Below are 56,432 nucleotides of genomic sequence, written 5' to 3' on the forward strand. Positions count from 1 at the left end.
TCCTTCGGCAGCTCGGCGGGCGCCACCAGGTATTTTTGCGGGTTGTAGAAGCCGCCCCCGTGCACGGCCCACAGCTCGCCCGACACGCCCTTCTTCGCCAGTTCGGAGCCTGGCGCCGGCGGGCGGATGGTGTTGTCGAGCCAGACGAAATAGAAGGAAGCGCCGATCCAGGCGATGCCGGTGATGATGTGCAGCCAGCGCACGAGCAGGTTCAGCCACTCGAGGGCATAAGGTGTCAAATAGCCGAACACGTCCATGGAGCTTCCTGGTGATGGAATGCTTCGACAATAAACCGATTTCAATTTGTTCAACATGAAAATTAGCGTATATTCGACATATCCATCTTGATATACGCAACGATGTCCAGCCTGCCCCAGCACCTCGACCTGCACCTGATCCGCATCCTGTATCTCTTGCTGGTCGAAAAGAACGTGTCGCGCGTCGCGCTCAAGCTGAACCAGCCGCAGCCGTCGATCTCGGCCTCGCTGCGCAAGCTGCGCGACCTGACCGGCGACCCGCTGCTGGTGCGCGGTGCACGCGGCATGGTGCCCACCCAGCATGGCGAAAGCCTGCTGGCGCCGGCCAAGCGCATCCTCGACGAAGCCGAGAGCCTGTTCATCAAGAAGTCGCCCTTCGTGCCCGAGCAGGCGGCGCGCACCTTCCACATCGCCGCCCCGGACTACCTCGACATCCAGTTCCTGCCCAACGTGGTGGCCGCGCTGCGCCGCAATTCGCCCAACAGCAAGGTGGTGATCCACAGCCTGGGGCCAGGCCTGGACTACCTGCGCATGCTGTCCGACGGCGAGATGGACCTGGTGATCGCCAACTGGGACGAACCGCCGCCCCACCTGCATATCTCCAAGCTGTTCGAAGACCCGATCACCTGCGTGATGCGGGCCGACAGCCCCTACGCGCGGCGCACGGCGTGCGATGCGATGACGGTCGAGGACTATCTGAGCTTGCCCCATGTCGCCCCGACCCAGATGCTGCCGGGCTACCATGGGGTGATCGACGCCTTCCTCGAGCGCCAGGGCATGCAGCGCAAGGTGGCCGTCGAATCGCCCTACTTCGGCGTGATTCCGTATATGCTGACCCAGAGCGACCTGGTGCTGACGACGGGGCGCCAGTTCATCCGCTTCTACGAAAAGACCTTGCCCCTGAAGAGCTTCACGGTGCCGATCAAGTTCCCGCCGATGCGCTTCTACCAGTTGTGGCACCAGCGCGTGCACCAGTCGTCCGAGCACAAGTGGCTGCGCGACCAGGTCAGCAGCGCGGCGCGTGCGCTGGTGCCGAAATAAGGGCTATGCGTTGCGGCATATGTAAGGCGGGGCTTGCAGGATTTATCATCCACTGCTCGAACGACGGACAGCCATGACCACACTCACCGAACTCAATGCCTGCGATGCGCCCGCGTTTGTGGAGCGCCTGCGCGGCATCTACGAACACTCCCCCTGGATCGCGGAGCGTGCGGCCGGCCGCCGGCCCTTCGCCAGCCTGGCCGCGCTCAAGCTGGCCATGCAGGCCGTGGTGACCGAAGCGGCCCAGGACGAGCAGCTGGCGCTGCTGCGCGCCCACCCGGAGCTGGCCGGCAAGGCGGCGGTCGCCGGCGAACTGACGGCGGAATCGACCAGCGAGCAGGCCAGCTCGGGCCTGAACCGCTGCACGCCCGAGGAGTACACGGCGCTGCAGGACCTGAACGCCCAGTACGACGCGAAGTTCGGCTTTCCCTTCATCCTCGCGGTCAAGGGGCCGACGGGACGCGGCCTGGCGCGGCGCACCGTCATCGACACCTTCGCGCGGCGCCTCAAGAACCAGCCCGCGGACGAGCAGCGCGAATGCCTGCGCCAGGTGCACCGCATCGCCGAGATCCGCCTCAACGAACTGCTGGGCGTGGAGCAGGCCTTCGGCCCGCAGGTGATGGAATGGGCCGAAACCCTGGGCGCCATCAGCGACAGCGAGAATGATCTCACCTGCGCCTACATGACGCCGGCCCACCGCGCCACGGCGGCCCAGCTCGCGGACTGGATGCGCGCGGCCGGCATGGACACGCGGATCGACGCGGTCGGCAACGTGGTCGGGCGCTACGCCGCCGCCGCGGCCGACGCCAGGACGCTGATGACCGGCTCGCACTACGACACCGTGCGCAACGGCGGCAAGTACGATGGCCGGCTCGGCATCCTGCTGCCCATCGCCCTGGCGCGCCACCTGAACGAACGCGGCGAGCGCCTGCCCTTCCACCTGGAAGTGATCGGCTTCGCCGAAGAGGAAGGCGTGCGCTTTCGCAGCACCTTCCTGGGCAGCAGCGCGGTGACCGGCAGCTTCGACCCGGCCCTGCTGGAGCAGGAAGATGCGGACGGCGTCAGCATGCGCACGGCCCTGACGGCGGCGGGCCACGACCCGGCCGCCATTCCCGCCATCGCGCGCGATCCGGCCGCGCTGCTCGGCTTCGTCGAGGTCCACATCGAACAGGGGCCGGTGCTGCTGGAACGCGGCCTGCCGCTGGGCGTGGTGACGGCCATCGCCGGCAGCTCGCGCTACCTGGTCGAACTGGGCGGCGTGGCCAGCCATGCCGGCACCACCCCGATGGGCATGCGCCGCGACGCGGCGGCGGCGGCGGCCGAGATCGTGCTGCTGGTCGAGCAGCGCTGCGCCGGACGCGGCGCCCTGGTCGGCACCGTCGGCCAGCTCGAGGTGCCCGCCGGGTCGGTCAACGTGGTGCCGGGCGCCTGCCGCCTGTCGCTCGATATCCGCGCGCCCGACGACGCCCAGCGCCTGGCGGCGGTGGACGACATCCTGGCCGGCATCAGCGCCATCTGCGCGCGCCGCGGCATCGAGGAAAGATTGTGGAAGCTGGTGGAAGCCGAGGCCGTGCCCTGCGCCCCGCGCCTGATGGACCGGCTGGGCGCAGCGCTCGAACGCGCCGGCCTGCCGCGCTTCGACCTGCCTTCCGGCGCCGGCCACGACGCCATGCGCATGGCCCAGGTGACCGAGGTGGCGATGCTGTTCACGCGCTGCGGCAACGGCGGCATCAGCCATAATCCGCTGGAGACCATGACGGCGGACGACGCCGAGATCGCGGGCCAGGTGCTGCTCGACTTCCTGCGCCGCCTGCCCTGAACCTATCCCTTGTTCGAGAGGACCAAGCATGAGCTACGATTCCCAGAACCCCTTCGCCAGGATCCTGCGCGGCGAACTGCCCTGCGTGAAGGTCTACGAAGACGACATGACCTTGGCGATGATGGACATCATGCCGCAGGCCGAAGGCCATGTGCTGGTGCTGCCGAAGGAAGGCGCGGCCGAGATCTTCGACCTATCCGAAGAAAGCGCCGAGGCGTGTATCCGCACCGCCAGGAAGGTGGCGACGGCGGTCAAGACCGCGCTGCAGCCGCCGGGCGTCATGATCGCCCAGTTCAACGGCCGCGCTGCCGGCCAGACCGTACCGCACCTGCACTTCCACATCGTTCCGCGCACGGAGGCGGCGCCGCTCAGGCCGCACGCGGCGGAGCAGGCGGACCCAGACCAGCTGCGCGCGCTGGCGGCGCGGATTGCGGCCGCCCTGCCGGCTTGAAGCCTTGAGCGCCGGCCTGGGTGCAAGGATCACGTCCCTGGTCTGCTCGTCGAGCACTTCGATCCACCAGCCGAGCGGATAGAGCAAGCAGGCCATCGGGACAGCGAGGATCGCGTAGTAGATGGTCCAATGGGTCGTCGCCGCCAACGAGTCCACGAGCGGCGTCAGGCCCGCGGCGTCGGCGACAAGCAGCTGCAGGAGGATCGGCCACTTCAACAGCGGTATGGCCAGCAAGGGATGCGACACCAGCCCCAGCCCGACCAGGGCGAGACTGGCGCTAGTGAACACGCCGTAGGTGATGCAGGCGCTGAGCGCGCTGATGGTCCTGTCGTTCATTCGATCCCCTCCTGTTTGTCGGTGAGGACTGCAGGCTAGTACGGGACCGGGAAACGCGCAGCGGAAACCGTTCAGGCATCGCCGGATGCGCCTCACAAGCCGACCAGGCGGTACGTGTGAGGCGACAGCGACAGTAAGCCTTAGCGCCGCCGGCGCAGCATGGCGAGGCCGCCGAGGCCCGCCAGCAGCAGCAGGCCGGTGGCCGGTTCCGGCACCTTGGCCGGGGCGCCGTCCAGGGTGACCGTTACCTGGGCACTGACATGGTCATACACCCATGCCTCGGAGTGGTAGAGGTAGAACGCCAGCGTGGCGCTGGTGAAGTCGTTGAAGCCGGGTGGCACGCGGTAGTCGTGGAAGGCGCTGCTGCTGCCCGGGTCCATGCGCAGCACGAAGGACAGGTTGTGCTGGCCGTCCGGCGCGGCCCCGGCGCTGGCGATCAGCTCGTCGACAGGATTGCCGCTCTCCCATGGATCATTGTCGTCGGTGACCTGGATGCTGCCCACACCCCAGGACGGCACGGCCGCACTCAATGCCGCCGAGCCTTGCAGCTTGAATTCCTGCGCGGCATAGGTCGCCCAGCGGAAGGGCGCGCCGGGGTAGGACGTGGCGACCGCGTCGGTGTCGAAGCTGAAGGAGCCGGAGAACTGCTCGCCCGCCTTGACGAGATCCAGGAACACGGGTTCCGGCGACGTTGCGCCGCCGAAGGACGCGCGCACCGGGGCCTCGAAGACGCCGGAGAAGTTATAGGTGATCACCGTCGCTTGCGCCGAAGCGGAAGCGAGGACCAGGGCCAAGGCAGGAAGAAGTTTCATTGCTGTACATACTCATTGAAAAAAACGTAATGTATGGCCGCGCTGATCCCGTGTCAAAAAGAAAACTTACTTTTCCTTAAGTTAACGCCCTTTTCATGCAATCCGGGTCAGGCGTGTTGGACCGGCGCGTCAACGCAAGTCGCCGGTCTCGACATAGACGCTGCCGAGTACCGGCGCCACCCGGCCGAGCGCAGCCTCCGGATTCCCCAAACCTTGCTTGCGGATCGTGACGGGCGCCGCCGCCGGCGCGGCCAGCTTCACGATATGGTCGTAGTCGGGCCTGCTGTCCAGGCGCTTGACCAGGTACTTCCCGACCGGCAGGTAATGGGCCTCGGCGGCTTCCCGCATGGCCGGGTCAAGGCGCCGGTACAGCACCACCTTCTCGACGATCAAGCGGGCGCCCGCATACATGCGCTGGCCGCCGCGTTCGAAATGGCCGTTGTAGATGTCGGCGCCAAAGCCGCGCAGCGGCGCGGCGCTGCCGGGCGCCAGGCGCGACAGCTCGAAATGCTCGGGATCGATGGTCCACAAGGCCGTCGTATCCTGCATGCGCGCACGCAGCGCGCGGTCGAGCGTGGCGTCGGCCAGGCGCACCTGCAGCACGGCCTGGACGTCGTGGGGCGCCCGGAACAGCGGCAGGTGCGAGGCGTACAGGCCGTCCTTGTCGCCGAACAGGGCCATGCCGTGCGAGCCGTAGCTTGGGTCGTGGGCCAGCGCCCCGGTGGAGATGGCGCAGCCAAGCAGCAGCAGCGCGCGTCGGAATGGATTCATGGTGGCTTGTTCCTGGATCGAAAGTCGGGCATAGTACGCCGGAAATCATTTCCTTAGAAGCAACCAATTTTCATCTCTTGTGTCCCAACTGGAAACATGAACCTGCCCGACCTGCGCGTCTTCACCGTCGTCGCGCGCCACGACTCGCTGCATGCGGCCGCCGCGGAGCTGCACTTGACGCCTTCCGCCGTGTCCAAGGCCCTCAAGCGCCTGGAGGAAGACCTCGGCCTAGCGCTGTTCGACCGCAGCACGCGCCAGCTGGTCTTGAACGAAAGCGGGACCATGCTGCTGGCGCGCGCCCGGGTCCTGCTCGACCTGGCGGAACAGGCGCGCATCGACCTGCAGGGCGAACGCGCGGCCATGGATTGCCGCATCGGCGGTCCCGCCGTGCTGCTGTGGCGCCATGGCGGCGGCATCGCCGAAGCCTTGCAGCCCTACCCCGGCGCCCGCCTGCACTTGCAGCCCCTGTTCGAAGGCGACGCCCTGGCGGCGCTGGCGCGCGGCGAGCTGCAGGCGGCGCTGGTGACGGACGAGGCCCTGGACAGCCCGCACTGGTCGCCCCAGTGGGAAGCGACGGCGCTTGGCGAGCTGGCGCTGGGCGTGATCGCGGCCAGCAGCCATCCGCTGGCCGGCAAGCGGCGCAAGCCGGTGGACCTCAAGGAAGTGCTGGCCCATCCCTTCGCTTCGCCGGCGCGCTCCCTGTTCTGCGGCCAGGCGCGCGGCAGCCGCTCCGACGGCTGGCGCGACGACCTGCTGCCGCGCACGATCCGCTACTGGGCCGACGACCTCCAGGTGCTGCTCGGCCTGGTGCGCGCCGGCAGGGCGCTGGCCTACCTGCCCGCCTTCGCCGCCCAGGAATACGGCCTGGTCGGCATCAAGGTGGCGAACCTGGGCTTTTCCTCGGTCGAGCGGCTGCGCCTGGTGTGGAACCCGGCGCGCGCGCCGCAATGGCTGCGCAGCGTCGCGACCAGCCTCGGTGGGGCCGTATCATGAGGCTGTAGACGATGGCGGCGGTCGCCACGCCCTGTCAAGGCATCAGGATTGCAGGTCGGCGTGGATCGTCTGCGCGGCCAGGGCGCCGTGGCGCAGGGCCATGGCGATGCCCTGCCCCGGCGCCACGCAATCGCCGCCGGCATAGATGCCGGGCAGCGCGGTGCGCAGGCAGGGGTCGACGCGCACGCGGTCGCCCTCGTGCGAGAGCCTGCTGGCGGCTTCGTCGCGCTGGAAGTGCTCGCCGCCGGCCCGGCCCACGGCCTTGAACACGGCGTGGGCCGCGATCTCGGTAAAGCCGCCGGTGTCGACCAGGCGGCCGTCGCGCAGGCGGGTCTGCTCGAAACGCACCCCCTGCACGCTGCCGCGCTCGTCGCGCAGCACTTCCAGCGGCGAGGCCCAGGCGCGCAGGCGCACGTAGCTGGCGCGCGCGGTCTGCTCCTCGTAGCCGTCCGCCTCCAGGCCATGGCGGTAGACCAGGGTGACGTCGTGCGCGCCAAGGCGCTTGAGGCGGGCGGCCATGTCCACCGCGCCGCGCGCCGCGCCGATCACGATCGCGCGGTGCGGCACCGGCAAGGCCAGCAGGTCTTCAGTGCAATGCACCGCCGCCAGGTGCCGGCCGGCGTCGAGCAGGCCGGGAGCGTCGTCGCCGGTCAGGGACAGCACGCGTCCCGCAGCCAGTCCCACGCCGAGGAACACGGCGTCGTGCGACAGGTGCAGCGCCGCCAGGTCGACCTGCTCGCCCAGCTTGCAACCATGCTCGATGCGGACCCGGCCCAGGGCCGTCAGGCGCTCGAGTTCCTGCTGCGCGCCCTCCTCCTCGAGCATGAGCAGGGGCGCCGCCTGCATGCGTTCGTGCGAACGCGCTTCGTACACGGTCACGCCATTGCCCAGCATCGCCAGGCGGTGGGCGCAGGCCATGCCGGCCGGCCCGGCGCCGACGACCGCGATCTTCTTGCCGGTGAAAGGCGCGGGCGCTCTCACCGTCAATGTCTGCGCTGCCGGCGCGAGCGCCGTTTCTGCTGATTCCATCATCTGCCACTCTCTTATAGTTGTAGTTGGGACATCCGGCCGCCTCCGCTGGAGCAGCCGGTTCGCACCCTTGGGCAGAGTGCGGCGCCGACGGAACATCCTTCCCGTCTAGGTCATCTGGGGGAATGCAAATTCCGGGCCAGCACTTGCGCTGTCCGGCCAGCGCTGCATCACGGCCTTGTGGCGGGTGTAGAAGCGCACGCCTTCCGGGCCATAGGCGTGGTGGTCGCCGAACAGGCTGCGCTTCCAGCCGCCGAAGCTGTTGAAGGCCATCGGCACCGGCAGCGGCACGTTCACGCCCACCATGCCCACCTCGATCTTGCGCACGAACTCGCGCGCCACGCCGCCGTCGCGGGTGAAGATGGCGACGCCGTTGCCGTATTCGTTGGCGTTGATGAGTTGGACGGCGCTGCCCACGTCGGGCAGGCGCACCACGCACAGCACCGGGCCGAAGATCTCTTCCTGGTAGATCGTCATGTGGGGCTGGACGTGGTCGAACAGGGTGCCGCCCACAAAAAAGCCGTTCTCGCAGCCGGCCACCTGGTGCCCGCGCCCGTCCACCACCAGGGTCGCGCCCTGCTCCACACCCTGGCCGATCAGGCGCTCGATCCGTTCCTTGGCGGCGCGCGTGATCACTGGCCCCATCTCGGCGCCTTCCTGCATGCCGTCGCCGATCTTGAGCGCGGCGGTGCGCTCGGCCAGCGCGGCCACCAGGCGCTCGCCCGCCTCGCCCACCGCCACCGCCACCGAGATCGCCATGCAGCGCTCGCCCGCCGAGCCGTAGGCCGCGCCGATCAGGGCGTCCACCGCCATGTCCATGTCGGCGTCCGGCATGACCACCATGTGGTTCTTGGCGCCGCCCAGGGCCTGGACGCGCTTGCCGTTTGCCGAACCGCGGGCATAGATGGTTTCCGCGATCGGGGTCGAGCCGACGAAGCTGATGGCCTCGACGTGCGGATGGTCGAGCAGCGCGTCGACCGCCGCCTTGTCGCCTTGCACCACGTTGAACACGCCGTCCGGCAGGCCAGCTTGCTTCAAGAGGCGCGCGTGCAGCAGCGAGGCCGACGGGTCGCGCTCGGACGGCTTGAGGACGAAGGTATTGCCGCAGGCGATCGCCACCGGGAACATCCACATCGGCACCATCACGGGGAAGTTGAAGGGCGTGATGCCGGCCACCACGCCCAGCGGCTGGCGCATCGACCAGGCGTCGATGCCGCGCGCCACCTGGTCGCTGAACTCGCCCTTGAGCAGCTGCGGGATGCCGACCGCGAACTCGACCACCTCGATGCCGCGCGCGACCTCGCCCCTGGCGTCGGCGAAGGTCTTGCCATGCTCGCGCGTGACCAGGGCCGCGAATTCGTCGGCATGCGCGCGGCACAGCTGCAGGTAATTCAGCAGCACGCGCGCCCGCGCCAGCGGCGGCGTGGCGGCCCATTCGGGAAAGGCCGCGGCCGCCGCGGCCACCGCCGCGTCCACGTCCCCGGCGTCGGCCAGCGCCACGCGCGCGCAGGCCTCGCCGCGAGCCGGGTTGAAGACCTCCGCAGTACGGGCGCCAGGGCGCGCCACTGCTTGGCCGCCGATATAGTGGGTGATCAGGGTGTCGTTCATGCTGCGCTCGTCGTTCTAGTCCAGGTTGTTCAAAAGGGTGGCCAGCTTGCCGAACAGTTCGTCGACGTGCTGGCGTTCCAGGATCAGGGGCGGCGACAGCGCGATGATGTCGCCCGTGGTGCGGATCAGGATGCCGTCCGCGAAGGCTTTTTTCAGCGCGCTGTAGCCGCGCGCGCCCGGCTTGCCGGCGATGGGTTCGAGCTCGATGCCGGCCACGATGCCGATCGAACGCAGGTCGATCACGTGGGGCAGGCCGCGCAGCGAATGCAGGGCATCCTCGAAATAGGGCTGAATGTGGCGCGCGTTTTCCATGACACCCTGTTCGCGGAACACGCGCAGGGTGGCCTGGGCCGCGGCGCAGGCCAGCGGGTGGCCCGAATAGGTATAGCCGTGGAACAGCTCGATGCCGGCCGGGGCGTCCATGAAGGCGTCGTGGATGTGGCGTTTGGAGAACACCGCGCCCATCGGCACCGCGCCGTTGGTAATGCCCTTGGCGGTCGTCATCAGGTCCGGCTCGACGCCGAAGTAGTCCGCCGCGAACGGTGTGCCGAGGCGCCCGAAGCCGGTGATGACTTCGTCGAAGATCAGCAGGATGCCGTATTTGTCGCAGATTTCGCGCAGGCGCTTCAGGTAGCCTTTCGGCGGCACCAGCACGCCGGTGGAGCCTGACACCGGCTCGATGATCACGGCGGCGATGGTCGAGGCGTCGTGCAGGGCCACCAGGCGTTCCAGCTCGTCGGCGAGTTCCGCGCCGAAGTCAGGCTCGCCGCGCGAGAAGGCGTTCTTGAGCAGGTTGTGGGTATGCGGCAAGTGGTCGGCGCCCGGCAGCAGCGGGCCGAACTGCTTGCGGTTGGGGCCGATGCCGCCCACCGTCAGGCCGCCGAAGCCGACGCCATGGTAGCCACGCTCGCGTCCGATCAGGCGGGTGCGCCCGCCCTCCCCGCGCGCCTTGTGGTAGGCCAGCGCCATCTTGAGGGCGGTGTCGACCGCTTCGGAGCCGGAGCAGGTGTAGAACACGTGGCCGAACTTGTGGCCGCTGAAGGCCATCAAATCCTCGGCCAGGTCGAAGGCGGCCGGGTGGCCCATCTGGAAAGTCGGGGCGAAGTCGAGCTGGCCCGCCATCGTGGCGATCGCCTCGGTGATCAGGGGCTGGGCATGGCCGCAGGGAACGCACCAGAGCCCGGCGGTGCCGTCCAGGATGCGCCTGCCGTCCACGTCGCGGTAATACATGCCTTCGGCCGAGACCAGCAGACGCGGGTCGGACTTGTAGTCGCGGTTATTCGTAAAAGGCATCCAGAAGGACGCCATCGAGCTGGGCCTGGACTCGTTCATGCACTTCTCCTTGGCATCCCCGCGCTGACCGGTGAGGTGATCGCTGCGCGAGGGGGAATGATAAAGTGTGAACAATAATAGCCATCCTTGCAATCGGAACACGTCCATATTGATTAGTGTCAATCGTTGATATCGATAGCATGTTGTTACGCATCAGCATGTCCGCATCGCCAACTTTTCGCGCAAGGAATGGTATGCTTGCGGTTAAAACATTGACAAGAACAAGACATGTCGACCTATTCCACTCCCGTCCTCACCACCGCGCGCCTGGTGCTGCGCCCCCTGACCCACCAGGATGCGCCCGCGCTGTTCGCCGTTTTTTCCGATCCCGCCGTGGTGCGCTACTGGAGCGCCGAGCCCTGGACCGACATCTCCTTCGCCGACACGGCGATCGCGCGCGCCATGGAAGCCTACCGTGACGAGACCGACATCCGCTTCGCGATCGAGCTGGCGGAGACGGGCGAGATGATCGGCACCGTCAACCTGCACCACTTCTTCAACCAGAACAACCGCTGCGAACTGGGCTACGCCCTGGCCAGCGCCCACTGGGGCAAGGGTTATGCGAGCGAAGCCATCGGGGCCGCCCTGGACCATGGCTTCCGCGCCGCCAAGCTGAACCGGATCGAGGCCGACATCGACCCACGCAACGCCGCCTCGGGCAAGGTGCTGGAAAAGCTGGGCTTCCGCAAGGAAGGCTACATGCCGCAGCGCTGGCTGGTGCACGGGGAATATGCCGACACGGTGTTCTACGGACTGCTGCGCAGCTACTGGGAAGAGCGCGTGGCGAATGGAGGCGCGGCATGAAAAGCAAGGCAGTCCTGAGCCTGTCGCTGGCCCTGCTGGGCGCCCAGCAATCGGCCGCGGCCCAGGCCACGGTGCCAGTGTGGCGCGAGCTGGTCATCTATCCGGCCGACGGCGCCTATCCCGCCGAACTGGCGCGCCGCGGCGTGCAGGGCGAGGCCCTGGTCGAAGTCACGCTCGACGAACAGGGCCGGCGCGCGACGCTGGTGCGCTCCTCTTCACGCTCGGCGGAACTCGACACCCTGGCCGCCCGCATCGCCGAACGCAGCGACGCCGCCACCCCGGTGAGTGGCGCGCGCAGCGGCCTGGTAAAAATCCTGTTCCGCAAGGACCACGCCTCGACCGTCGCCGCCAAGACCTGCGCCGACTTCAACGTCGATGCCGCCTACCAGGCCGCGGTCTTCCCCGAACGCGACATCCGCGGCATGCCGGTCATGGTCGAATCGATCAGCAAGCTGATCTACGCCCTGCACCGCGACGGCAAGGGCCGCTCCTTCCCCGGCATGGGACCCGTGCTCGACGCCACCGTAGCCGCCTGCGCGCGCAACCCCGGCGACGGCATGCTGGACGTGATGCGGCGCGAAGCGCTCAAGTTGTTGGAGAAATAAGTCTTTCCTGGCGGGCCGGAAAATGCCCGTCCGCTTATCCGCCCAGCAGACCGTTAAACCCAGGAATTACGCACTTCATCGGATGATGCTGGTGATCATGCCGGTGCGGACCTACAGTGAAGCCATTCGCACACTGAAAGGAATGCACGCATGAAAACCACCACCCGCTTCCAGTCCTTCGTCACCGACGTCAAGCTCATGGGCCGCAGCTTCACCCGCGCCGTCAACGCGGGCAGCCGCACCCTGGCCGCGCAATCCTGGCCGGTCCTGCTGGTCGCCGCCATCGTGCTGGCCTGCATCCTGACCATCATCCCGCTGGCCGTGACCCTGTTCGTCGCCTTCCTGGTGTTCAAGTTCGTGGCCAACATGATCTTCGACCGCCGTCCGCATCCGGTCGAACACCGCAACGTGGAGTAAGCCATGGCAGCCACCCAGATCAACCGCGCCCTGGATTTCGTGCGCGACGCCGTCAGCGAGGCCAGCGCCCTGTGGTGGCGCTTCTTCGACTGGCTGGCCATGGTCGAGTGGCGCCAGCTCTATCTGATCTGGTTCCTTGTCGTCGCCTTCGCCATTGTCTTGCGCATGGGCGAGCCGGCCACCTGGTTCATCCTGATCTCCTTCGCCATCAAGGTGCTGGCCGGCGGCAAGCGCCGCGCCGAGCTGGTAGCCAAGGAGGCGTCCGACAAGGCCAACGTGGCCACCCTGGAGCGGCGCCTGATGGAAGCCAAGATGGCGGCGCTGCAGGCCCAGGTCGAGCCCCACTTCCTGTTCAACACCCTGGCCTTGATCGGCCAGCTGATCGAGACCGATCCGAAGGAAGCGGCGCGGGTGCACGCCCACCTGGTCGAATACCTGCGCTCCTCGCTGCCGCAGATGCGCGCCGGCACCGGCGCCACCCTGGGCAAGCAGGTCGAGCTGTCGCGCGCCTACCTCGCCATCATGCAGGCCAGGATGAAGGAGCGGCTGGCGGTGCGCTGGGAAGTACCCGATTTCCTCGGCAGCGCGCCCTTCCCGCCGATGATGCTGCAGACCCTGATCGAGAATGCGATCAAGCATGGACTGGAGCCGAAGGTGGCGGGCGGCACGATCCTGGTGCGCGCCCAGGTGGTCGGCGCCATCCTGCACGTCGATGTCTGCGACGACGGCGTGGGCATGAACCTGCATGCCGGCGAAGGCGTGGGCCTGGCCAATATCCGCGAACGCCTGGCCCTGCTGTATGGCGCCCAGGCCGAGCTGGTGATCGAAATCCCGCCGGGCGGCGGCGCCTGCGCCTCGATCCGCCTGCCCTACCGCATGACGGAGGAAGGATGAAGGTTCCCATGAACCAGGCAGCGCCGACCGCCCTGATCGCCGACGACGAAGCGCCGATGCGCGACCAGCTGCGCATGCGCCTGCAGGAAGCCTGGCCGGAACTGCGCATCGTCGCCGAAGCGGCCAACGGCATGGAGGCGGTGGCCATGGCCGGCGTGCAGCAGCCGGACATCGCCTTCCTCGACATCCGCATGCCGGGCATGGGCGGCATCGACGCCGCCCGCCAGCTCTACAGCCACTGCCACATCGTGTTCGTTACCGCCTACGACGAATACGCCGTGGACGCCTTCGAGCAGGGCGCGATCGACTACCTGCTCAAGCCCGTGACCCACGAGCGCCTGGCGACCACCCGCGCCCGCCTCGGCAAGCGGCTGGCGCGCGCGCCGCAGGACATCGGCGCCCAGCTGGCGCACCTGGCGCAACTGGGCGGCATGCTGCGCGACAGCGGCGCGCCGCGGCCGAACTACCTGCGCTGGATCCAGGCCCAAGTGGGCAGCAGCCTGCGCATGATCAGCACCCGCGAGGTGCTGTTCTTCCAGTCCGAGGACAAGTACACCCGGGTCCAGACCGCGACCGCCGAACTGCTGATCCGCAAGACGCTCAAGGAACTGGCGGACGAGCTCGATCCGGACGAGTTCTGGCGCATCCACCGCTCGACCCTGGTGCGCGTCGATGCGATCAGCGAGGTCACGCGCGACCTGCGCGGGCGCCAGATGCTGCGCCTGCGCGGCTGGCCGGACGAACTGGAAATCAGCCGCAATCACAGCCATTTGTTCCAGCAGATGTAAGCAGCGTGGGCTGGCGAATCGGCTAGCTTGCACCCAGGCAATATCCGCCCTACACTCCCACGCATAGTAACCATCACGGGAGCGCGGCGCGATGTTCGCGATGTTCGAAGAACTGGAAAAGCGGGCATGCGCCTGGGCCGTCTTCGCCGCGCTCGTACACAGCGCGGCCTGGGCCGCATATGTCCACCATTTGCAGAGCGCGTCGTATGAGGCGCTCGCGCAGCGCCGGGGCGTGATCGAGGCCATCAGGTTCACGCAGACCGGCGTCGGCGGCCAGCATACGCGCATGCGGACCCTGGTCCTGACGGTGCGGCCGCTGGACGGCCCGCATACGAAGGCCCAGGAAATCAGTTCAGGCGGCGAGCTGGATCAGATCGCCGCGTACTTCCACAGTCACCATGTGGGCGACGTCGTGCCGATCTGGGTAGACCGCGACACCGGCAGGATCGACGACGTGCTACCGCCGTCGGCGCCGGATTTCTTCCGCCTGTTCCTGATCCTGCTGCCGACCTTGGGATTGTTCACCGCCTTGATCGTGCTGGCCCTTCTCGCGCCCGCGATCCAGCCAGCGCGGCGAACCAGGTAAATCCTGTGCGCCTCGCGTGGGCTGCCTAGCCGAACAGGCCCTCGTCCGAGCCATCGCCGTCGAAGAAGCCGCCCAGGCTGTCCTCGTTGCTGTCCAGCAGGCCCTCCGAGGAGGCGCCGACATCCCCCAGGCCGGCCTGCTCGGCCAGCGAACTGCCGGACTGGTCGCCCAGCAGGCCGCCTCCCTGCCCACTTCCCTGATCATTATCGGACAGCAAATGCTGGCCGCCGCCATCGTGGTCGTGGAACAGGTTGTCCAGGCCATGGAACAGGAAGCTGCCCGCGGCCACGCCGGCCGCCGTCGCCGCCATCGTGCCCAGGAAGCCGCCGCCGCGACCCATGGCGCCGGGAATGGCGTGCTGGTAGGACGGCGCGTGGGCGTGCTGGTAATGCTGGGGCGCATGCGTGGAATGCGAGCGGCCGCGTCCCCACACCTGGTCGAGGAAGCCGCCGCCGCGGCTTTGCTGCGCGCTGTGGGCCTGGTTTTCCAGGGCCGCGATGCGGGCGCGGGCGCTGTCCAGGGCCTGCTCCATCAGCAGGGCGCGCTGCACCAGCAGGTAGGCCGCGTCGGGCTGCTGCTGGACCGCGCGCTGGATCAGCGCGTCCGCCTCCGGGTCTTTCTGGATACCGCGGGCCTGGACCAGCTGGCCCAGGAAATCGTGAAGCAACTGTGCATCGGATGGGCTCATGGTGATGCTCCTCATCGAAAGCGGTTGATAAGAAACCATGTGGTGTACCTTGCGCCAAAATCAAGTTCTCGCCGTGCCTGGGACGCCCGGGCTTCCTCAGCCCCCTGCGCCTTTGCTATGCTAGCGGCCTGGCACTCACACTAGGGAAGAACAACATGGTTTCGCTGGCCGAACAGTTAATGAAGGCGGGCCTGGTCGACAAGAAGAAGGTCAAGCAGGTCAACCAGGACAAGAGCAAGCAGCAGAAGATCGAACGCCGCACCGGCGTCGAGGCGGTGAACGAATCGCGCGAGGCGGCGCTGGAAACGCAGCGCAAGAACGCCGAGCGCGCGCGCGAGCTGAACGCCCAGCGCGACGCCGCCGCCACGCAGAAGGCCATCATGGCCCAGATCGTGCAAATGGTGCAACAGAACAAGCAGCCGAAGACGAAGAACGGCAAGGACGACGTGCCCTACAACTTCACCTTCGGCACCCGGATCGAGCGCTTCTACGTGTCGCCGCAGGTGCAGGAGCACCTGGTCGCGGGGCGCCTGGTGATCGTCGGCATCAATGGCAGCTTCGAGCTGGTGCCGCGCGTGATCGCCGAGAAGATCGCGGAACGCGACGCCTCGCTGGTGGTGCAGGTCAAGAAGGCCAGCCAGCAGGCCGACGAGGACGATCCTTACGCAGCCTACAAGATCCCCGACGACCTGATGTGGTAAGCCCGCCTATCAAAACCTCCATGGCTGCGTTGCGTCGTCTCGCCGTACAGTCGTACTGTCTTCGACTCCGCGTCGGCGGGCCGCATCCCTTGCCCTGAAGGTTTTGTCAGGCGCGCTATATAGGCCGGCGCGCTCAGCCGCGCCGGGCCGCCTCGATTTTCGCGACGTCGATTTTCCCCATCTCCATCATCGCTTCGAAGGCGCGCTTGGCCGCCGCCCGGTCGGGATCGGTGATCGCCTCGCTCAGCACGCGCGGGGTGATCTGCCACGAGATGCCCCACCTGTCCTTGCACCAGCCGCAGGCGCTCGCCTGCCCGCCGTTGCCGACGATCGCATTCCACAGGCGGTCGGTTTCCGCCTGGTCTTCGGTCGCCACCTGGAAGGAAAACGCTTCGTTGTGCTTGAAGCCGTCGCCGCCGTTCAGGCCCAGGCAGGGAATGCCCATCACCGTGAATTCCACCGTCAGCACCTCGCCTTCCTTGCCGGCGGGATAGTCACCCGGCGCGCGGTGCACCGCCGTCACAGCGGTATCGGGAAAGATGCTCGCGTAGAACTCCGCGGCTTCCTGGGCGTCCTTGTTGAACCAGAGACAGACCGTATTTTTGCTGATCATGGCAGGCTCCCTTGTGTTTGGCCGGATAGCTTACCTTAGGAAGCGCGGCCGGTCTTCAACCGGAAGCAAGGGAGCCGGGCACCGCGTCCTAGGGGTTCAGGTCCCAGCCGCCGAAGGCGTTCGGGAGCTGCTCGGCGGCGGTGGTCTCGAACACGTCGCCCTTGAGGTTGGTGAGCACCACGGGCAGCGCATTGCCGCCCAGCTCCAGCACCACCTGGCGGCAGGCGCCGCAGGGAGCGATGGGGCCGTCGGTCTGGCCGATCACGGCCAGGGCCGCGAAGTCGCCCGGCTTGTAGCCGTGGGCGATGGCGCTGAAGAACGCGGTGCGCTCGGCGCAGTTGGTCAGGCCATAGGAGGCGTTCTCGACGTTGCAGCCGCGGAAGATGCGGCCATCCTTGCATTCCAGCGCGGCCCCGACCTGGAACTTCGAGTACGGGGTGTAGGCCAGCTCGCGCGCGGCGCGCGCTTCGTCGATCAGTTTTGCGTATTTCATGTTGGCTCGCTTACGGACGGATGGTGCGGTAGATCATCGGCTCCGCGGCAGGCTTCTCCGCGCCGATCCGGTAGGCCGCCTGCACCTGGCGCACCGCCTGCTCGGCGGCTTCGCTGGACCGTGCGTGGACCATGGCCAGCGGCTGGCCCACGTCGATCCGGTCGCCCAGTTCCACCAGCTTCGTCAGGCCGACGGCGAAGTCGATCGCATCCTGCGGACGCACGCGGCCGCCGCCCAGGGCGACCACGCTCAAGCCCAGGCCGCGGGTATCGGCGGCAACGGCGTAGCCGGCCTGCAGGGCCGGTACCGGGACGATGACCGGCGCGCTTTCCAGGTGCGCGTCCGGCTTGTCCATCAGGTCGGCCGGGCCGCCCAGGGCGCTCACCATGCGCGCGAAGCGCTCGGCGGCTTCGCCCGAATCCAGGGCCGCCTGCAGCTTGGCGCGGGCTTCCTCTTCGGTGGCGGCGATGCGGGAAATGACCAGCATCTCGGCGCACAGCGCCATGGTCACTTCGTGCAGGCGCGCCGGGCGCGATTTACCGGTGAGGTAATCGATCGCGACGCGCACTTCGACGGCGTTGCCGGCGGCGTGGCAGAGCGATTCGTTCATGCCGGTCAGGATGGCCGAGGTGCGGGTGCCCGCGCCGTTGCCGACGTGGACGATGCTCTCGGCCAGCTCCACCGATTTGTCGTAGCTCGGCATGAAGGCGCCGCTGCCCACCTTGACGTCCATGACCAGGGCGTCCAGGCCCGCGGCCAGCTTCTTGGACAGGATCGAGCCGGTGATCATGGCCACCGATTCCACGGTCGCCGTGGTGTCGCGGATGCTGTAGAAGCGCTTGTCGGCCGGCGCCAGCTGGGCGGTCTGGCCGATGATGGCCACGCCCACGTCCTTGACGACCTGGCGGAATTTGTCGGGGTCCGGCACGGTGCTGTAGCCGGGGATGGAATCGAATTTGTCGAGGGTGCCGCCGGTGTGGCCCAGGCCGCGGCCCGAGATCATCGGCACGTAGCCGCCGCAGGCGGCGATCATCGGACCCAGCATCAGCGAGACCACGTCGCCGACGCCGCCGGTGGAGTGCTTGTCGACCACCGGGCCTGGAAGGTTCAGGGATTTCCATTCCATGACCTGGCCGGAATCGCGCATCGCCAGGGTGAAGGCGACGCGCTCGTCCATGCTCATGTCGTTGAAGTAGACGGCCATCGCCAGGGCGGCGATCTGGCCTTCGGTGACGCTGCCGTCAGGGATGCCGCGCACGAAGAACTGGATTTCCTCGGCGCTCAGGATGCCGCCGTCGCGTTTTTTGCGGACGATTTCTTGGGGGAGAAACATGATGTTTCCTTCAGTATTAGCTTGTAAACGTCATTCCCGCGAAGGCGGGAACCCAAGTTTGCTTGCTGGTCGGCTGCTTATCTTTGCGGCTGAACATCGAACTTGGGTTCCCGCCTGCGCGGGAATGACGGTCTTAAGGTTTCGGGTAGTGTTTAGCGCCGTCGATCACACGCCGTACGGAATCCACACGTTCTTGACCTGCGTCGCGTGCTGCAGCACCGCGCGGCCGGCCGCCTGCCTGGCGTCGAACCAGTCGCGGCCCTTGCCGCCGCCGGTCCAGGTGCGCTTGAGCGAATCGGCCGACAGGCGCTCGACTTCGGCGCAGCCTTCGGCATCGCCGTCGTGGCGCCACACGGCGTCCACGTCGGCGTGCGAGGCCAGAGTGCGCGCCAGCTCGGAAGCCGAACCGGTGACGATGTTCAGCGCGCCGCCCGGCAGGTCCGAGGTGTCAAGTACCTGATACAGGTCGGTGGCCGACAGCGGCGAGGCTTCCGACGGCACCGCGATCACGCGGTTGCCCAGCGCCAGCGCCGGGGCGACCAGCGAGATGAAGCCCAGCAGCGGGTTCTCGTTCGGGCAGATGATGCCGATCACGCCGACCGGCTCGTTCAGTGCAACGGTGATGCCGTGCATCGGCGGCTGGTGGGCCGCGCCGTCGTACTTGTCGCACCACGCCGCCCAGGTGAACAGGCGCTCGATCGAGGCCTGCACTTCGCGCTCGGCGTTCCGGCTGCCGGTCTGCGCCGCGATGCGGGCCGCGAATTCGTCGGCGCGGACCGCCAGGTTCTCGGCGATGTAGTACAGCACCTGCGCGCGGTTGTGCGCGGTGGCCTTGGACCAGCCGGCCGCCTTGTGCGCCGCTTCCACCGCGTTGCGGATGTCCTTGCGGTTGCCCTCGCCCACGTCGGCCAGGAAGGCGCCATTCGCGCCGTGGATGGCGCGGCTGTAGGCGCCGTCGGGTCTAGCCTGCTTGCCGCCGATGTAGAGCTTGGCGGTGCGGTCGACGGCGAAGGGGCTGTCGTTGTCGGCCGGCTTGAGCTTGCCCTTTTCCACGGCCAGCGGAGCGCTTGGACGCGCATCTTCCGACAGCGGGGTCAGGTACTCGTACATGCCTTCCTTGCCGCCTTCGCGGCCATAGCCCGATTCCTTGTAGCCGCCGAAGCCGCACGCGGCGTCGAACTGGTTGGCGGTGTTGATCCACACCACGCCGGCCTTGATCTGCGGCGCCACGTCCAGCGCCAGCGAGATCGATTCCGACCACACGCAGGCGGCCAGGCCGTACACGGTGTTGTTGGCCAGCTGGACCGCTTCCCCCGGAGTACGGAAGCTCATCGCCACCAGCACCGGGCCGAAGATCTCGGCCTGGGCCACGGCGGCCGAGGTCGAGGCGCCGGTGATCAGGGTCGGCAGGTACCACGAGCCGGTCGCCGGGGCTTCGCAGGCCGGCTGCCACACTTCGCAACCTTCCGCACGGGCCGATTCCACCAGGCCGTGGATGCGCTGCTGCTGGACCGGGTCCACCAGCGCGCCGATGTCGTTGGACTTGTCCAGCGGCGAGCCGACGCGCAGGTTCTGCATGCGCAGCTTCACCTTGGCGATGAACTTGTCGTAGACCGATTCCTGCACCAGCAGGCGCGACCCGGCGCAGCAGACCTGGCCCTGGTTGAACCAGATCGAATCGACCAGGCCTTCGACGGCGGCGTCGAGGTCCGCGTCGTCGAACACGATGAAGGGCGACTTGCCGCCCAGTTCCAGCGACAGCTTCTTGCCGCTGCCCGCGGTGGCCTTGCGGATCAGGCGGCCGACTTCGGTCGAGCCGGTGAAGGCCAGCTTGTCGATGCCCGGATGATTCACGATGGCTTCGCCCACGCGGCCGTCGCCGGTGACGATATTCACGACGCCCGCCGGCACGCCGGCGCGCTGGCAGATCTCGGCGAACAGCAGCGCGGTGAGCGGCGTGTACTCGGCCGGCTTGAACACCACGGTGTTACCGGCGGCCAGGGCCGGAGCGATCTTCCATGCCAGCATCAGCAGCGGGAAGTTCCACGGCACGATCTGGCCGACCACGCCCACGGCGCGGTAGTCCGCGAATTCTTCGGATTGCAGCTGGGCCCAGCCTGCATGGTGGTAGAAGTGGCGCGCGGCCAGCGGCAGGTCGGCATCGCGGGTTTCGCGGATGGTCTTGCCGTTGTCCAGGGTCTCGAGCACCGCGAACAGGCGCGAGTGCTTCTGCAGCAGGCGCGCCAGCGCGTACATGATCCTGGCGCGGCCATGGCCGCCCAGGGCCACCCAGCCCGGCTGGGCGCGGCGCGCGGCTTCCACGGCGCGCTCGACGTCCGCCTGGGTCGCCTGGGTCACTTGCGCCAGCTCGTTGCCGTCGGCCGGGTTGTTGGTAGCGAAGGTCTCGGCGGCCTCGGTCCAGGCGTTGTCGATGAACAGTCCGAAACGGCGTCCATGCTGGTCCAGCCACGCAATCGCTTCCTTGGTGCTTTCTGGTGCGGGGCCGTAGTCCATGGTCTGAAGAATCTCTTTAATTGTTGGCATGACGAATCCGTTGGATATTAAGGTTGCGCGTGGCGATGGGCAGCCGAGTAGTTGCCGGTGACGTAGTGCTCGAGCTGGCGCTCGATGTCGGTCAGCAGGCTGGATGCGCCGATGCGGAACAGGTGCGGCTGCAGCCACTCGTTGCCCAGCTCTTCCTTCATCACGGTCAGGTATTGCAGCGCCGTCTTGGCGGTCGAGACGCCGCCGGCCGGCTTGTAGCCGACCATGTAGCCGGTCTGCTCGTAGTAGTCGCGGATCGCGCGCACCATGACCAGGGACACCGGGATGGTGGCGTTCACGCCTTCCTTGCCGGTCGAGGTCTTGATGAAGTCGGCGCCCGCCATCATGCACACCCACGAGGCCTTGGCCACGTTTTCCAGGGTCACCAGGTCGCCGGTGGCCAGGATGGCCTTCACATGCGCTTCGCCGCAGGCCTGGCGGTAGGCCAGCATCTCGTCGTACAGGGCTTGCCAGTTGCCGGTCAGGACGTGCTGGCGGGTGATCACGATGTCGATCTCGGTCGCGCCCGCGGCCACCGACAGCTCGATTTCGCGGATCTTGGTTTCCAGGCTGGACAGGCCTGCCGGGAAGGCGGTCGAGACCGCGGCGATCGGCAGGCGGCCCTGCAGCACCTTGACGGCCGGCTGGATCATCTCGTGGTACACGCAGACGGCGCCGGTGCTCAGGGTGTCCAGGCCCAGGGCCTGCATCAGGTCGGTGCGGATCGGACGCATCGCCTTCATGCACAGGCGCTCGACGCGGCCCGGGGTGTCGTCGCCCGACAGGGTGGTCAGGTCCATGCACTCGATCGCGCGGATCAGCCAGGCGGCCTGGTATTCCTTCTTGACCGTGCGGCGGTTGGCCAGGCTGGCGGCGCGGCGGTCGGCCGCGTTGCGGTTCACCTTGAGGCCGTTGACCAGGCCCAGGTCCAGGCCGACGGCGATGTTACGTTTGAAATCCAGGGGCTGGGTCATAGCAGTGCGGTTCCGTTCGAAAGTGGTTTGACGCCGAGGTGCTTGGCGAGCGTGGCGCCGATATCGGAGAAGGTGGAAGCGGTCGGCAGTTCCTGGGCCTTCACGGCCGGGCCGAAGAAGATCATCGGGATGTGCTCGCGGGTGTGGTCCGAGCCCGGCGCGGTCGGGTCGCAGCCATGGTCGGCGGTGATCACGACCATGTCGCCTTCCTTCAGCTTGGCCATGAATTCCGGCAGGCGCGCGTCCAGTTCGTGCAGCGCGTTCGAGTAACCGGCGACGTCGCGGCGGTGGCCGAAGTGCATGTCGAAGTCGACGAAGTTCACGAAACTCAGCGATTTCTCCGGCGCGGTGTCGGCCACTTCGAGCAGGCGGTCGAACAGGGCCATGTTGTCCGGGCCCTTGATCAGCTGGGTCACGCCCTGGGCCGCGAAAATGTCGCTGATCTTGCCCAGCGCGATGACTTCGCCGCCAGCGTCCTTGACATGGTCGAGCAGGGTCGGCGCGGTGGGCGGCACGGCGTAGTCGTGGCGGTTGGCGGTGCGCTTGTACTTGCCGTTTTCGCCCAGGAAAGGACGGGCGATGACGCGGCCGATGTTGTAGGGCTTGACCAGCTCGTAGGCCGCTTCGCAGACCTGGTACAGGCGCTCGAGGCCGAAGTGCTCTTCGTGCGCGGCGATCTGCAGCACCGAGTCGGCCGAGGTGTAGAGGATCGGCTTGCCGGTCGCGACATGCTCGTCGCCCAGCTCGTCGATGATGGTGGTGCCCGAGGCGTGGCAGTTGCCCAGCCAGCCCGGCACCCTGGTGAGTTCCTGGAGCTTGTCGGTGAGTTCTTTCGGGAAGGACGGCACGGTCTTGGGGAAGTAGCCCCAGTCGAACAGCACCGGCACGCCGGCGATTTCCCAGTGGCCGCTCTGGGTGTCCTTGCCGGTCGACTGCTCGCGCGCGACGCCCCAGGCGCCGCTGAAGCCGTCGCGCAGCGCGAAGCCGGGGGCCCACTCGCCGCTGGCCTTGTGGCCGGCGGCCGCCAGGCCCAGGCGCTCCAGGTTCGGCAGCGACATCGGCTTGCCTTCTTTCGCGGCCCATGCGGCGATGTGGCCGAAGGTGTTGGCGCCCGTGTCGCCGTATTTGTCGGCGTCGGGCAGCGCGCCCAGGCCGAAGGAGTCAAGCAGGAGGATGAAAGCGCGTGACATGGTATCCCTCGCTAATCAAGTAAATTAAGCGGCCGCCGCCGGGGTTTCGCCCAGGCGCTCGATGAAGGACTGGATCAGGGTGACCATGTCCTTGGCCGCGATGGCGGCGTACTTCAGGGTCTGCTCGTGCGACAGCGCGAACGGGCTCAGGCCTTCGGCCAGGTTGGTGATGGCCGAGACGGCGGCGACCTTCAGGCCGCAGTGACGCGCGGCGATCACTTCCGGGATCAGCGACATGCCGACCACGTCGGCGCCCAGGGTGCGGAAGGCGCGGATCTCGGCGGCGGTCTCGAAGTGCGGGCCGGCGGCGGCCAGGTAGACGCCTTCGTTCAGCGCGATGCCCTTCTCCGCCGCGACCGCCTTGACCATCTCGCGGGTCTCGGCGTCGTAGGCGTTGGCCATGCTGAAGAAGCGCGGACCGAAGCGCTCGTCGTTCGGGCCGGCCATCGGGCTGCCCGGCAGGAAGTTGATGTGGTCGGTGATCGCGACCAGCGAACCGGCGTCGGCTTCGACGCGCAGCGAGCCGGCGGCATTGGTCACGAACAGCAGTTCGCAGCCGATCTGCTTCAGGGTGCGGATGGCCGAGGTCATCACGCCCGGGCCATAGCCTTCGTAGAAGTGGCCGCGGCCCTTCATGCAGGCGACGTCGACACCGCCCAGGGTGCCCAGCACCAGCTCGCCCGCGTGGCCGTGCACGGTGCTGATCGGGAAGCCCGGCAGGTCGGCGTAGCTGATCGCCACCGCGTCGCTCATCTGCTCGGCCAGCACGCCCAGGCCGGAACCGAGGATCAGCGCCACGCGCGGCGTAAAGCCCGGCTTGCGGGCGCGGATGATGTCGGCGGCTTCGAATGGGGTATTGCTGGACATGGATCTTCCTCGTTGTGCGGTATCGGGGGACTGTTGGGAGAGGCTGGGCGGCTTGCTGCTGCGGGGACGCCGGATAGCCGAATTGTATAACTATGCATGAGGCCGATTATGTATGGCAAATACCATTTTTCTTCCCGATTTATATGATGATGCAATAAATCAAGCTGGGGTGCTACCATGGTCCACGACACGAATTGACAGCAGCCAAACATTTATCTAGTATCGACAAACATTTGTTTAGAACGGATATCGTGAGCGACCTGCCCAAGAAAGAACAGCTGTACGAGCTGATCCGCACCAACCCCTTCATTTCGCAGCAGGACCTGGCCGCGCAACTGGGCCTGTCGCGCTCCGCCGTCGCCAACTACATCGCCACCCTCGTGCGCGAACGCCGCATCCTTGGCCGCGCCTACGTCCTGCCGAATCGCCGTCCCATCGTCTGCGTCGGCGCCTCCAACCTGGACCGCAAGCTGCGCACCCTCGCCAAGCTTGCCATGGCCACCTCGAATCCGGCGCGCCAGGACGAATCCTTCGGCGGCGTGGCGCGCAACATCGCCGAGAACCTGGCCCGGCTCGGCACCCCGGTTGCCCTGGTCACGGCCGTCGGCAACGACGCCTCGGGCCGCGCCCTGCTGGCCCATGCGGAAGACGCCGGCATCGACACCCGCGCCGCCCTGCGCCTGGACGGGCATGCGACCGGCACCTACACGGCGGTGCTCGATCACGACGGCGACATGGCGGTGGCCCTGGCCGACATGGCCATCCACGACGAGATGACGCCCGCCTTCCTGGCCGCGCGCGCCCAGCAGCGCGGCGCCGCCGCGCTGGTCGTGGCCGACCTGAACCTGCCCCAGGCCAGCATCGCCGCCCTGGTCGAGGACGCCGCGCGCGACCGCGTGCCTCTGGTGCTGGTGGCGGTGTCGGAACCCAAGATGGCGCGCCTGCCGCGCAAGCTGGCCGGCGTGCGCCTCCTGATCCTCAACGTTGGCGAACTGGCGGCCCGGGTCGGCCGCCCGCTCGAGAGCGAGGCCGAGATCGCCGCCGCCTGCATCGAAGTCCAGCGCGACGGCGTGCAGGACCTGGTCGTCACCCAGGGCGGCGCCGGCGTGTTCTATACAGGCCCCGGCGGCCTGGCGCACCTGACCGCTCCGCCGGCGCAGGTGGTCGACGTGACCGGCGCCGGCGACGCCTTCGCAGCGGCCGTCTGCTGGTCGCTGCATAGCGGCGACAGCGGCCTGGCCCTGGCCTGCCGCCGCGGCCTCCAGCTCGCTACCCTGACCATCGGCTGCGCCCAGACCGTCCATCCGCAGCTCGCACCCGGCCATCTCGACGGCCTCCTCGAAGAACTCATCCTGGACTGATCATGCAATCCTTTCTCCTTTTCTCGCCCGAAGTCGCCGGCGCCCGCGCCGCCGGCAAGCCCATCGTCGCCCTGGAGTCGACCATCATCTCGCACGGCATGCCCTACCCGCAGAACGTGCATACCGCGCGCGAAGTGGAGCAGGTGATCCGCGACGCCGGCGCCGTGCCGGCCACCATCGCCATCATTGGCGGCAAGATCTGCATCGGCCTGTCGGACGACCAGCTCGAGCTGCTCGGCTCCTCGCCCGACGCGATCAAGGTCAGCCGCCGCGACCTGGCCTATGTGCTTTCCCAGGGCAAGCTGGGCGCCACCACCGTGGCCGCGACCATGATCTGCGCCCAGCTGGCCGGCATCGAAGTCTTCGTCACCGGCGGCATCGGCGGCGTGCACCGGGGCGCCGAGACCAGCTTCGACATCTCGGCCGACCTGCAGGAGCTGGCGCACACCAGCGTGGCGGTCGTGTGCGCGGGCGTGAAGTCCATCCTCGACATCGGCCTGACCCTCGAATACCTGGAAACCCAGGGCGTGCCGGTGGTGAGCGTCGGCCAGCCCGGTTTCCCCGCCTTCTTCACCCGCGACAGCGGCTTCAAGGCCGACTTCCAGATCGATGCGCCGGAAGACCAGGCGGCCTTCATCCGCACCAAGTGGCGGCTCGGCATGGCGGGCGGCGTGGTGATCAGCAATCCGGTGCCGCTCGAGGCCGCGATGGAGCCCTACGAGATCGACGCCATCATCGGGCAGGCGCTGGACGAAGCCGGCGAGCGCGGCGTGAGCGGCAAGGCGGTGACGCCCTTCCTGCTGGGGCGCATCAAGGAACTGACGGGCGGGCGCAGCCTGGCAACCAATATCGCCCTGGTCAAGCACAACGCCCTGGTCGGCGCGCGCCTGGCTGTCGCCCTCAACCAGACTGCCGGCTAACACGAACACCATGTCGATCGATCTCAAACAGCTGAAGTACTTCCTCGCGGTAGCCGAAGAAAAGAGCTTCAGCCGCGCCGCCGAGCGCCTGCATATCTCCCAGCCGCCGCTGAGCCAGCAGATCATGAAGCTGGAAAGCGAGCTGGGAGTGCGCCTGTTCACCCGCACCACGCGCAGCTTCGAACTCACCGTGGCCGGCAAGGCCCTGATGGTGGAAGCGGCCGAGCTGCTGGCCAAGATGCGCATGACGATCGACACCATCCGCCAGATCGACCGCGGTGAAGTGGGCCGCCTGCGCGTGGGCATCGTCGGCTCGGCGATGTGGGGGCCGATCCCCGGCCTGCTGGAACAGTTCCAGAGCCAGTTCCCCCGCGTGACCTGGACCATCCACGAGCTGGGACCGAACGACCAGTGGGAAGCCTTGCGCAACCGCCAGATCGACGTCGGCTTCTGGCGCGAGCCGCGCATCGAGCCCGAAGTGCTGAAGCAGGCCAACCTGCGCCAGGACCTGTGCTTCCCCGAAAACGTGTGCGTGGCGATGAACGAGAAGCATCCGCTGGCCGCACAGGATGCGATCGAGCTGATCGACATTGCCAACGAGCCGATGCTGACCCTGCACCTGACCCAGTCGGCCGAGCCGCGCTACCTGATCCAGTGCTGCGTCAACGCCGGTTTCGAGCCGATGATCTTCCAGGAAGCAGCCGAGCCGCAGACCCTGCTGGCCATGGTCGGCGCCGGCCTGGGCGTGGCCCTGCTGCCCGAGACCACGGGCCGCATCGGCTGGCCGGGCGTGAAGTTCATGCCGATCCGGACCAACGCGCCTTCGGCCAACCTGTACATCAGCTACCTGGCGCAGGACGATGCGCCGGTGGTGCGGGCTTTCCTCAAGATTTTGTTCCCGGAAGAGAAGCAGGCCTGAAGCCCTGTGGCCTGGGCGCCGCGTGCTATCGTGGCGCTTTCTTTTTCGGGAGGCCCGCATGGATGTCAATGAACTGCTTTTCGCCTACCACGTACGCGAACTCGCCATGAAACGCCTGGTGCATGAAACGCCGGAAGGCCTGAGCCCCGAAGCCGCGACCCAGTACATGTTCGAACGCTTCGAACCCACAATCGTCGGCGTGGTCAAGGAACTCGAGAACGTCGCCACGATCATTGCCAACGCGCGTAGCGCCTGAACCTGCCTTCAATGCGTGGCGCCGCCCGCCTCGAGCAGGTCGGTGTCCGTGGCCAGCGTGACCTCGACCGCCGTGCGGATGCCCTGGATGATGTCGTCCAGCGCCATCGAGGGCGGATTGCCGGGCCGCCCTTCGGCCTGCTCGGGCAGGAAAGGCACGTGGATAAAGCCGGCCTTGATCCCGCGTCCATCCACGTGGTGCATCAGGCCATAGAACACGTGGTTGCACACGAAGGTGCCGGCGGTCTGCGACACGCCCGCCACCAGGCCCTGCTCGCGCAGCGCACGCACGATGGCCTTGATCGGCAGGGTCGAGAAGTAGGCGGCCGGCCCATCCGGCACGATCGCGTTATCCACCGGCTGCAGGCCGGCATTGTCGAGGATGGACGCGTCGTCGACATTGATCGCCACCCGCTCGACCGAGATCTCGGGCCGACCGCCCGCCTGCCCCACCGCGATCACGATGTCGGGACGCAGCGCGTCGATGGCCTCGGTGATGGCGGCGATGGCCTGGCCGAACACGCAGGGCAGCTGGCGCACCTCGACCCGGAAGCCCTCCCCGCTCCAGCCCTCCAGTGCGCGCACAGCCTCCCAGGCCGGGTTGACGGTCGCCTTGTTGAAGGGCTCGAAGCCGGTGAGCAGGACGGTTCTCATCATTGGTTCATCAGGAAGTAAAGCAGCAGAATATTCGCGCCCAGCAGCGGCAGCGCGGTCGGAATCTGGGCGCGGATCACCGCGTTCTTGTCGGGCAGGTCGAGCAGCACCGCCGGCACGATGTTGAAGTTGGCGGCCATCGGCGTCATCAGGGTGCCGCAATAGGCGCTGAACATGCCGATCGCCGCCATCACGGCCGGATTCGCGCCATACATGTTCACCAAGACCGGAATGCCGACCCCGCCCGCCATCACCGGGAAGGCGGCGAAGCCGTTGCCCATGACGATGGTGAACAGCGCCATCCCGATACAGAATACCGCGACCGCCACCAGGCGCGAATCCATGTTGATGTAGGAGGTCGTCACATGGGCCACCGCCTTGCCGACGCCGGCCTCGGTGAACAGCAGTCCGAGGACGGCCAGCATGTGCGGCAGCACCACCGCCCAGCTGATCGCGTCGACCAGGCGGCGCGCCTCGCGCACGCCCTGCAGCGGCGTCGAGCGGGTCAGCCAGCAGGCGGCGCCCAGGGCGATCAGGGCGCCGCAGCCCAGGCTCACCAGGGTCAGGTGCTTCTGGTCGAGCATGGGCAGGCCACCCAGTTGCACGTCCTCGAGCAGGGTGGCGCCGATCACGGTGACGATGGGCAGCAGCAGGGCCGGCAGGAATAAACGATTGCCCAACTTGGCCGCACTGGCGCGCCGTTCGTCTTCGCCCGGCATGGCCGGCTTGCCGCCGCGCACCCAGCCGAAGCCGGCCACCAGGGCCATCGCGATCATCAACGCGCCGACCGCCTCCGGCGGCATGCGTTCGCCGGCCAGGTAGAGCAGCGCATACAGGCCCCAGAACATGGCCGTCGTGACACGGCGCGGATTGCTGCGGTCCAGCAGGTTCATCACCGCCACGGCGCCGAGCAGCAGGCCGACCAGCACGTAGAAATGGTCGAGGGTGAGGGTCATGCGGACGCCTTGCCCGATCCGGCCGTCTTGCCCGATGCGGCCGTCTTGCCCGATGCGGCCGTCTTGCCCATCTCGCGCTGGATCTGGACGTCGAGGCGGCGCAGGTTCCAGGCATGGATGACGAAGGCGGTGATGGCGGTCGGGATGCCCCACAGCGCCATGTGCAGCGGATCGACGGCGATGCCCTCGGCCTGCAGGATGGTCTGCATCAGCACGATGGCGCCGAAGGCCACGAAGATGTCCTCGCCGAAGAACAGGCCGACGTTGTCGGTCGCGGCGGCCATGGCGCGGATGCGCTGGCGCAGGTGCTCGGGCAGCGGGCCGGACCTGGCTTCGGCTGCCGCTTCGGCCATCGGCGCCACCAGCGGACGCACCATGGGCGCGTGGCCGCCCAGGCTGGTGAGGCCGGCGGCGGCCGTGGTCTCGCGCGCGAACAGGTAGACGATCAGGAGGCGGCCGGCGGTGGCCGAGCGCACCCTGGCGATGGCGCTCTGGGCGCGCTCGCGCAGGCCGAAACGCTCCAGCAGGCCGATGGCGGCCAAGGGCAGCAGCAGGATCAGCGGCAGGTTGCGGGTCTTGACGAAGGCGGCGCCGAGCGAGGCGAGGATGGCCGTCACCGGCATCGCCGCTGCGGCGCCGGTGACGCCGCAGGCGGCCACCACCACCAGCACCGGATTGGCGCGCAGCAGGAAGCCAGCGACGATGACCGCTACGCCGAGCAGCGGCCACAGGTTGACGGCAGATTGCATGGGGTCTCCAGCTTTTTTATTGTGAAACGCGTTTAGAAGCCGGGCAATATTACCCCATGTTCAAGGCGGTTTACGCGGGGCGGACCGGCGTGGTGGCCAGCTCGCCGACCACCGTGTTCCACTGGCGCACATGGAAGGCGCGCACCAGGCCGTGGGTGACGTAGGGGTCGCGGGCGGCGAACAGCTGCACCGCTTCCGGGGTGGCGCAGTCGAAGATCAGCACGGCGTGGTCGGCCGGTTCCGCCATGGCGCCGGCCAAAATCAGCTCGCCGCGTTCCTGGGCTGCCCAGGCCAGCTTCAGGTGTTCGTCGCGGAATTCGCCGCGGCGCTCGAGGTAGTCGGGGGCGAGGTCGTACATCAGGATGTAGTGCACTGGGGGGCTCCAATGGTTGGCGGGGGAACGGAGATGGTAACGGATTGCTTGGGAACTTGGGTCCCCGCATTCGCGGGGACCCAAGTTCCCAGGCACACCACCAACGCAGACCCCAACCGTGCTCTCCCCTCCCCGCCCGTATGCCACACTGATCCACACGCATCCAGCAAGGAGAACACCATGCCCAAGACCATGATCGCAGGCCACCTGCTGCACCCGATCCTGAACAAGATCCCTGCCACCCTGATCCCGCTCGGCCTGCTGCTCGACGCCGCCCACCGCTCCACCGGCGACGCGCGCTATGCCGATGCCGCCTTCTACAGCCTGGCCGGCGGCTTCGTCGGCGGGCTGGCGGCCGGGGCGGCGGGCGCGCGCGACTACCAGACCATCGCCGACGACACCCCGGCCAAGAGCGACGCCACCGTGCACGGCCTGCTGAACGGCACCGCCCTGGCCCTCACCGCCGCCAACCTGGCCAAGCGCGTCACCACGCCGCACCATGCGCCGCGTTCGATGGCGCTGTCGGTGCTGGGCGCGGCGGCCGTGCTGGGTTCGGCCTGGCTGGGCTACCGCATGCTCGGCTCGCCCGGCATGCCGGGCCCTGCCATCAAGCCGCCGGCCGGCGCCCTGCCCAACGAGGAGCGCTACGACCACACCGTGCTCGACGTCGACCAGTACGCGGCCCACGGCCAGGCCGGGCAGGACGCGCGGACCGCCTGAGCAGCGCGCGCTCTTAGCCGGCGCGCGGCGCCGGCGGAACGCGCTCCGGCGCGGCGTCCTGGCGCAGGATCTTGCCGCGCGTCGCAGACAACACCAGCTTCACCGCCGGGTCGCCGGTCCTGACCTTCAGCCAGTCCTCGATGCGCCTGAGGTCGGCGGAGCCGGGCTTGCGCCGGCAGTCGGCGCTCAGGAAGGGGATCTGCGCTTCCCGCACCGCGCCCGGCGCTACCGCCTTGCCCACCAGCACGTTGCCGCATTGCGGATATTGCGCCTCGAACTCGCGGGTAATCGCCGCCGCCTGGCCGGCCCAGTCCTGTTGTCCGCTCAGCTGTGCCTGCAACGCGGCGATGCGCGCATCCTTGTCCTGCAGCGCCTGCTGGTTGTTGCGTACGATATCGGCCAGGATGTCCGCCTTCAGGCTGCGGACGTCGATCTTGTTGTCGGTTTCCGCCTGGGCCTGGTGCACGGACAGGCGCGCATCCTCCAAGCCGGCCGGCGCCAGCCGTGCCTCGATCGCCTTGATTGCCGGCGCCTGCAGCCGCGCGCCGATCAAGGTCACTTCGATGGCGCGCGAGCCGGGAACCACATTGGTGTCGAGCACATGTACCTGGGCCGCCCGGAATTCCTTGCGTACGAACTCACGCGCCCGGCTCTTGAAGACTTCGTTGTCGACCAGCTTTGCCGCCAGGTAGATGCTGGGCAGGCCGGTAAGGAGCACGATCGCGAGCAGCGCGCGCTTGACGTGACGCTCCCTGCGCGGGTCCAGGAACTTGCGATGGGGCAGCCGCAGGAATTCGATCACGACCACCGCGGCGAAAGCGATGAACACGCAGTTGATCGAGAACAGGTAGAAGGCGCCGCCGAACACCGCCCAGTCGCCGTTGGCCAGCCCGTAGCCCGCGGTGCACAGCGGCGGCATCAGCGCGGTGGCGATCGCCACGCCGGGAATCACGTTCGACTTCTCGCGCCGGGTCTGGCCGATGATCCCCGCCAAGCCGCCGGCCAGGGCGATCAGCACGTCCCACAGGGAGGGCGTGGTGCGCGCCAGCAATTCGGACTGCGCCTCGTCCAGCGGCGTCAACATAAAATACAGCGTCGAGGTGAGCAGGCTGATGCCGGCGGCGATCGCCAGATTGGCCAGTGAGCGGCGCACCAGCGCGAAATCGTAGATGCCGACCCCATAGCCGAGCCCGACGATCGGCCCCATCAGGGGCGACACCAGCATCGCGCCGATGATCACTGCGGTCGAATTCGTGTTCAGGCCGACCGATGCGATCACGATCGCAAACATCAGGATCCAGGGCGTGGCGCCGCGCAGTTCCACGCCGGCGCGCAGGCTGCGATCGATCTCGGCGTCGTTCGCCTTGTCGTCGAGCAAGCTGAAGCGGTGGGCGATGGCGTCGCGCAGCGAGGCCGGGCGGCTTGGGGTGTCGGGAGCGTTCATGATCGCGGGAAATCGAAATTCCCCGAGGATAAGGAAAACCGAGATTCTCGCCGGGAATTCCTATTCATACAAATGTTTCTTGGCCTGGTCCCTGCCAGGAAGACAAGCTTTGTATCGCACCGCCGACAGCGTCCGTTGGCGATCGTACATCGGCGCCGGCCTAGTCGTCCGCGCCCTCACCCGCCTTCGCCCGCGCCAGGTAGACCGTCTGGGTCGGGTAGGCGAAGTCGATCCCCTCTTCGGCGAAACGCTCGAACAGGGCGAAGTTGATCGCCTGCTGGATGTCCATGTAGGCGCCGTAGTCCGGGGTCTGGACGATGTACACGGTTTCGAAATCGATCGAGGAGGCGCCGTAGGACTTGCAGTGCGCGCGGTCGAACCTGGCCTGGGGCTGGGCCTCGACGATCTCGCGCAGCATGGCCGGAATCGCCAGCAGCTGGCGCTTGCCGATCTCGTAGGTCACGCCGATCGTGAACACGATGCGGCGCGTCTGCATGCGCTTGTAGTTGCGAATCCGGCTGCCGAGCAAGTCGCTGTTCGAGAACACCACCTGCTCCCCGCCCAGCCCGCGGATGCGGGTGGTCTTCAGGCCCACGTACTCCACGGTGCCGGCGATATCGTCGACGGCGATGAAGTCGCCCACCACGAAGGGCTTGTCGAGCACGATCGAGAGCGAAGAGAACAGGTCGCCCAGCACGTTCTGGAGCGCCAGCGCGACCGCGATGCCGCCGATGCCGAGGCTGGCGACCAGGGTCGTGATGTTCACCCCGAAGTTGTCGAGGATCATCAGGACGATGACGACCCAGATCGCGGTGCGCGCCACGAAGCCCAGCGCCGCGGTGGAGGTGGTGCTGGCCGCATCCTGTTCGCTGCGCCTGGCCCGGTAATGCTGCAGCCAGCCGTGCACGCCGATGTCGCCCCAGCGCGCCACCTGCAGCAGCAGCGCGGCGATCGCGATGCGCGCCAGCAGGGTAGCACTCTTGTCCGACAGGGCCAGCGCATGCGAGCCGGCATACAGGCCCATCGCCAGGACGAACAGCGGGTGGGTGGCGGCCAGCACCTTCGCCGCCAGGTCGTCCAGGTAGGTGGCCGTCGAGGCCGAGAAGGCGCGCAGGCGCTGCACCACCAGGCGCCTTGCCAGCAGGAGCAGCACGATCACGGCGGCGGCGATGCCGAGGGCGATGCTCCAGGCCACGAGGTCGTTGTCGAGTATCAGATAGTCCATGTCATTTGCTCCAGTCGGGATGCCGTTCGCCTCAGGCGGCCAGCGCATCCGCCGCGGCCGGCAGGATGGCCGTCGCCGCGCCGCCGGCGGCCGCGATGAAGTCACGGCCCCAGCGGGCCACGTCGTGCTCCTCGACGATCATCGCCATGCGCGCGGTGCGGTAGGCGCGTTCGTCCGCCCCCATGCTCAATGCCTCGTGCAGCGAGGCGGTCATGGCATTGGCATCGTAGGGATTGGTCAGCAAGGCGCCGTGCAGTTCGACCGCCGCGCCCGCGAACTCCGACAGGACCAGCACCCCGGAGCGGCCGCTGGCCTTCTTCGCCGCGACGAATTCCTTGGCGACCAGGTTCAGGCCGTCGCGCAGCGGCGTGATCCAGGCGATATCGCATGCGACGTAGTGCGCCAGCACCTCCTCGAAAGGCAAGGAACGGTAGAAATAGCGTACCGGAACCCAATCGAGGGTCGAGAAACGGCCGTTGATCCGGCCGACCGTGCGGTCCACCTCGACGCGCAGGCTTTCGTAGATTTCCATGCCCGGCGCGGCCGGCGTGATGACGTTCAGCAGCGTCACCTTGCCGATGTGCTCCGGATGGCACTCCAAAAGCCGCTCGAAGGCTTCGAGCTTTTCCAGCGTGCCCTTGACATAGTCGAGCCGCTCGATCGACACGATCCCGGTCGCGGCGCCCAGGTAGGCGCCGATCGCGCCCGCCTGGCGCTGCACGTCCGCGCTGGCGACAGCCTGTTCGATCATCGCCACGTCGGTGCCGACCGGATGCGCGCCCAGGCCGACCCGCCGCCCGCCGGCCTCGATCGCGGTCGTCATGGTATCGACGCCGAGCGCGCAGCCGTAGGTCAGGAAGCGCGGCGCGCAGGGCACGCCGCCGCGGGCGTCGACCGGCGCATGGGTGCGCACCGCATCGACGAAGTTCTCGACGTAGCGCGGGATATGGAAACCCACGTAGTCGCACTGGAGCAGGCTACCGATGATGTCGCGCCGCCACGGCAGGATGTTGAAGACGTCGCTCGACGGGAAGGCGGTGTGATGGAAGAAGGCGATGCGCAGGTCGGGCCGGAGCGGGCGCAGGTATGCCGGCACCATCCACAGGTTATAGTCATGCACCCAGACCAGCGCGCCTTCCGCCGCTTCACGTGCCGTGCGTTCGGCGAACAGGCGATTGACTTCCAGGAAGCGCTCCCAGTGCGCCTGCTTGAACTCGGCCTTGTCCGGGAAGGAGAAGATGATCGGCCAGAAGGCCTCTTTCGAGAATTTCTTGTAGAAGATGTCGATGTCCTCGGCCGTCAGCGCCACCCGCGCCGCCTTCAGCAGCGGATAGCGCTCCGGGTCGACCGCGACATGCGTGGCGAAATCTTCCGGCTCGCGGCTGGCTTGCTGCGACCAGGCCACCCAGGAACCGGCGCGCTCGCCTGCGAAGAAGCGCAGCAGTGTCGGAATGATGCCGTTCGGGCTGCGCGGGCGCCGGCGCCGCACGACGCCCTCCTCGGTCACTTCGTCGAACGGCTGGCGGTGATAGACCATCACCAGTTCGGCCTCGCCGCGCGGCGGCGGGAATGCCGCACGGGGCGAGGCCGGGGCGATCGCACCATGGTGGGCCAGGCCCTCCAGGATCCCGTCGCAACCTTCGCCTCCCGCGGCATGCACCAGCGGCCAGCGGCGCACCTGCTCCACCAGCGCCGGTTCGGCCCCGCCCACCACGATGCCGCGCAAGCCGGTCTCGTACATCGACAGGTCATTCAGCGTGTCGCCGGCCACGACCACCGTGGCGGGATCGAAACCGGCCGCTTGCGCCAGGCGCAGCAGCGCCGGGCCCTTGCCGACGCCGCGCGGCAGCACGTCGAGGTAGCGGCCGGCCGACATCAGCAGATCGCAGCCCAGGGCCTCGACCGCCGCCCGCAATGCGGGCGTGACGGCCTGTTCGCGCGCCAGGAAGGAACAGCGCCGTTCCTGGGGCACGCTCTGGCGCTCCAGGCCGGAGAAGCCGGCCAGGGCGCGCAGCACCGCCTGCGATCCCGGCCAGCGCGCGGCGATCTCGTCCTGCAGTTCGCCGACCGGGCGCAACGCGCCATCGACGATGGTGGCCCCGACATCGGCGATGATGTAATCGGGCATGGGGATCGTCGGATCGCTGAGCAGGGGCAGAATCGACTCGAGGCCGCGTCCGGTGACGAACACCAGGGTGGCGCCGGCGCGCGCGCCGGCGAACAGTTCGCGCACCTGGCGGCGCGCGGCGACACTGCCGGCCAGCAAGGTGCCGTCGAGATCGGTGGCGAGCACGAAGTGTTCCGGGTGGGGGCGTGGCGCCCATCGGGTTGGATTGGTCATGCTGATGGTCATCGTCCTCGTCCTTTTAGAGCGATGCGCTCGGCGCTACGGCGCCGACCTGGTGGGCGTGGCGGCAATGCCGCCACAAGGCGAACACAATCGAGCGCGTGGCACGCGCCGTCGATTGCCAGGAGTGGAAACAAGCGAAATAAAGCAGCCGCGCCGAAAGGATCAAGCCATGCGTTGACGGGCGAGAAAAATTATAACAAGAAAATTACATTGGCACAAATTTAAAGTATTTATTGACAATGTTACGCCTCGCCACCGGCCGCTGGATGAGCCGCTGAGCTTACCGATCGCGGTGCCAGCAGGCCGCATCCGGCAGCGATAACACCGGACGGCTTGCACGCCAGCGGCTCGGCCTGTCATTGGAAAGGCCAGGCAGGGAAGCCAGCAGCAGGCACGCCGACAGGCCGCCGCGCCGCAGGCGAACGCCGCTCCATTCGCCCAGGAATAGGCGATTTATGGAGTTAAGCGTTGTGAGAAAACAACTTTTTTCCTATAACTAAGCCATGTGCTGAACAGTGATATGTGCCGCACAGAACAAAAACTGGCTGTAGCGCTAGACTGTGCTGCATGTACACACCAAAGAAAATGGCGGCGGGGATCACGGGTGTAGCCAGCGTCCTGTGGCTGGGCCTGACGGCTGCGGTGGCGGCAAGCCAGCGCAGGCTGGTGTTCAATCCGACCGTGGAGCGCGAGGTGCAAAGCCCGCGCAGCAGCGGTCACCGCACCCGCCAGGTGGTACTGCGCTCCAAGGACGGCACCCGCCTGTGCGGCTGGCTGATGACGCCGCAGGTGCAGGGCCCGCGCCCGGCCGTGATCTATTTCGGCGGCCGTTCCGAGGAAGTGTCCTGGGTGGTGCGCGACGCCGGCAAGCTCTTCCCCAACATGACCGTGCTGGCCATGAACTACCGCGGCTACGGCGAGTCGCACGGCGACCCGGCCGAAACCCACATGATCGAGGACGGCTGCGCGTTCTACGACTGGCTGGCCGCGCGCGGCATGGTCGATTCCCAGCGCATCGCCGTCGTCGGCCGCAGCCTGGGCTCGGGTGTCGCGGTGCAGGTGGCCAAGGAACGCCCGGTGCACTCGGTGGTCCTGATCACGCCCTACGACTCCATCCTGGCCATCGCCAAGCGCCGCTTCCGTGCGATGCCGATCGAGTACATGCTGCGCCACCGCTTCGAGTCGATCAAGTACGCACCGTCCCTGAAGGCGCCGACCTATGTGCTGCGCGCCAGCGAAGACGACGTGGTGCCGCACTCGCACACCGACGAACTGGTGTCCAAGCTGGCCCAGCTGGTCGCGGACGACACCGTGCCGAATTCGGACCACATGAACATCCCCTACCTGGAGGCCACCCAGGCCCTGATCGCCAGCTTCCTGACGCGCCGGTTCAGCCAGCCGGTGACCCCGCCCGTGCTGCCGCCTGCCTCCGTGCCCGAACCGGCCGAGGCGAATAATTGTTGAATGTTGTCAGCACTTATATTTCCCTCGAATAAATTGCCAAGTAAAATGGTATTTGTCATCAATATGCCGCATGATGCATATTTGACAGGCTGAGCTGCGAGGGTCCAGGTATGGCGAACCATGCGCGGCACGCGGCCGATTTCTCCCCGAGTTTCCTGCGCATTTCCTGTTGCGACGGCGCGACATGACAAGGCTTCCACCGGAGAGATCGTCCCCGCGATACAAATCGTAACCCCACGAGCGTTCCCAGGCTGACACAATCGCGCTGCGCGATGACCCCGCCTCATTGGACGCCGTGGACGATGCAGCTTGCGCTGCCCGTCTCAAACGCAAGATTGCGGCGGGTACAATATCGCTATTCCAGGAGCCACTACATGAAATTCAAGTATCTCAGCATGACCATCGCGGCCCTCTGCGTCGCCGGCAGCGCCCTCGCGGCGCCGGGTGCACCGAAACTGGGCATGGTCTACGACGCGGGCGGCAAGTTCGACAAGTCGTTCAACCAGTCGGCGTTCGAAGGCCTGAACCGATTCAGCAAGGAGACCGGCATCAAGGTCTTCGAAGCGCAAGCCAGCAGCGATACGCAGGCCGAACAGGTCATGCGCGGCCTCGCCCGCAAGAAGCTGGACCTGATCGCCGCCATCGGTTTCTCGCAGACCCAGGCCGTCCAGAAAGTCGCCAAGGAATTCCCGAACGTGCGTTTCGTGCTGATCGACAGCATCGCGCAGGGCAACAACATCAACTCGGTGATGTTCAAGGAGCAGGAAGGCTCCTACCTGGTCGGCGTCGCCGCCGCCATGGCCTCGAAATCGAAGAAGCTCGGCTTCGTCGGCGGCATGGACATCCCGCTGATCCGCGCCTTCGCCTGCGGCTACGCGCAGGGCGCGAAGGCCCAGACTCCGAAGGTCGAGATCGTGCAGAACATGGTCGGTACCACCGCCGCGGCCTGGAACGACCCGGCCAAGGGCGGCGAACTGGCGCGCGCCCAGTTCGACCGCGGCGTCGACGTGGTGTTCGCCGTGGCCGGCGGCAGCGGCATGGGCACGCTGCAGATGGCCAAGGAAAAAGGCAAGCTGGCGATCGGCGTCGATTCGAACCAGAACTACCTGCACCCGGGCACCATGCTGACCTCGATGGTCAAGCGCGTGGACGTGGCCGTCTACGACTCCTTCATGGCGATGAAGAACGGCACCTGGAAACCGGGCGTCACCTACAAGGGCCTGAAGGAAGGCGGCGTGGACTGGGTGCTGGACAAGGACAACCGCAAGGTCGTCACGCCGGAGATCGAGAAGCGCGTCAACGGCGTGCGGTCCGACATCATCAACGGCAAGATCAAGGTCATCGACTACCGCGCCGGCAGCAGCTGCCCGGTCTGATTTTCCATTCCCATTAAAAAGCGCGCCGCACCGGTCTCCCGGTCCGGCGCGCTTTTGAATACTGAACAATGACTGATTCAATGCAGCCAGCCGTAGAATTTCGCAACATCAGCAAGGCCTTCGGGCCGGTGCAGGCGAACGCCGACGTCAGCTTCTCGATCGCCAAGGGCTCGATCCATGGCGTGATCGGCGAAAACGGCGCCGGCAAATCCACCCTCATGAGCATCCTGTACGGCTACTACAATGCCGACAGCGGCCAGCTCCTGATCGACGGACAAGAACGCACTATCCGCACCAGCCACGAGGCGATCGCGCTGGGCATCGGCATGGTGCACCAGCACTTCATGCTGGTCGAGAACATGACCGTGCTCGACAACGTGATGCTGGGCGCCGAGGGCGGATTCAAGCTGGCTGCCAAGCGCGCCGAAACAGAAGGCCGCCTGCGCGAGATCTGCGCCCGCTACCGCCTCGACGTCGACCCGCTGGCCACCATCCACGACCTGTCGGTGGGCGCGCAGCAGCGCGTCGAGATCCTCAAGCAGATCTATCGCAGCGCCGAGATCCTGATCCTGGACGAGCCGACCGCCGTCCTCACCGCCCAGGAAACCGCCTCGCTGTTCGAGATCCTGCGGCTGTTCAAGGATCAGGGCAAGACCATCATCCTGATCACCCACAAGCTGGGCGAGATCATGGAGATCACCGACCAGGTGACGGTGATGCGCGCCGGCCGCGTGGTCGGCGCCGTATCGACCGCCGAGACGTCGAAAGAGCAGCTGGCCAACATGATGGTCGGCCGCCCGATCGAGGGCAACCTGCCGCGCGCGCCCTACAATCCGGGCGACGCCGTGCTGAAGGTGGAGAACCTGCAGCTGCAGGACAAGAACAAGGTCAGGCTGCTGGCCGACATCGACCTGACGGTGCGCGCCGGCGAGATCGTCGCCATCGCGGGCGTCTCGGGCAACGGCCAGAGCGAACTGATGGAAATCCTGTCTGGCATGCGCCTGCCGACCTCCGGCAAGGTGAGCTTCCTGGGCAAGGACCTGCCCTACGCCGGCCGCTCCAACGCCGACGGCCTGCCCGCCGTGTTCCGCCAGCTGGGCATCGGCCACGTGCCGGAAGACCGCCTGCGCGACGGCGTGATCAAGGATTTCTCGGTGATGCAGAACACCGTGTTCGGCTACCAGGACCGGGTGAAGAACCGTGCCGGCCTGTTCGACTTCAAGGCCATCGCCCAGCGCTGCGCCCACCTGCTCGAGGCCTTTGACGTGCGTCCGAAGAACCCGGACCTGCGCATCGGCCTGCTCTCGGGCGGCAACCAGCAGAAGGTCGTGATCGCGCGCGAAGTCTCGGCCTGCCCGAAGCTGATGCTGGTCGGCCAGCCGACCCGCGGCGTGGACATCGGCACCATCGAGAGCATCCACACCCAATTGCTGCGCCTGCGCGACGAAGGCGTGGCGATCCTGCTGGTCTCGACCGAGCTGGAAGAAGTGCGCGCCCTGGCCGACCGCATCGTGGTCGTTTCGGGCGGCCGCATCACCGGCGAGCTCAACGTTGAAGAATTCGATACCACCCGCATCGGCCTGCTGATGGGCGGGATGCACAAGCACTGATCGCCAATGAGCATGAAAACCACTGAACTCCCACGCTGGGCCTCGGGCTTCGTCCTGCCGCTCCTGAACCTGCTGTCGGCGCTGCTGGTGGCGGCGCTCGTCATCCACCTGCTGGGCGAGAGCCCGGTCGAATCGCTGCAGATCCTGATCAACAGCGCCGTGATCAATCCGGAAGGCCTGAGCTACACGCTGTTCTACGCCTCGACCTTCGTGTTCACCGGCCTGGCGGTCTCGGTGGCGATGAAGGCCGGCCTGTTCAACATCGGCGCCGAAGGCCAGATGTACCTGGGCGGCCTGGGCCTGACCCTGGCGATGCTGGCCTTCGACGCCACGCTCTCGCCCTGGCTGCTGATTGCCCTGGCGATGGTCGCGAGCGCCGTGTTCGGCGCCGGCTGGGCTTTCCTGCCCGGCTACCTGCAGGCCAAGCGCGGCAGCCACGTGGTGGTCACGACCATCATGTTCAACTTCATCGCCGCCAGCCTGATGAACTACCTGATCCTGAAGCTCATCCCCGAGGGCGACCAGAACCCGGCCAGCCGCGTGTTCGCCGAAGCCGCGTGGATGCCGCGCCTGGGCGAGTGGTTCCCGGTGCTGGGCGACACCCCGCTGAACATCGGCTTCTTCTTCGCCATCGCCGCACTGGCGATCTACGGCGTGATGATCTCGCGCTCGCCCTGGGGCTACAAGCTGCAGGCCACCGGCCTGAACCAGCACGCCGCCCACTACGCCGGCGTGCGCATCAGCCGCACCATCATCGTCGCCATGCTGATCTCGGGCGCCCTGGCCGGCCTGGCCGCGGTGAATTCGATCCTCGGCTCGACCCACTACCTGAGCCTGAACTTCCCGGCCGGCGCCGGCTTCATCGGCATCGCGATCGCCCTGATGGGCCGCCAGAACCCGGTCGGCATCTTCCTGTCCTCGGTGCTGTTCGGCGCGCTGATCCAGGGCGGCTTCGACCTCTCGCTGGAAAAACCGAACATCCCGCAGGAGACCTTCATCTTCATCCAGGGCTTGATCATCCTGTTCTGCGGCGCGATGGAAAACCTGTACGCGCCGGCGGTCCTGAAACTGATCAACTCCACCAAGTCGCGCAAAGGATAAGCCATGGACGACTTCCAACTCGCCAGTATCGTCGTCTCGACGATCCGCAACGCGCCGGTCCTGATCTTCGCGGCGATGGCCGGCCTGTTCGCCGAACGCAGCGGCGTGATCGACCTCGGCCTCGAGGGCAAGATCCTGGCCTCGGCCTTCGTGTCGGCCGGCGTCGCCTATACCTACCAGGACCCGTGGATCGGCATCGCCGCCGGCATCCTGGCCTCGATGGCCCTGGCCATGGTGCAGGCCTTCGTGTCGATCACCCAGAAGGGCAACCAGCTGGTGGCGGGCATGGCGATCAACATCGCCATGAGCGGCCTGACCTTCGTGGTGGCGCAGTACTTCTTCCAGCAGGGCGGCCGTACGCCGGAACTGGGCGAGGCGCGCCTGACCGACGTGGTCCTGCCGGGCACCGCCGCGCTGGCTGACGTGCCCTTCCTGGGCTGGTTCTACGGCCACGTGATCGGCGGTCATTCGGTGCTGGTCTACCTGGCCTTCCTGCTGCTGCCGCTGGTGCACTGGGTGCTGTACCACAGCCGCTTCGGCCTGCGCCTGCGCGCCTGCGGCGAAAACCCGCATGCGGCCGACGCGGCCGGCGTGTCGGTGCAGCGCACCCGCTACACGGCCATGCTGATCGCCGGCGTGCTGTGCTCGTTCTCGGGCGCCTACCTGTCGATCGTCCAGAGCGGCTTCTTCCTGCGCGACATGTCGGCCGGCGCCGGCTACCTGGCCCTGACGGCCATGGTGTTCGGTAACTGGCGCCCCCTGCACACGGTGCTGGGCTGCCTGATGTTCGGCTTCTTCGGCTCGGTGCAGATCCAGATCGAAGGCGTCGACCTGCCGGTGGTGGGCCGCATCCCGGGGTCGCTGATCCAGATGATCCCGTATGTGCTGACCGTGATCGTGCTGGCCGGCCTGATGGCCAAGTCGGTGGCGCCCAAGGCGCTCGGACGGCCGTTCGTCAAGTCGCGCTGAGCGTATCGCCCGTTTCATTTAGCTCAAACCCGTCGTCCCCGCCTCCGCGGGGATGACGCTTTTCTAGCTATTGGCTACAAGCACTGTTACCCGTTCCCATCGAGTATTGCAGTATTTGTTAGCAATTGTGACTACCGTAAGCCTTTGTAAAGACCGTCAACACGACAGCCCGTGAGCCCGTTGAAGAGTCAGGTGACACGATAAACGTACGCCGGAACCTCAACCGTAAAGGATCATCACATGAAGCACACCATTGCTACCCTGATCGTTGCTCTGTCCGCCACCTCGGCTTTCGCCCAGACCGCCACCCCGGCCACGCCGGCCACCCCGGCCACCCCTGCGGTCGCAGCCACCCCGGCCGATCCGGCCGCGCCGGCGACCGACGCCGCTGCAACTCCGGCGACCGCCGCCACCCCGGCTACTCCGGCAACTGCCGCCACTCCGGCTGCCGACGACAAGGCGGATGGCAAGAAGGACAAGCACGACAAGACCAAGTCGCACAAGGATAGCAAGGGCACCAAGTAAGCTTCCCTCCATCCGGCCGGCTCCCCGCCGTCCGGGTGTCGCTGGCGCCGTGCGGCCTCGCCGCACGGCGTTTTTACATGGGCGGATCGATCGACTCCGCCCCGCTGGCGCGGCGGCTGGAACGCTTCCAGGTCCAGGCAAAGCCCACTCCCCCAGACACCCCCGACTCGCGCAGGTGCAGTGGACTATGCCGGTTCGCCGCGCCGCGATAGCTTTCAAAGCGCAGGAAGCCGAACAGGCGCAGGTCCGGATTGATCCTGCGCGTCCCGAATACGCCCAGGCGCGTCAGCAGCAGCCCCGCATCCGATGCATAGGCCGGCCGCAGCGCCGTCGCGTGTTGCGGCTGCACGTCGTAGAAATAGCGGTGGATGCGCTTGTCCCCTATCACCGCGCTCAGCTGTCCCTGGAAGGTCCAGGCGCCGCCCTCGCCGGCCCGTTCATAGACCAGGCGCGGCTCGAAGGTCCAGCCCTGGCGGCGCAGGCCGCCGCGGGCCTCGATCACGGCGCGCAGCGGCAGTTCCGCGCGCAGCCGGCTGGCGCGGTCGATATCGGCGATCTTCACTTTCAGGCGCGGGCCGAATTCGAGCAAGGTGCCGAGGTCCGGCATGCCGGCGCGGGCGTCCACGTCGCTTGATTCGGACGGCAGGGAACCGGCCAGCCCGACGTCGAACTCGAGCCGGTCGGAGCGGAACAGGCGCGCCCCGATGCCGGACTGGTCGGCGCGCAGGATTTCGCCCCGGTACAGGATGAAAGGCAACACCAGGCCGCGCGCCGAACGGTCGCCGGCGCCCGGATAGGCGGGCGTAGAGATCGCGGCGGCGCCGATGCCGAGCTCCCACAGCGGGAGATGGCGCTCGTCGCCGGCCTGGGCGGCGGCCGTCAAAGGCAAGGACAGGGAAACGGCCGTGCGGCAGACGGCCTTGAGGATGGCGTTCATGGCGGGCGGAGGCAATGATGGTGTCCCGCATTCTATCCATGACCGGGGGCGGAGCGCGCCGCGCACATCAAGCCGGCACGCAGGAACAGGGTCAGGCCGGCCCCGGCACCATCTGCAGCTCGACCTCGCCCGCCTCGGCCGCCGCGCCCAGGTCGCCGTGCACGCGGCTGAGGTCGGCACCCTCGCGCAGGCGCAGGAAACAGGTCGCGCGGTTGCGTCCGCCCGTCTTCGACAGGTAGAGCGCCAGGTCGGCCATGTGCACCGCGTCCATCCATTTCTGGTCCGGCCAGGCCGGCCAGGCGATGGCGCCGGCCGAGGCCCGCACCGTGATCTCCCGTCCCTCGTGCTTTACCGGCTCGCGTGCCAGAGCACTGAGGGCCTTGGCCGCGATGATCGGCAGCCCTTCGGCCGAGGTGCCCGGCAGCACCAGCACGAATTCCTCGCCGCCCCAGCGCACCACCGCATCCTGCTCGCGCACCAGGCTGCTCAGGCGCGCGGCAACGACCTTCAGCACCTCGTCGCCGGCCGCATGGCCATAGGTATCGTTGATGCGCTTGAAGTGATCGACGTCGAGCAGCAGGAGTCCGACCGCCGCCTGGTAGTGGCGGTCGCGCGAACGCCCGTGGACGGTGGCTTCCTGCTGTCCCATCAGCTGTTCGAAATGGCGGCGGTTGAAGACCCCGGTGAGCGGGTCGTGGATCGACTGCGAGGCCAGCGCGGCATTGTCGACCACCAGCGCCCGGTTGCGCCTGCGCACCCGGCGCAGCCACTGCACCAGCAGCGCCGCGGACAGCAGCAGCACCACGGCCAGCGCCGCCCACAGGCGCTGCTTCAAGGCGTGGGCGGTCACTTCCGCCTGCGAGCGCGCGTTCTGGAGCGACAGGCGTTCGATCTCGCGCGTCTTGCGCTCGGCCGAGAATTTCTCCTGGAGCTCGAGTACGGCCTTCTCGCGCTCGGCCGAGGTGATGTCGCCGGACAGCTTGACCCACTTGCGCAGCGCGGCCAGGGCTTCGCGGTCGCGTCCCACGCGTTCGAGCACGTTGACCTGTTCCGACAGCAGGTCCAGCACTTCGCGGCGTCCACCCGCTTTTTCGGCCTGCGCCATCCCCTGCTTCATCAGCGCCATGCCCTCGTCCACGCGGCCGCTGCGGGCCAGGGCGCTGCCGCGGTTGCTCAGGGCGAAGGCCAGGCCGATGTCGTCGCCCAGCCGCCGGGCCAGCTGTTCCGCGGCCAGGGTGGCGCTGATCGCCTGCGGGTACTCGCCGCGATGGATGTGGTAGGCCGAGAGATTGCTTTGCGCGATCTCCTCGAGCGCCTCGGTGCCCGGCGTGCCGTTGGTGATGCGCAGCACCTCGCGCAAGGCCTGGTATTCCTTGTCGCCCTGTCCCAGGGTGCCGTAGGCGTAGTTCTGGTTGACGCGGGACTGCGCCATCACGAAGCGAAAGCCGATGCGCTCGGCGAGCGCGTAGCTGTCCTGGGTCACGCGCAGGGCGCTGGCCATGTCGCTGCGCGCGAAGTGCACGCGCGCCAGCGCGTTCATCAGGCGCGCCTCGGCCGCCGGCAGGCCGGCCCGGCTGGCGGCTTCGACCGCCCGCACGCCCAGGTCCAGGGCCTGCTCCTCCTCGTCGAGCAGCGCATTCCCACGCGCCAGCGCGCCGAGGCGCTCGGCCTCGTAGCGCAGGTCGGCCGCCGGCGGCAGCGCCGCCAGCTGGTCGACCAGGGGTTTCACGGCGGCGCGCTCGTTGTTCACGTCCGCCCGGCCGATCCGCAGCGCCAGCAAGTGCGGGCCACAGGGCTGGCAGCGGCCGCCATCGGCCAGCCCCTTGATCTGCACCAGCGCGGCGTCGAGTTCCCGCTTGTGCTTGCCGTGGATGGCGAGCAGCGCCAGCATGGAATGATAGCGAAGCTGTTGCGCCACAGGCGCGGCGGCATCGGGACGCGCGCTCGCCGCCTGCAGGCGCTGCATGGCAAGGAGCGGCGAGGCGTAGCCGTGCTGGTCGAGGTCGTCGAGGGCCTCGGTGACCGTTTCCGCCGAGGCCAGGGCGCAGGCGCAACTCAGGAGGGTCGCCAGCAGTACACGTCCGAGCGACGGCACGCGGCGCGGCGCCGGCGTGGCGGACTGGAAATCGATGGAAAAACCGGGCATGAGCGCACGAGTCATTATTGTCCCGGACGCATTTTACGCCTGAGCCAATTGGCGCGCAGTCTTGTAGCCTGTAGGATACTCCGCAGCAGGAGTTTCAACGCAGGGCGGATCGACGCCATACAACCAAATGACCCGAGACAAAGAACAGGGCGGCTTCCGGGCGGAGCTATCCGCAAGCCGGCAATCGACGCTTGAACCACTCTTGCAGCGCAGGGAAGCCCTGTTCTTCGCCCTGCTCTGTCTCGCCATCTCGTTTTCCCTGATGTACACCACTTCATCCGGCTGGCTGCGCTATCTTGGCGCGGCATGTGGCCTCCTGTGCGGGCTGACGTTCGGGGTGTGCGCATTGCTGCCGGGCCGCCACTACAGGGGCATCGTCCTTCTCGAGGATGGTTTCGATCATTTCGCGGGTGTGTGGGGCAAGCGCACCCTGCGTTATGCGGACATCGACAGGATCGTCGCGATCCAGACCGGCGGTGGCGACGAAGGCGACGCCGTACTGCTTGAAGTCCACTGTGGAAAAACCCGGCGGCGAGTGACGGAGCACGACTTCTACGGCACGGACTTGCACCGCGTCCTGTTCGCGCTTCCCGGTTTCAAGCCGGAGCAATACCGGCGCGCGGCCGGCTACCGGCTGCGCGCACTCGAGCATGTCACCTTCAAGCGCTTCGTGGTGTTCGAGCGCCCCTGAAGGATACCGCCGGCGATCAGCCCTGCTCGGGGAAGATCGCCTGCAGCAGCGCCGCCAGGTTATACCCGCCCTTGATCAGCTGGGTCTTCGCGATCGCCGAGCTCGGCACCGGATAGTTGGCCGGCACCTCGAGCGCGAAGGTGTAGTAGATCTCGCCCTTCTTGCTGGTCTGCGCGGTCAGCTTGCCCGGCGCCACCTCGGCGTAGGCCAGCTTGGACACCACCAGCGCGTCGTCCGCCCATTGGTAGGGCCAGGTCATCGGGTCGCCCTTGGCCGTGGCGACCTGCGGCTTGCCCGCGATCGCGGCTTGCGCGAACTGTTCCGGGGTCTTGACCTGGATGCGGCGGAAGGCGTAGTCCACCGTGGTGCTGTCCCAGTAGGAATGGAAGGGCTTGGTCAGCGCCTTCGGCACGCCTTCCTTGACCGGAACCGGGTCGCCCGGCGGGATCAGGCCGGCCGCCAGTTCCACGATCTTCGCGTCGTCCAGCAGCAGGTTGTTGCCGCCGCGCGAATCGAAGATGCCGGTCTCGTCGACGTCGGCATGGGTCTTCGGCACCACGAACTTGCCGTCCTTGCTCACGAAGGCCGCGCCGACGTGCAGCGGCTGGTGGATATCGCCGGCGAAATGGGCCAGCAGGATCAGGGCCTGGCGCTTGGTGAACTTGTGCGGGTTCAGGGCGGGATCCGTCTTGCCCTGCAGGACGGCGATGCACTGCTTGAGCGTCTGCACGATGTCGACTTCCGAGGTGCCCACGCCGTGGTCATGGTACTTCTCGAGCTGGAAAGGCACGTCGGTGTAGTGGTATTCGCTGTGCTTCGGGTTGCCGGCCACGTACTCGACCATTTCCGGGGTCTGCGGGCCGCAGTAGCTGCCCTTCACGCAGTCGGCCCAGTTGGCGATCGACTCGAGCGACTCGCCCGGCCGCAGGAGCGCGGCGATCTGCTTCTGGGCGTAGCTGCCTTTGAGCAGCTTGTCGGCGATGGCGCCCACGGCGCGGTGGCCGTCGCGGCCCCAGGCCATGGCGTCGAAGGAGGCGAAGGCGCAGGTCACTGCCAGCACGCAAGCGAGTTTTTTCATTTGAAGCTTTTCCATGATCGTTAGTGCGCCTTGATGATGCGCGGTGCGGCGGGGGCCAGCGCGGCGCCCTGCCCTTCGTTCTTTTTCAGGTACTCGGTGAGGGCGTCGAGGTCGAGCATGCCGGTCTCGAGGCGCTTGCTGCCCTTGGCGAACTCGGGGAAGTTGTCGCCGCCTTCGGCCAGGAAGTTGTTGGCGACCACACGGTAGGTCTTGGCATCGTCGATGGCGGCGCCGTCCAGCTTGAGGCTGCCCGGGACCACGCGGCTGCCCACCGGGCGCTGCTCGTCCCACTGGTAGGTGAAACCGCGCGACACCTGCAGCATCGAGGTGCCCGACGCTGCCGGGCGCGCCCACTGCTGCTCCAGCAGCGTGCGCAGCTGGGCGCCGCTCAGGTCCATCACCACCAGCGTGTTCCCGAACGGGAGCACGGCCTGGACCTGGCCGAAGCTGGCCACCTTGTCCTCGCCCGCTTCCAGGTCCTTGCGGATGCCGCCTTCGTTCATGAAGCCGATCTGCGCGCCGTGCGTGCGGGTGGCGGCCAGCACGGCGTCGGCGATCACGCCGCCCAGCGCCGATTCGCCGGCCTCGTTGTTCTTGCGCAGTACCGGCGCGGCGCCCAGCTTCGCCACCGGGCGCGCGAGCGCGGCGCGGCTGCGCTCCTTCGCCGCGGCCACGAACGCGACCATCCGCGGGTCGGCCGGATACAGGCCGGGCGTCATGACCACGTTCTCCGCCTGCAGCTCGCTCACCGTGTCGGTACGCGGATCGACCTTCATCGAGATGCGCGTCAGCAGGTGGCCGGCGGTGGCGGCCTGGGTCACGGTGCGGCCCTCGACCTGGCACAGGTAGCCCTGGTGCGAGTGGCCCGAGATCACCAGCTTGATGGCCGGATCGAGCTTCTTGACGATGCCGACGATGGCGCCCTCCAGGCCGGTGCAGCCCGGCTGTAGCGGCGCGTCCCTGGTGATACCGCCCTCGTGTACCAGGGCGACGATCACGTCGGCGCCTTGCGCGCGCATGGCGGGAATGGCCTTGTTGATGGCCTCGGCCTCGTCGCCGAACTTCAGGCCGGCGATGCCCGAGGCCATCACCACCGAATCGGCGCCCTGCAGCACCACGCCGACCAGGCCGACCTTCACGCCCTTGACCTCTTCGATCCGGAAGCCGGGGATGAAGGGTTTGCCGGTGGCGCTGTCGATGACGTTGGCGGCCAGGTAGGTGAATTTGGCGCCGCCCCAGGACGGCGACCACTGGCAGGCCTTGGCCGGGCGCGGCGAGTCGCAGCCGCCGTGCTGCTGGCGCAGCAGTTCCTTGCGGCCGGCGTCGAATTCGTGGTTGCCGACCGCGCTCACGCGCAGGTCCAGCATGTTCATCGCCTCGATGGTCGGCTCGTCGGCCCACAGCGAGGACATCGCCGGGCTGCCGCCCACCAGGTCGCCCGCCGAGACGAACAGCAGGTCCTTGTCTTCCTTGCGCCAGGCCTGCAGCGCGGCCGCCACGGCTTCGAGGCCGCCGGCGCGGATCGCCTTTTCCCTGGCGCCGTCGGCGCCGGTGGGCACGTAGCGGCTCGGCTCGAGGTTGCCGTGGAAGTCGTTCATGGCGACCAGCTTGATGGTCACCGGTCCCTGGCTGGCGGTGCTGGCGCAGCCGGCCAGCAGCAGCGCCGTGGACAGGATGGTAAGGCGTGCGCAAGCGCGGGTCGAGACGGTCATGAAATCCTTTATTTATGCAAGCGGGCGCCGGCCAAGGCCGGCGTAAATCGCGGCATTATGGCATGCCGCCGCCGGCCCGGAAATCCTTACAGGCGGTGTCGTGGAGCGCGCGCGACAGCGAGCCACTCACTCTTATCAAATAAAAAACGGCCGGTGTTTCCACCGGCCGTTTTTGGCTTAGCTCAGGCTGCGAAGTCCGATTAGAACTCGTACTTCAGGGTTGCCTGGACAGCCCACTGCGACTCGCCCTTGTTCTGGCGGACGTTCAGGTCTTCGACGTTGTTACGCACTGCGTAGACGTAGCGGCCCTGTGCATCCAGGCCGACGACGTCGACGAAGCTGCGCGCCTGGCCGCCGGCCGACTGGAAGCCCACTTCCTCGATACGGCCCCACTTCTTGTTCAGCAGGTTGCCGAAGTTGAGGATGTCGAGCGAGAAGCTGGCCTTGTGCTTGCTCATGAAGCCCGGCAGTTCCTGGGTCAGCTTGACGTCGAAGCTGTTGGTCCATGGCGAGAAGGCGGTATTACGGCCCACCACGCCGCCGGCTGCCTTGCGCATTGCGGCGTTCGTGTTGACGATGCTCCAGAACTTCTGCTCGTTGGCATTGCTGGTCGCGGTGTCGCCGTAGAACACGACTTCGCCCGAACCGATCGCCGACGGGATGTACATCAGGTCGTTGCCGGCCAGGCCGTCGCCGTTCATGTCGTTGTTGACGGTCCAGCTGTACGGCTTGCCTTCACGGCCTTCATAGAACACGCCGAGACGGGTGCGGTAGTTGCCGAAGAAGCGCTTCTCCCACGACAGGCGGGCGTTGATACGGTCCTTCACCAGGTACGAGGAGTTCGACGCCACTTCCTCGTTCGGGTTGAAGACCGAGCGGCCGTTCCAGTTGGAACCCGAGGTCGACGAGGTCAGCGGCGACACTTCGGTCGCATTGGTGTGGCTATAGGCCACCGACCAGCCGAAGCCCTTGCGGGTCGGGCTCGTCAGCGACAGGGTCACGATCTGGGCGTCGCCCTTGTCGGTCGCCTTGGCCAGCATCACGTTGCCGTAGCTGTTGTTCGACAGCGCCTTGTTGACGGTACGGCAGTCGCGCGAAGTGCTCACCGCGTTGTTGGTGAAGGTGTAGCAGTTCGCATTCAGGCCGTCCGCGTTCCAGTACAGTTCGCGGCCATCCTTGCCGATGCGGGTCGGCGCGCCCAGGTTCAGGTTCTGGTAGTAGATCGCGTCCTTGTTCTGGGTCGCCAGCAGCTCGGCGCCGAACACCAGGCCGTTCCACGGCAGCTCATGTTCGAAGGCCAGGTTGGCTTTCCAGATCGACGGCTGCCTCAGGTCCGGTGACAGGATGTCGACGTTCGCTGCCGGGGTGGCGCCGGCAACCGACTTCTGCGCGTTGACGTCCGGGGTGAAGGTGCCGTCGGTTGCCGGGCAGCGGGTCGAGCTGGTGCTGCTGCAGGTCACGACGCGGGTAGCGACGCCCGGGTTCGAGAACGGATTCGACATCCACACGGTGGCCGCCGCGCCCTGGAACAGGCCGACGCCGCCGCGCAGCTGGGTCTGGCGAGCCGAGTCGAACTTGTAGTTGAAGCCGACGCGCGGCTGCCACAGCTTGTTGCCGTCGAAGGTGCGGGTGTTGTCGTAGCCGAAGCCGCCGGTCTGGCGGGCGAAGGTGGCTGCATTGCCGGCGATGACAGGCTGGGCGGCGGCGGTGTTGGCCAGCGGGGTGTTGTCCACGCTGGTCAGGTCCACGCGCACGCCTGCGCTGACGGTCAGGTTCTTGCTGACGGTCCAGTTATCCTGCAGGAAGACACCGGTGTTCTTCATCGTGAACTGGGCGATCGCGTTGCTCAGCGAACCGCCGGCGACCGGCAGCTGCACGGTGTACGACGACGGACGGCCACGGGTGAAGTTCTCGTAGATCGCGGCGTCGATCTGGGCCGCGCTCGCAGTGGCGCAGTTCACCGCACCGAAGGAGTAGGTGAAGTTGTTATCGCACTGGAAGGTGTAGTTGCCGTACACGTTCTGCAGGAAGGCGTTGTAGACCTCGTTCGAGGTGTAGTCCGCGCCGACCTTGAACTCGTGGTCGCCCCACAGGTAGTTGGCGCCTGCGTACAGGTCCAGGGTCTTGGTGCCCAGCACGTTGTTGTGACGGCTGTTTTCGGTACCGGTGTTCAGGAAACGGTTGCCGGTACGGGTGCCGCTCGGCGCGTCCGACGGCAGCGGGCCGCTGAACTGGAACGACATGGTCGGCAGGCGGGCGTTGTTGACCGGCACCGAATCATAGTCGCGCTGCGAGATCTTGAATTCGGTCGAGAAGTCCTGGGTCCAGTCCGAGAACACCTGGCCGACCAGGGTTTCGATGGTCTTGTCCTGGTTGTAGAACTGCGAGCTCAGCGAGACGCCGCTCTGCGAGAAGCCCGGGAAGATCGGCTCGTTCTGCGAGGTCTTCGAGTAGCGCAGGTTGGCGCGGTGATCGTCGCTGATGTTCCAGTCGAACTTGATCATGCGCTCTTCCGACTTCATCTTGGTGCCGCTTGGCACTTCAGTACCGCCGAGGTCGATGTTGTAGACGCGCGAAGCGATGTCCTTGACTGCCGCGATCTGGGTCGGGCTGATGCCGACGGTGGTGCCGGAACCCGAGCCGATGGCGCCGAAGTCCGGCGAGCTGCGGCTGCTTTCGTGGTTTTCAGCCAGGGCGAAGAAGAACAGCTTGTCCTTGACCAGCGGGCCGCTGACCCACAGGCCCTTGGTGTTTTCCTTGAAGGCCGGGGCTTCGCTGTATTCGCCGGTGGTGGCGTTGAAACGGTCGCCGACCAGGTTGTCGTCACGGGTGACGTAGTAGGCGCCGCCGTGGTACACGTTGGTGCCGGACTTGGTGACGGCGTTGACGTTGGCGCCGGTGTAGCCGCGCTGGGTCACGTCGTAGTTGGCCACGTTCACCTGCACCGAGGCGATCGCTTCCATCGAGATCGGCTGGCGGGCGGTCGGGCTGCCGTTGGCTTCCAGGCCGAAGGTGTCGTTCACGGCCACGCCGTCGATGGTCATCGAGTTGTAGCGCGAGTTCTGGCCCGCGACCGACATCTCGCCGCGTTCCTTGTCGGTCTGCGACACGCGCGGATCGAGACGCGCGAAGTCTTGCAGGTTGCGGTTGATCGATGCCTGGGTTTCCAGGTCGGCCTTGCTGATCGCGGTGACCGAACCCATGGTGTTGCGCGAGAAGATCTCCGAGCGCGCTGCCGAACCGGTCACGGTCACGGTCTGCATCTGCTGGCCCAGGGTGGCGTCGACCGATGCGGTCTCTGCCAGCTCGACGAACACGTTTTCGCGGCGCTCGGTGACGCCGTCCTTGGTGATCACGATGGTGTAAGGACCGCCGACACGCAGGCCGCGTGCGACGTAGCGGCCTTCCGCGTCAGTCGTGACATTGCTGACAGAACCCGACTCGGCGTGAACGATCGACACCTGGGCGCCGGCTGCCGGCTTGCCGTCGGCTGCGGAAATACGGCCGCCGATGGCCGAGGTGGTGTTCTGTGCAAACGACGGCGACGCCGCCAGTGCAACCGACAAAGCCAGCGCCAACTTAGTGAGCCGGATCTGTTGTTGAGTGATCATCGATAACCCCAAAAAGAACTTTAGTTATTTATGGACACCCGGCGGGTGTCCCTCTTCAGTACTGCAACCGTTATTTGCCTCGGTGCGCCGCGCGACCTGCGGCCTGGGCCGGCCGACTAGCGGCGGCGATTGTAGCGTTCCTATATGTCAACGGAATGACGCGGTAGCGGACACTTCGATACGGACTCCCACACATCACGCGAGCCAATATGCATCAGTGTTAACAACCCGGCAAATTCGTTTTCGCTTAGCTATTTAGATCTTCGAGATATAAATAAACTGCGGGACGTTGTAGTTACGCTACAAACTGACAATGCTTATGAGCAAATCTCAAGGCCGGATTATACGGATCGCGTTCTGGAGCGAAATTGTTTTGATGAAATATTCATCAAACCTGAGATATGACAAGATTTTTTGTAGCGAGATGGCCACAAAAATTGACTTAATGACAATCCATGGTCAAAAAGTCACTAATTTGGCGTAACCGGAAAGCGGTCCGGACTCGCGTCCGGACCGTGTAGGAAGGGTCAATGCACCTGCTTGGCGGTCTTCGCAAACTGGGCAATCCGGGCTTCGAAGGCCGCAAATCGGCTGTCGAGCTGGCGGGTCAAACGTTGCTTTTCCGCCACTGGCAGGAAGGCATAGCGGATGCTGGCGTACGACGCTTTCTTCATTTCCGCATAGCTCGGCTTGTAGCGGCTGGCGAACAGCACGTACTCGTTGGACAGTGTGTGGCGGGTCACGCCGGCGTCGTCGGTCGAGATCACGTAGGGCACACCGTATTTACGGTACAGGTTGATCGGGTGGTTCGCCCCTTCGATGCCGCTGATGAAGGCGTTCGAGGTCAGGTTGATCTCGACCGGGATGTCTTCGTCGCGCATCTTTTTCATGATCGCCGGCGCATTGGTCTCGTGCACCAGGTCGAGGCCATGGCCGATGCGCTGCGCGCCCGCCACCACCAGCGCCTGGTCGATGTGGAACTTCAGGCCTTCCGGCGGCACGTCGCCCAGGGCCAGCTCGCCGGCGTGCATCGCCACCTTGACGTCCGGGTACTTGGCGCGCAGGAAGCGGAACATCTTCATGTGCAGGGCGTAGTCGCGCATGGCGATGTGGCTGCTTTCCTGGCCGACGATGTTGACGCCCACGATCTTGTCGCTCGCGAGGTCCGACTTGAAGGCGGCCATCATCGACGAGAACACCAGCGAGGGACTCATCAGGCGGAATACATAGGTCTGGTAGCGCATGGTGAAGCGCTCGTCGTCGATGCCTTCGGCCGACTCGTGGACCGTGCCCACGAACTTGGCGATCGACTTGCCGAACCCGGGGTCCTGGTCCAGGGCCGCCCAGGCGGCGGCCAGCTGGGCCTCCAGCGCGGCGTCATTGCCGGCGTTGGCCGCGGCCTGCTTGTCGAAGTCCGGGTTCGGCAGCGCGGGCGCCGACTTGAACATGGTCTCGATATAGCCCACGTTCTCGGCGATGGCGCGCTTCTTGAGTTCCTGCAGGCCTTCGTGGAAGTTCGAGTTCGACACCGGGCCGAAATAGCCGAAGGTCTGGAAGAACAGGCGGTCCGGCGGCGGCTGCAGGGCGCCGTGGTTGGCGAAGTCCTTGTTCGACCAGCGCTGCAGCAGCTCGCGCCAGGTATGGTCGTCGGCGTAGATCTCGGCGCCCGTCAGGCAGCTGCGCTCCGCGACCGGCTTGGCGCGCTCGGCGGCGACGACTTCCTTCCTGGTCTCGATCCGGTAGCTCTGCTTGTTCACGCAAAAGCCCTGCTTGTCGACGAAGTCGATGTACTGCTCGACGTAGATCGCGCCCGAGTAATGGTGGTGCAGGTCGCCGCCCTTGGGCATCTGGGTGAAGAACATGGTCAGCTCGGCCAGCTTGGGTTCGCCCGCGATCAGGGAAGCGTAGTGCCTGGAGGTGGCGGCCTCGTTGGCGCCCGAGGCCGGGCCCTTGGCCAGGGCCGGCTGGGCCGCGACGGCCAGCGCCAGCAACGCGCCGGCGGTCAGTTTCATGGTCATGTGGTGCTTTCTGGTGGCGGCGCAATCGGCGCCGGGGACGCGGCAACTCTAACTGCTTCGTTCAATGTTGGCAATATTGCTGGGGTTGGGCTGACACTGATCAGGCAAACTTGGGTCCCCGCCTGCGCGGGGATGACGTTGTTTAGTCGTGCGAGAGCTCCAGTACTGCAGCTTCGGACACGCACTTTGGAACGTCATCCCGGCGAAGGCCGGGATCCAAGTCACTCGCCCCGCCCGTGCACCTTGCGTCCGCCCGAGTAGGTCTCCTCCACCGCCCTGTCATCGCCCAGCAGCGCCAGCGCGAACAGCAGCTCCTCCAGCGACTCGCAATGCGAGCTCCTGCGCGCCATCAGCGGCGTCGCCTTCGGATCCAGCACCACGAAATCCGCCTCGCAGCCCGGCGCGAAGCTGCCGATCGTGCCTTCCAGGCGCATGCTGCGCGCCGCGCCCAGGGTGGCCAGGTAGAACATGCGCAGCGCCGGCAGGTAGCTGCCCTTCAGGCGCGCCACCTTGTAGGCTTCGTTCATGGTCTGCAGCATCGAGAACGAGGTCCCCGCCCCCACGTCGGTGCCCAACGAGAGCTGCACCCGGGCGCCGTCGGCGCGCTCGAAGTCGAACAGGCCGCTGCCAAGGAACAGGTTGGAAGTGGGGCACACCGCCGCCGCCGAGCCCGTGGCCGCCATGCGCGCGAAGTCCTCGTCGTCGAGCCAGATGCAGTGGCCGAACAGGGCGCGCGGGCGCATCAGGCCGAAGCGTTCGTAGACGTCCAGGTAGCTGCGCGCCTGCGGGAACAGCTCGCCCACCCAGTGGCATTCGTCCTTGTTCTCCGACACGTGGGTCTGGATGAAGGTGTCCGGGTACTGGGCCGCCAGCTCGCCGGTCAGCTTGAGCTGGGCCTCGGTCGAGGTCGGGGCGAAGCGCGGGGTGATCGCATACAGCGCGCGGCCGCGCTTGTGCCACTTGTTGATCAGGGCTTCGCTTTGTCCCAGCTGGCCCTCGACGTCGCGCAGGAAGTCCGGGCAGTGGCGGTCCATCAGCACCTTGCCGGCCACCATGCGCAAGTTGCGCGCCTCGCTGGCCTCGAAGAAGGCGTCGACCGAAGCCGGATGCACGGTGCAGTAGACCACGGCGGTGGTGGTACCGCAGCGCAGCAGCTCGTCGAGGAAGAACTCGGCGGTCGCGCGCGCATGCGCCGGGTCCTCGAAGCGGCGCTCGGTCGGGAAGGTATAGGTCTCCAGCCAGGGCAGCAGGCCCGGGGCCGGCGAGGCGATCATGTCGGTCTGCGGGTAATGCAGGTGGGTGTCGACGAACCCGGGCGTGAT

General features: G+C 66.9%; 51 protein-coding genes (2 of these 51 cut by a window edge). 23 read left to right on the top strand and 28 right to left on the bottom strand.

All coding sequences use genetic code 11. The features are described 5' to 3' along the window. A protein-coding gene (locus V7778_RS08855) for a urate hydroxylase PuuD (protein WP_335554032.1) crosses the window boundary here: on the bottom strand, positions 1-257 show its beginning. The gene continues 973 nt to the left of window position 1, outside the view; only the first 257 of its 1,230 coding nucleotides appear in the window; it begins with the start codon at positions 255-257; the stop codon falls past the left edge of the window. 102 nt (positions 258-359) lie between these two features. On the opposite strand from V7778_RS08855, the gene V7778_RS08860 reads away from it, so the two are divergent. The 3 genes from V7778_RS08860 (at position 360) to V7778_RS08870 (ending at position 3,568) form a co-directional block, all read left to right on the top strand. Beyond that, the gene (locus tag V7778_RS08860; protein ID WP_335554035.1) at positions 360-1,298 is read left to right on the top strand and encodes a LysR substrate-binding domain-containing protein; all 939 of its coding nucleotides are present in this window, start codon (positions 360-362) and stop codon (positions 1,296-1,298) included. A 73-nt stretch (positions 1,299-1,371) separates the two neighbouring features. Then, on the top strand, positions 1,372-3,117 hold the full coding sequence (locus V7778_RS08865; protein WP_335554038.1) for an allantoate amidohydrolase: 1,746 nt from the start codon (positions 1,372-1,374) through the stop codon (positions 3,115-3,117). A 28-nt stretch (positions 3,118-3,145) separates the two neighbouring features. Further along, positions 3,146-3,568 carry an HIT family protein gene (locus V7778_RS08870; protein WP_335554041.1) on the top strand — a complete coding sequence of 141 codons (423 nt, stop codon included), beginning with the start codon at positions 3,146-3,148 and terminating at the stop codon, positions 3,566-3,568. Between the two features lie 476 nt (positions 3,569-4,044). On the opposite strand, the gene V7778_RS08875 is transcribed toward V7778_RS08870, so the two are convergent. Beyond that, on the bottom strand, positions 4,045-4,716 hold the full coding sequence (locus V7778_RS08875) for a VPLPA-CTERM sorting domain-containing protein (protein WP_335554044.1): 672 nt from the start codon (positions 4,714-4,716) through the stop codon (positions 4,045-4,047). A 129-nt stretch (positions 4,717-4,845) separates the two neighbouring features. Continuing rightward, positions 4,846-5,487, bottom strand: a complete 642-nt coding sequence (locus tag V7778_RS08880; protein WP_335554048.1) for a hypothetical protein — start codon at positions 5,485-5,487, stop codon at positions 4,846-4,848. A 96-nt stretch (positions 5,488-5,583) separates the two neighbouring features. Between V7778_RS08880 and V7778_RS08885 the strand changes: the two genes are divergently transcribed. Further along, positions 5,584-6,480: a LysR family transcriptional regulator gene (locus V7778_RS08885; RefSeq protein ID WP_335554051.1), complete on the top strand. Its 897-nt coding sequence runs from the start codon at positions 5,584-5,586 to the stop codon at positions 6,478-6,480. A gap of 42 nt (positions 6,481-6,522) precedes the next feature. Here the strand turns inward: V7778_RS08885 and V7778_RS08890 are convergent, their stop codons facing one another. The 3 genes from V7778_RS08890 to V7778_RS08900 all read right to left on the bottom strand — a co-directional run bounded on the left by V7778_RS08890 (position 6,523) and on the right by V7778_RS08900 (position 10,449). Then, positions 6,523-7,512, bottom strand: a complete 990-nt coding sequence (locus tag V7778_RS08890; RefSeq protein ID WP_335554054.1) for an FAD-dependent oxidoreductase — start codon at positions 7,510-7,512, stop codon at positions 6,523-6,525. Positions 7,513-7,617: 105 nt separating this feature from the next. After that, positions 7,618-9,117: a CoA-acylating methylmalonate-semialdehyde dehydrogenase gene (locus V7778_RS08895; protein WP_335554058.1), complete on the bottom strand. Its 1,500-nt coding sequence runs from the start codon at positions 9,115-9,117 to the stop codon at positions 7,618-7,620. A 15-nt stretch (positions 9,118-9,132) separates the two neighbouring features. Next, positions 9,133-10,449 (bottom strand): aspartate aminotransferase family protein, encoded by a 1,317-nt coding sequence (locus tag V7778_RS08900; protein WP_335554061.1) that lies wholly within the window; start codon positions 10,447-10,449, stop codon positions 9,133-9,135. Between the two features lie 228 nt (positions 10,450-10,677). Between V7778_RS08900 and V7778_RS08905 the strand changes: the two genes are divergently transcribed. The 6 genes from V7778_RS08905 to V7778_RS08930 all read left to right on the top strand — a co-directional run bounded on the left by V7778_RS08905 (position 10,678) and on the right by V7778_RS08930 (position 14,543). After that, a complete protein-coding gene (locus V7778_RS08905) occupies positions 10,678-11,253 on the top strand; it encodes a GNAT family N-acetyltransferase (RefSeq protein ID WP_335554064.1) in 576 nt (191 codons plus the stop codon). After that, on the top strand, positions 11,250-11,858 hold the full coding sequence (locus tag V7778_RS08910) for a TonB family protein (RefSeq protein ID WP_335554066.1): 609 nt from the start codon (positions 11,250-11,252) through the stop codon (positions 11,856-11,858). The genes V7778_RS08905 and V7778_RS08910 overlap by 4 nt, the downstream gene beginning before the upstream one ends. 150 nt (positions 11,859-12,008) lie before the next feature. Continuing rightward, positions 12,009-12,275, top strand: a complete 267-nt coding sequence (locus tag V7778_RS08915) for a hypothetical protein (protein WP_335554069.1) — start codon at positions 12,009-12,011, stop codon at positions 12,273-12,275. A gap of 3 nt (positions 12,276-12,278) precedes the next feature. Beyond that, on the top strand, positions 12,279-13,169 hold the full coding sequence (locus tag V7778_RS08920; RefSeq protein WP_335554072.1) for a sensor histidine kinase: 891 nt from the start codon (positions 12,279-12,281) through the stop codon (positions 13,167-13,169). A gap of 8 nt (positions 13,170-13,177) precedes the next feature. Continuing rightward, a complete protein-coding gene (locus tag V7778_RS08925; protein WP_335554075.1) occupies positions 13,178-13,957 on the top strand; it encodes a LytR/AlgR family response regulator transcription factor in 780 nt (259 codons plus the stop codon). A gap of 91 nt (positions 13,958-14,048) precedes the next feature. Then, entirely contained in the window at positions 14,049-14,543 is a 495-nt protein-coding gene (locus V7778_RS08930) for a hypothetical protein (RefSeq protein ID WP_335554078.1), read from the top strand. A 25-nt stretch (positions 14,544-14,568) separates the two neighbouring features. On the opposite strand, the gene V7778_RS08935 is transcribed toward V7778_RS08930, so the two are convergent. Then, positions 14,569-15,231, bottom strand: a complete 663-nt coding sequence (locus tag V7778_RS08935; RefSeq protein WP_335554081.1) for a DUF2076 domain-containing protein — start codon at positions 15,229-15,231, stop codon at positions 14,569-14,571. Positions 15,232-15,386: 155 nt separating this feature from the next. Between V7778_RS08935 and V7778_RS08940 the strand changes: the two genes are divergently transcribed. Then, the gene (locus tag V7778_RS08940; RefSeq protein ID WP_335554083.1) at positions 15,387-15,932 is read left to right on the top strand and encodes a DUF2058 domain-containing protein; all 546 of its coding nucleotides are present in this window, start codon (positions 15,387-15,389) and stop codon (positions 15,930-15,932) included. 133 nt (positions 15,933-16,065) lie between these two features. Here the strand turns inward: V7778_RS08940 and V7778_RS08945 are convergent, their stop codons facing one another. The 7 genes from V7778_RS08945 to xapA form a co-directional block, all read right to left on the bottom strand. Beyond that, positions 16,066-16,545 (bottom strand): VOC family protein, encoded by a 480-nt coding sequence (locus V7778_RS08945; RefSeq protein WP_335554086.1) that lies wholly within the window; start codon positions 16,543-16,545, stop codon positions 16,066-16,068. An 88-nt stretch (positions 16,546-16,633) separates the two neighbouring features. Next, a complete protein-coding gene (locus V7778_RS08950) occupies positions 16,634-17,038 on the bottom strand; it encodes a cytidine deaminase (protein ID WP_335554089.1) in 405 nt (134 codons plus the stop codon). A gap of 10 nt (positions 17,039-17,048) precedes the next feature. Next, positions 17,049-18,371 (bottom strand): thymidine phosphorylase, encoded by a 1,323-nt coding sequence (deoA, locus tag V7778_RS08955; RefSeq protein ID WP_335554091.1) that lies wholly within the window; start codon positions 18,369-18,371, stop codon positions 17,049-17,051. A gap of 165 nt (positions 18,372-18,536) precedes the next feature. Further along, positions 18,537-20,915 carry an aldehyde dehydrogenase family protein gene (locus V7778_RS08960; protein WP_442920712.1) on the bottom strand — a complete coding sequence of 793 codons (2,379 nt, stop codon included), beginning with the start codon at positions 20,913-20,915 and terminating at the stop codon, positions 18,537-18,539. A 17-nt stretch (positions 20,916-20,932) separates the two neighbouring features. After that, positions 20,933-21,889 (bottom strand): deoxyribose-phosphate aldolase, encoded by a 957-nt coding sequence (gene deoC, locus V7778_RS08965; RefSeq protein ID WP_335554094.1) that lies wholly within the window; start codon positions 21,887-21,889, stop codon positions 20,933-20,935. After that, a complete protein-coding gene (locus V7778_RS08970; RefSeq protein WP_335554097.1) occupies positions 21,886-23,079 on the bottom strand; it encodes a phosphopentomutase in 1,194 nt (397 codons plus the stop codon). The genes deoC and V7778_RS08970 overlap by 4 nt, the downstream gene beginning before the upstream one ends. A gap of 24 nt (positions 23,080-23,103) precedes the next feature. Then, positions 23,104-23,946, bottom strand: a complete 843-nt coding sequence (gene xapA, locus V7778_RS08975) for a xanthosine phosphorylase (RefSeq protein WP_335554100.1) — start codon at positions 23,944-23,946, stop codon at positions 23,104-23,106. 251 nt (positions 23,947-24,197) lie between these two features. Here xapA and V7778_RS08980 point away from each other — a divergent pair, with 251 nt between their 5' ends. From V7778_RS08980 to V7778_RS08995, 4 genes are read left to right on the top strand one after another with little or no spacing between them, the layout of a single operon-like run. After that, entirely contained in the window at positions 24,198-25,307 is a 1,110-nt protein-coding gene (locus V7778_RS08980) for a carbohydrate kinase (protein WP_335554103.1), read from the top strand. Positions 25,308-25,309: 2 nt separating this feature from the next. Beyond that, a complete protein-coding gene (locus V7778_RS08985) occupies positions 25,310-26,227 on the top strand; it encodes a pseudouridine-5'-phosphate glycosidase (protein ID WP_335554106.1) in 918 nt (305 codons plus the stop codon). 10 nt (positions 26,228-26,237) lie between these two features. Then, positions 26,238-27,146 carry a LysR family transcriptional regulator gene (locus V7778_RS08990; protein WP_335554109.1) on the top strand — a complete coding sequence of 303 codons (909 nt, stop codon included), beginning with the start codon at positions 26,238-26,240 and terminating at the stop codon, positions 27,144-27,146. 58 nt (positions 27,147-27,204) lie between these two features. Further along, on the top strand, positions 27,205-27,402 hold the full coding sequence (locus V7778_RS08995; protein ID WP_335554112.1) for a hypothetical protein: 198 nt from the start codon (positions 27,205-27,207) through the stop codon (positions 27,400-27,402). Between the two features lie 8 nt (positions 27,403-27,410). On the opposite strand, the gene pcp is transcribed toward V7778_RS08995, so the two are convergent. The 4 genes from pcp to V7778_RS09015 all read right to left on the bottom strand — a co-directional run bounded on the left by pcp (position 27,411) and on the right by V7778_RS09015 (position 30,133). Further along, positions 27,411-28,055 carry a pyroglutamyl-peptidase I gene (gene pcp / locus V7778_RS09000; protein WP_335554245.1) on the bottom strand — a complete coding sequence of 215 codons (645 nt, stop codon included), beginning with the start codon at positions 28,053-28,055 and terminating at the stop codon, positions 27,411-27,413. After that, positions 28,055-29,011 (bottom strand): DUF979 domain-containing protein, encoded by a 957-nt coding sequence (locus V7778_RS09005; RefSeq protein ID WP_335554115.1) that lies wholly within the window; start codon positions 29,009-29,011, stop codon positions 28,055-28,057. The genes pcp and V7778_RS09005 overlap by 1 nt, the downstream gene beginning before the upstream one ends. Beyond that, complete coding sequence (locus V7778_RS09010) at positions 29,008-29,760, bottom strand: DUF969 domain-containing protein (protein WP_335554118.1); 753 nt, start codon at positions 29,758-29,760, stop codon at positions 29,008-29,010. The genes V7778_RS09005 and V7778_RS09010 overlap by 4 nt, the downstream gene beginning before the upstream one ends. A 70-nt stretch (positions 29,761-29,830) precedes the next feature. Continuing rightward, entirely contained in the window at positions 29,831-30,133 is a 303-nt protein-coding gene (locus V7778_RS09015; protein WP_335554120.1) for a YciI-like protein, read from the bottom strand. 180 nt (positions 30,134-30,313) lie between these two features. Here V7778_RS09015 and V7778_RS09020 point away from each other — a divergent pair, with 180 nt between their 5' ends. Then, a complete protein-coding gene (locus V7778_RS09020; protein ID WP_335554123.1) occupies positions 30,314-30,853 on the top strand; it encodes a DUF2231 domain-containing protein in 540 nt (179 codons plus the stop codon). Positions 30,854-30,866: 13 nt separating this feature from the next. Here the strand turns inward: V7778_RS09020 and V7778_RS09025 are convergent, their stop codons facing one another. The 3 genes from V7778_RS09025 to ggpS form a co-directional block, all read right to left on the bottom strand. Further along, positions 30,867-32,297, bottom strand: a complete 1,431-nt coding sequence (locus V7778_RS09025; RefSeq protein ID WP_335554126.1) for a TIGR00341 family protein — start codon at positions 32,295-32,297, stop codon at positions 30,867-30,869. 160 nt (positions 32,298-32,457) lie between these two features. Then, positions 32,458-33,522 (bottom strand): mechanosensitive ion channel family protein, encoded by a 1,065-nt coding sequence (locus V7778_RS09030; protein ID WP_335554128.1) that lies wholly within the window; start codon positions 33,520-33,522, stop codon positions 32,458-32,460. Positions 33,523-33,553: 31 nt separating this feature from the next. Further along, positions 33,554-35,863 (bottom strand): glucosylglycerol-phosphate synthase, encoded by a 2,310-nt coding sequence (gene ggpS / locus V7778_RS09035; protein ID WP_335554131.1) that lies wholly within the window; start codon positions 35,861-35,863, stop codon positions 33,554-33,556. A 576-nt stretch (positions 35,864-36,439) separates the two neighbouring features. Here ggpS and V7778_RS09040 point away from each other — a divergent pair. From V7778_RS09040 to V7778_RS09065, 6 genes are all read left to right on the top strand, one after another. After that, positions 36,440-37,336 carry an alpha/beta hydrolase gene (locus V7778_RS09040; protein ID WP_335554134.1) on the top strand — a complete coding sequence of 299 codons (897 nt, stop codon included), beginning with the start codon at positions 36,440-36,442 and terminating at the stop codon, positions 37,334-37,336. A 374-nt stretch (positions 37,337-37,710) separates the two neighbouring features. Next, positions 37,711-38,712, top strand: a complete 1,002-nt coding sequence (locus tag V7778_RS09045; RefSeq protein WP_335554137.1) for a BMP family lipoprotein — start codon at positions 37,711-37,713, stop codon at positions 38,710-38,712. An 80-nt stretch (positions 38,713-38,792) separates the two neighbouring features. Continuing rightward, positions 38,793-40,322: an ABC transporter ATP-binding protein gene (locus tag V7778_RS09050; protein ID WP_335554140.1), complete on the top strand. Its 1,530-nt coding sequence runs from the start codon at positions 38,793-38,795 to the stop codon at positions 40,320-40,322. 12 nt (positions 40,323-40,334) lie between these two features. After that, on the top strand, positions 40,335-41,423 hold the full coding sequence (locus tag V7778_RS09055) for an ABC transporter permease (RefSeq protein ID WP_335554143.1): 1,089 nt from the start codon (positions 40,335-40,337) through the stop codon (positions 41,421-41,423). A 3-nt stretch (positions 41,424-41,426) separates the two neighbouring features. Continuing rightward, the gene (locus tag V7778_RS09060) at positions 41,427-42,392 is read left to right on the top strand and encodes an ABC transporter permease (protein ID WP_335554146.1); all 966 of its coding nucleotides are present in this window, start codon (positions 41,427-41,429) and stop codon (positions 42,390-42,392) included. Positions 42,393-42,632: 240 nt separating this feature from the next. Beyond that, positions 42,633-42,917 (top strand): hypothetical protein, encoded by a 285-nt coding sequence (locus V7778_RS09065; protein ID WP_335554150.1) that lies wholly within the window; start codon positions 42,633-42,635, stop codon positions 42,915-42,917. A 73-nt stretch (positions 42,918-42,990) separates the two neighbouring features. Here V7778_RS09065 and V7778_RS09070 read toward each other — a convergent pair whose 3' ends face one another. Then, complete coding sequence (locus V7778_RS09070) at positions 42,991-43,854, bottom strand: MipA/OmpV family protein (protein WP_335554153.1); 864 nt, start codon at positions 43,852-43,854, stop codon at positions 42,991-42,993. Positions 43,855-43,945: 91 nt separating this feature from the next. Continuing rightward, positions 43,946-46,015 (bottom strand): GGDEF domain-containing protein, encoded by a 2,070-nt coding sequence (locus tag V7778_RS09075; protein ID WP_335554155.1) that lies wholly within the window; start codon positions 46,013-46,015, stop codon positions 43,946-43,948. A 112-nt stretch (positions 46,016-46,127) separates the two neighbouring features. On the opposite strand from V7778_RS09075, the gene V7778_RS09080 reads away from it, so the two are divergent. After that, positions 46,128-46,691 (top strand): hypothetical protein, encoded by a 564-nt coding sequence (locus V7778_RS09080; protein WP_335554158.1) that lies wholly within the window; start codon positions 46,128-46,130, stop codon positions 46,689-46,691. A 16-nt stretch (positions 46,692-46,707) separates the two neighbouring features. Here the strand turns inward: V7778_RS09080 and V7778_RS09085 are convergent, their stop codons facing one another. From V7778_RS09085 to guaD, 5 genes are all read right to left on the bottom strand, one after another. Then, the gene (locus V7778_RS09085; protein ID WP_335554161.1) at positions 46,708-47,769 is read right to left on the bottom strand and encodes a S1/P1 nuclease; all 1,062 of its coding nucleotides are present in this window, start codon (positions 47,767-47,769) and stop codon (positions 46,708-46,710) included. 20 nt (positions 47,770-47,789) lie between these two features. Beyond that, entirely contained in the window at positions 47,790-49,481 is a 1,692-nt protein-coding gene (locus tag V7778_RS09090; RefSeq protein ID WP_335554164.1) for a bifunctional metallophosphatase/5'-nucleotidase, read from the bottom strand. 200 nt (positions 49,482-49,681) lie between these two features. Beyond that, positions 49,682-53,092 carry a TonB-dependent receptor gene (locus V7778_RS09095; RefSeq protein WP_335554168.1) on the bottom strand — a complete coding sequence of 1,137 codons (3,411 nt, stop codon included), beginning with the start codon at positions 53,090-53,092 and terminating at the stop codon, positions 49,682-49,684. Between the two features lie 527 nt (positions 53,093-53,619). Then, positions 53,620-55,110, bottom strand: a complete 1,491-nt coding sequence (locus V7778_RS09100) for an adenosine deaminase (RefSeq protein ID WP_335554169.1) — start codon at positions 55,108-55,110, stop codon at positions 53,620-53,622. 221 nt (positions 55,111-55,331) lie between these two features. Further along, positions 55,332-56,432: the 3' portion of a guanine deaminase gene (gene guaD, locus V7778_RS09105; RefSeq protein ID WP_335554172.1), read on the bottom strand. Its footprint extends 210 nt past the window's final position; the window shows 1,101 of its 1,311 coding nt (coding positions 211-1,311); its start codon lies beyond the right edge, outside the window; it ends in the stop codon at positions 55,332-55,334.

The sequence above is a fragment of the Massilia sp. DD77 genome (assembly GCF_036961685.1).
Classification (GTDB): Bacteria; Pseudomonadota; Gammaproteobacteria; order Burkholderiales; family Burkholderiaceae_D; genus Telluria.

Coding starts and splice junctions, on each gene's coding strand:
- V7778_RS08860 (WP_335554035.1), top strand. CDS start 360: ATGTCCAGCCTGCCCCAGCACCTCGACCTGCACCTGATCCGCATCCTG.
- V7778_RS08865 (WP_335554038.1), top strand. CDS start 1,372: ATGACCACACTCACCGAACTCAATGCCTGCGATGCGCCCGCGTTTGTG.
- V7778_RS08870 (WP_335554041.1), top strand. CDS start 3,146: ATGAGCTACGATTCCCAGAACCCCTTCGCCAGGATCCTGCGCGGCGAA.
- V7778_RS08875 (WP_335554044.1), bottom strand. CDS start 4,716: ATGAAACTTCTTCCTGCCTTGGCCCTGGTCCTCGCTTCCGCTTCGGCG.
- V7778_RS08880 (WP_335554048.1), bottom strand. CDS start 5,487: ATGAATCCATTCCGACGCGCGCTGCTGCTGCTTGGCTGCGCCATCTCC.
- V7778_RS08885 (WP_335554051.1), top strand. CDS start 5,584: ATGAACCTGCCCGACCTGCGCGTCTTCACCGTCGTCGCGCGCCACGAC.
- V7778_RS08890 (WP_335554054.1), bottom strand. CDS start 7,512: ATGATGGAATCAGCAGAAACGGCGCTCGCGCCGGCAGCGCAGACATTG.
- V7778_RS08895 (WP_335554058.1), bottom strand. CDS start 9,117: ATGAACGACACCCTGATCACCCACTATATCGGCGGCCAAGCAGTGGCG.
- V7778_RS08900 (WP_335554061.1), bottom strand. CDS start 10,449: ATGAACGAGTCCAGGCCCAGCTCGATGGCGTCCTTCTGGATGCCTTTT.
- V7778_RS08905 (WP_335554064.1), top strand. CDS start 10,678: ATGTCGACCTATTCCACTCCCGTCCTCACCACCGCGCGCCTGGTGCTG.
- V7778_RS08910 (WP_335554066.1), top strand. CDS start 11,250: ATGAAAAGCAAGGCAGTCCTGAGCCTGTCGCTGGCCCTGCTGGGCGCC.
- V7778_RS08915 (WP_335554069.1), top strand. CDS start 12,009: ATGAAAACCACCACCCGCTTCCAGTCCTTCGTCACCGACGTCAAGCTC.
- V7778_RS08920 (WP_335554072.1), top strand. CDS start 12,279: ATGGCAGCCACCCAGATCAACCGCGCCCTGGATTTCGTGCGCGACGCC.
- V7778_RS08925 (WP_335554075.1), top strand. CDS start 13,178: ATGAACCAGGCAGCGCCGACCGCCCTGATCGCCGACGACGAAGCGCCG.
- V7778_RS08930 (WP_335554078.1), top strand. CDS start 14,049: ATGTTCGCGATGTTCGAAGAACTGGAAAAGCGGGCATGCGCCTGGGCC.
- V7778_RS08935 (WP_335554081.1), bottom strand. CDS start 15,231: ATGAGCCCATCCGATGCACAGTTGCTTCACGATTTCCTGGGCCAGCTG.
- V7778_RS08940 (WP_335554083.1), top strand. CDS start 15,387: ATGGTTTCGCTGGCCGAACAGTTAATGAAGGCGGGCCTGGTCGACAAG.
- V7778_RS08945 (WP_335554086.1), bottom strand. CDS start 16,545: ATGATCAGCAAAAATACGGTCTGTCTCTGGTTCAACAAGGACGCCCAG.
- V7778_RS08950 (WP_335554089.1), bottom strand. CDS start 17,038: ATGAAATACGCAAAACTGATCGACGAAGCGCGCGCCGCGCGCGAGCTG.
- deoA (WP_335554091.1), bottom strand. CDS start 18,371: ATGTTTCTCCCCCAAGAAATCGTCCGCAAAAAACGCGACGGCGGCATC.
- V7778_RS08960 (WP_442920712.1), bottom strand. CDS start 20,915: ATGCCAACAATTAAAGAGATTCTTCAGACCATGGACTACGGCCCCGCA.
- deoC (WP_335554094.1), bottom strand. CDS start 21,889: ATGACCCAGCCCCTGGATTTCAAACGTAACATCGCCGTCGGCCTGGAC.
- V7778_RS08970 (WP_335554097.1), bottom strand. CDS start 23,079: ATGTCACGCGCTTTCATCCTCCTGCTTGACTCCTTCGGCCTGGGCGCG.
- xapA (WP_335554100.1), bottom strand. CDS start 23,946: ATGTCCAGCAATACCCCATTCGAAGCCGCCGACATCATCCGCGCCCGC.
- V7778_RS08985 (WP_335554106.1), top strand. CDS start 25,310: ATGCAATCCTTTCTCCTTTTCTCGCCCGAAGTCGCCGGCGCCCGCGCC.
- V7778_RS08990 (WP_335554109.1), top strand. CDS start 26,238: ATGTCGATCGATCTCAAACAGCTGAAGTACTTCCTCGCGGTAGCCGAA.
- V7778_RS08995 (WP_335554112.1), top strand. CDS start 27,205: ATGGATGTCAATGAACTGCTTTTCGCCTACCACGTACGCGAACTCGCC.
- pcp (WP_335554245.1), bottom strand. CDS start 28,055: ATGAGAACCGTCCTGCTCACCGGCTTCGAGCCCTTCAACAAGGCGACC.
- V7778_RS09005 (WP_335554115.1), bottom strand. CDS start 29,011: ATGACCCTCACCCTCGACCATTTCTACGTGCTGGTCGGCCTGCTGCTC.
- V7778_RS09010 (WP_335554118.1), bottom strand. CDS start 29,760: ATGCAATCTGCCGTCAACCTGTGGCCGCTGCTCGGCGTAGCGGTCATC.
- V7778_RS09020 (WP_335554123.1), top strand. CDS start 30,314: ATGCCCAAGACCATGATCGCAGGCCACCTGCTGCACCCGATCCTGAAC.
- V7778_RS09025 (WP_335554126.1), bottom strand. CDS start 32,297: ATGAACGCTCCCGACACCCCAAGCCGCCCGGCCTCGCTGCGCGACGCC.
- V7778_RS09030 (WP_335554128.1), bottom strand. CDS start 33,522: ATGGACTATCTGATACTCGACAACGACCTCGTGGCCTGGAGCATCGCC.
- ggpS (WP_335554131.1), bottom strand. CDS start 35,863: ATGACCAATCCAACCCGATGGGCGCCACGCCCCCACCCGGAACACTTC.
- V7778_RS09040 (WP_335554134.1), top strand. CDS start 36,440: ATGTACACACCAAAGAAAATGGCGGCGGGGATCACGGGTGTAGCCAGC.
- V7778_RS09045 (WP_335554137.1), top strand. CDS start 37,711: ATGAAATTCAAGTATCTCAGCATGACCATCGCGGCCCTCTGCGTCGCC.
- V7778_RS09050 (WP_335554140.1), top strand. CDS start 38,793: ATGCAGCCAGCCGTAGAATTTCGCAACATCAGCAAGGCCTTCGGGCCG.
- V7778_RS09055 (WP_335554143.1), top strand. CDS start 40,335: ATGAAAACCACTGAACTCCCACGCTGGGCCTCGGGCTTCGTCCTGCCG.
- V7778_RS09060 (WP_335554146.1), top strand. CDS start 41,427: ATGGACGACTTCCAACTCGCCAGTATCGTCGTCTCGACGATCCGCAAC.
- V7778_RS09065 (WP_335554150.1), top strand. CDS start 42,633: ATGAAGCACACCATTGCTACCCTGATCGTTGCTCTGTCCGCCACCTCG.
- V7778_RS09070 (WP_335554153.1), bottom strand. CDS start 43,854: ATGAACGCCATCCTCAAGGCCGTCTGCCGCACGGCCGTTTCCCTGTCC.
- V7778_RS09075 (WP_335554155.1), bottom strand. CDS start 46,015: ATGACTCGTGCGCTCATGCCCGGTTTTTCCATCGATTTCCAGTCCGCC.
- V7778_RS09080 (WP_335554158.1), top strand. CDS start 46,128: ATGACCCGAGACAAAGAACAGGGCGGCTTCCGGGCGGAGCTATCCGCA.
- V7778_RS09085 (WP_335554161.1), bottom strand. CDS start 47,769: ATGAAAAAACTCGCTTGCGTGCTGGCAGTGACCTGCGCCTTCGCCTCC.
- V7778_RS09090 (WP_335554164.1), bottom strand. CDS start 49,481: ATGACCGTCTCGACCCGCGCTTGCGCACGCCTTACCATCCTGTCCACG.
- V7778_RS09095 (WP_335554168.1), bottom strand. CDS start 53,092: ATGATCACTCAACAACAGATCCGGCTCACTAAGTTGGCGCTGGCTTTG.
- V7778_RS09100 (WP_335554169.1), bottom strand. CDS start 55,110: ATGACCATGAAACTGACCGCCGGCGCGTTGCTGGCGCTGGCCGTCGCG.